This is a genomic window from Paraburkholderia sp. RL18-101-BIB-B (assembly GCF_046026985.1).
Lineage (GTDB): Bacteria > Pseudomonadota > Gammaproteobacteria > Burkholderiales > Burkholderiaceae > Paraburkholderia.
Window position 1 is genome coordinate 1 of record NZ_JARESV010000052.1, and the last position, 55,630, is coordinate 55,630.

The window sequence follows — 55,630 nt, forward strand, 5'->3', positions numbered from 1 at the left end:
GCGCGGCTTCCCCCTTAATCGCCCCCCCCCGCGGGCGCGCCCCCGGGTTTGGGGGTGCGCCGCTCCGTCGCCATCTGGGCTGCACTGGGGATTTTCGTTGTGACGGCGACTTTGGCCGTCTTTGCTTGCCTCGCGCCGCATCTGGGTGCGTGGCAAGCAGTTCCGTTGACGCTCGCCGTGTGGGCGTGGCTCGCGCTTTGCGCGCTCCGGTACGAGCGCACGCGGCCCGTTGCGCTGAAAATCGGGCCGGACGGCCTGTCCGTCTGGGGCCGCACCGGCGCGTTGCTGGCGCAAGGCCGCATTGCCGGTTGTTCGCAGTGGAGCGGCCGCTTGCTGATTCTGGCGCTGATGCCGGAACAGGGGCGCTCGCGCACTTTGCTGCTTGCCGCCGACGCACTCCCGGCCCCCATCTTCCGGGAACTGGCCGTGCTGGGCCGGCGTGGCGCCGGCGCCTGACTGTAACGACTGTAACCGCTGTTACCGGCGTAACGTGCCCAGATGACGGGAACGCTACAATGGTGCCCCGCCATGCGCCCTATAGTTAACGGATTTATCAGGTGAGCGAAAAAGAAATTGATCAGGTGCTGGTCGAGCGCGTCCAGAAGGGCGACAAGGCCGCGTTCGAGCTTCTGGTCTCCAAATACCACCGCAAGATTCTCCGGCTGATCTCGCGCCTCGTGCGGGACCCCGCCGAAGTGGAAGACGTGGCTCAGGACGCCTTTATCAAGGCGTATCGGGCATTGCCGCAGTTTCGCGGCGAATCGGCCTTTTATACGTGGTTGTACCGGATTGCCGTCAACACGGCAAAGAACTACCTTGCGACCCAAGGGCGGCGCGCGCCGACCTCGACCGAAGCAGATGCTGAAGAAGCTGAAACTTTCTCGGACGCGGACCAACTAAGGGATATCAACACGCCTGAGTCGATGTTGATGAGCAAGCAGATCGCTGAGACGGTCAATGCTGCGATGGCGGTTTTACCGGAAGAGTTGCGCACCGCCATTACTCTTCGTGAAATTGAAGGTTTGAGCTACGAGGAAATCGCTGAGATGATGGGTTGCCCAATTGGCACAGTCAGATCACGAATTTTCCGCGCTCGCGAAGCCATTGCGGCAAAATTGCGTCCGTTGCTTGACACACCTGAAGGCAAGCGCTGGTAAACCACCAGCCTGCCGAACGGAGCGCGGGTGCAATATCTGGATTAGTGGTGTCACTACGGGGTATTTGTAAGATGGGGAGCATCATGGGGTCGGTCTCGATGCAATCGCAAGCCAGCTCGCGCGGCGAGCGTCTGTCCGCTTTTGTCGACGGTGAGCTGTTCGGCGAAGAGCATCTGAATCTGGATACGTTTATTTCCGGGCTGAATGGCGAGGATCGCACCGCCTGGTCGAGCTATCACCTGATCGGCGACGCGTTGCGTTCCGACGATCTGGCGGTCAGCCCGGCGGCGAGTAGTGCATTCCTGAACGGTTTTGCCGCGCGTTTCGACAACGAGCCGCACGTGCTGGCGCCTGCCGCCATGCCGGTCGCGCGTCGTTTGCTGGCGCTGCGCCGCCGTGTCGTGCCGGCCTTTGCCGTCGCAGCCGCCGCCGCCACGCTGACGTGGATCGTCGTGCCGCAACTGCAAGGCGTGCCGGGCGGTCCGGGCACGGCGCAACTCGCGTCGGTCCAGTCGCATGGCGACGCGCTGCAACGTGTGGCCATGGCTTCGGTGCCGGCGGCTACGGTCCAGCCGGCCGTGCAGGACGCCAACATCATTCGTGACGCCAGTCTCGACCAGTATCTGGAAGCTCACCAGCAATTCGCGCAGCAACCGGTCATGCCGGGCTCGATGCCGCTGATTCGCGCTGCCGCAGTCTCTACGCAAGGCCAATAGTTTGATGCAGACTCCGCGGTTGAATAAAACGACTATCTGGGGGCGGCTGCCGGCATTTCTTTTCTGCGCAGCCGTATTGTTGTCCGCTACACCGCGGGTCTTTGCCCAAACCGACGATCCGCTCGTCGCCCGTCGCACGGCTGCGGATCTGCTCGATCGCATCCATCAGGCCGCGCAACAACAAAATTACGAGGGCGCGTTCGTCTACCAGCGCGGCAATTACGTTCAGACTTCGCGGATCGCGCACTATGCGACCCGCTCGGACGGCGAATTCGAGCAACTCGAAAGCCTCGACGGCAAGCCGCGCAAAATGCTGCGTCATAACGAAGAGCTCTACACGTTCGTGCCGGAGCGGCATCTGTGCGTCGTCGAGAAGCGTCAGAACAAAGATTCGTTCCCCGCGCTGCTGGCCGTGAGTGGCGAGCAGGTGCTGTCGGTTTACGAGCCCAAGCTGCTCGGCGACGACCGCGTCGCGGGCGTCGACAGCCAGGTGATCGAACTCGATCCGAAAGACGCGTATCGCTTTGCCTACAAGCTGTGGGCGGACAAGAAGACTGGCCTCCTGCTGCGTGCCCAAACGCTCGACCCGAATGGCCAGGTGCTCGAGCAACTGTCCTTTTCGCAAATTCGCATCGGCGTGCCGGTCGACAAGGCCGGCATCGTCAGCGGTATTCGTAATACCGCGGGTTGGACAGTGGTGCGTCCGCCCGTCGAGCCGGTCGACATGGCCGCGCAAGGCTGGCAGATCACGCCGACGGTGCCGGGCTTCCGTAAGATTCGTGAACTGCGCCGGCCCATGGCCGCGCGCGATCCGGGCCAGCCGACTATTCCGGTGGACCAGGCGGTGTTCTCCGATGGCCTTGCGGCCATTTCGGTGTTCGTCGAACCGGTCGAGAACAACACGCGCAAGGAAGGCGCGGGAAGCAGCGGCGCCACGCACGTGCTCGTCAAGCGTCGCGGCGACTTCTGGATTACTCTGCTTGGTGAAGTGCCCCAGACCACATTACAGCAATTTGCGTCTGCCATAGAATACAAGGCTCCGAAGTAATCCTCCGAATCCTGAATCCCTCGGCTTGCTACGATATGACGACTTTCTCGGTGCGCAAATTCCTCGCGGCCGCGGTGGTAGCGGCGTGTTTGCCGCTCGTGCCGCATATGGCGTCGGCGGCTCCTGCCGCCAATCTGCCCGACTTCACTGATCTGGTCGACAAGGTCGGCCCGGCGGTCGTCAACATTCGCACGACTACACGCGTCTCGAACAGCGGTGCTCGCGGCGGCCTGCCGCCAGGTATGGACGACGGCGACATGTCGGAATTTTTCCGGCGCTTCTTCGGCATTCCGTTGCCGCAGTCGCCGCAATCGCCGGGTTCGCCAGGCACGCCGCGCGGCGGTGACAACGGCGGCAGTGGCGGCAGCCAGGACACGCCGGATAACAGCGACGCCGAGCAGAACAGCGGCGTCGGCTCGGGCTTCATCCTGTCGGCGGACGGCTACGTGATGACCAACGCGCACGTCGTCGACGACGCGGACACCATTTATGTCACGCTCACCGACAAGCGCGAATTCAAGGCGAAGCTGATCGGCGTGGACGATCGGACCGATGTCGCCGTCGTGAAGATCAGTGCCGCGAATCTGCCAACCATCACGATCGGCGACTCGAACAAGGTGCGCGTGGGCGAGTGGGTGGTCGCGATCGGCTCGCCATTCGGTCTCGAGAACACGGTGACGGCGGGCATAGTCAGCGCGAAGGGGCGCGATACGGGCGACTATCTGCCGTTCATTCAGACCGACGTGGCTGTCAATCCTGGCAATTCGGGCGGTCCGCTGATCAACATGCAGGGCGAGGTGATCGGCATCAACTCGCAGATCTATAGCCGCACCGGCGGTTTCATGGGCATCTCGTTCGCGATTCCGATCGACGAGGCCATGCGCGTGGCCGATCAGTTGAAGGCGTCGGGCAAGGTCGTGCGCGGCCGGATTGCGGTGGCGATCGGCGAAGTGACCAAAGACGTGGCCGACTCGCTCGGCCTGCCGAAGGCGCAGGGCGCGCTGGTCAGCAGCGTCGAACCGGGCGGCCCGGCGGACAAAGCCGGCGTGCAGCCGGGCGACATCATCCTGAAGTTCAACGGCCATTCGGTCGATACGGCAACGGATCTGCCGCGCATGGTCGGCGACACGAAGCCGGGCACCAAGTCGACGATCACGATCTGGCGCAAGGGCCAGACGCGCGATCTGCCGGTGACGATCGCCGAGATGCAGCCGGATAAATCGGCGAAGGCGGATCAGAAGAAGCCGCAGCCGCCGAAGCAGCGCGCCACGAACGCGCTGGGTGTGGCCGTCAGCGATATCCCTGCTGATCAGCTGAAGGCGCTGAAACTGCGCAACGGCGTGCAGATCGACGCCGCGGACGGTCCCGCAGCACGCGTCGGCCTGCAAAAGGGCGACATCATTCTGCGAGTGGGCGATACGGACATCACTAGCGCGAAGCAGTTCGACGAGGTGAGCTCGCACCTCGATCCGCAAAAGATGGTCGCGCTGCTGGTTCGCCGCGGCGAGAACACGCAGTTCGTGCCGGTCCGCCCGCGCAGCGTCCAGAAATGACGAAGGCGGCGCCGCTCACGCTTTACGGGCGCGCGTGGTGCCACCTTTGCGACGACATGCGTGCCGCGCTCGAGCCCTTGCTGGCCGAATTCGGCGCGCGGGTCGAATTGATCGACGTCGACACCGATCCGTTGCTGGAAGCCCGTTACAACGAACTGGTGCCGGTTCTGGTCTGCGAAGGCGTTGAACTGTGTCACTATCACCTCGACGAAGCGCGGGTTCGTGCCGCGCTCGCCACACGGGTTGCGGCGACGCCCTGAGCTTGGCTCAAGGGTTCGAACACAGCGCCAACGCCGCGCCGTTCACACCACGTTTCACGCCTCTCCTGAGCCGTCTTTTCCGCCCGAGCTTCGCAAGATGCGCCGGGCGATAGCCTTTTCGGCTAAAATAGATAGGTTTTTCACCTACTTACAAGGCGTGCTCCGCTATTGTCCGAGCGCGCCTTTTTTGCTTGATCGGCACTGAATGGATCATATTCGTAACTTCTCGATCATTGCGCACATCGACCATGGCAAGTCGACGCTCGCCGATCGCATCATCCAGATTTGCGGCGGCCTGTCCGACCGCGAGATGGAATCTCAAGTGCTCGATTCGATGGATCTCGAACGCGAGCGCGGCATCACGATCAAGGCACAAACCGCCGCACTGACATACAAGGCCCGTGACGGGCAAGTCTACAACCTGAACATGATCGACACGCCGGGCCACGTCGACTTCTCGTACGAAGTCAGCCGCTCGCTGTCCGCATGCGAAGGCGCGCTGCTGGTCGTCGACGCGAGCCAGGGCGTGGAAGCGCAAACCGTCGCCAACTGCTACACGGCGATCGAACTCGGCGTCGACGTGATTCCGGTGCTCAACAAGATCGATCTGCCGGCGGCAAATCCTGAAAACGCAATCGCCGAAATCGAAGACGTGATCGGCATCGACGCAACCGACGCCACGCATTGCAGCGCGAAGACCGGCCTCGGCGTCGAAGACGTGCTGGAAGCGCTGATCGCCAAAGTGCCGCCGCCCAAGGGCGATCCGGAAGCGCCGTTGCAGGCGCTGATCATCGACTCGTGGTTCGACAACTACGTCGGCGTCGTGATGCTGGTGCGCATCGTCAACGGCACGCTGCGTCCCAAGGACAAGATCCGCATGATGGCGACCGGCGCGCAGTATCCGGTCGAGCACGTCGGCGTGTTCACGCCGAAGTCGAAGAATCTCGAATCGCTGTCGGCCGGGCAGGTGGGCTTCATCATCGCCGGCATCAAGGAACTGGCCGCGGCGAAGGTGGGCGACACCGTCACGCTGGTGAACCGTCCGGCGCCCGAACCGCTGCCGGGTTTCAAGGAAGTGAAGCCGCAGGTGTTCGCCGGTCTCTATCCGGTCGAAGCGAACCAGTACGACGCGCTGCGCGATTCGCTGGAAAAGCTGAAGCTGAACGACGCCTCGCTGATGTACGAGCCGGAAGTGTCGCAAGCACTTGGTTTCGGTTTCCGCTGCGGCTTCCTCGGGCTGCTGCACATGGAGATCGTGCAGGAACGTCTCGAGCGCGAGTTCGACATGGACCTGATCACCACGGCGCCGACCGTGGTGTACGAAGTCCTGCAACGCGACGGCACGACCATCATGGTCGAGAATCCGGCCAAGATGCCGGAGCCGTCGAAGATCGAAGAAGTGCGCGAACCGATCGTCACCGTGAATCTGTACATGCCGCAAGACTACGTCGGCTCGGTGATCACGCTGTGTACGCAAAAGCGCGGCACGCAGATCAACATGCAGTATCACGGCCGTCAGGTGCAGTTGACCTACGAAATCCCGATGGGCGAAGTCGTGCTCGATTTCTTCGACCGTCTGAAGTCGATTTCGCGCGGCTATGCGTCGATGGATTACGAGTTCAAGGAATACCGCGCGGCCGACGTCGTGAAGGTCGACATGCTGATCAACGGCGACAAGGTCGACGCGCTGTCGGTCATCGTGCACCGTTCGCAAAGCCAGTATCGCGGCCGCGAAGTGGCGTCGAAAATGCGTGAACTCATTCCGCGTCAAATGTACGACGTCGCGATTCAGGCCACCATCGGCGCGAACATTATCGCGCGCGAGAACATTAAAGCGTTGCGTAAGAACGTGCTGGCAAAATGCTACGGCGGCGACATTTCTCGTAAGAAGAAGCTGCTGGAAAAGCAAAAGGCAGGCAAGAAGCGAATGAAGCAGGTGGGATCGGTCGAGATTCCGCAAGAGGCTTTCCTCGCGATCCTGCGTGTCGAAGACAAATAAGACGAACAACGGAACCCTATGAATTTTGCGCTGATTCTTTTTGTGCTCGTCATTTTGACGGGCGTCGCATGGGTCGCAGACAAACTGGTTTTCATGCCGCAACGGCGCCGCGCGGCGGAAGCCGCGGTCGCCGAGTTCGACCGCCAGCAGGCACGCATCGGCGAGCGTTTCGCCGACGAAAACGCGGCGCAAACGCGCGCGCGTCTGCGTGACGACAAGCTGCGTCAACCGTGGTGGCTCGAGTATTCAGCGAGCTTTTTCCCGGTGATTCTGGTGGTGTTCGTGGTGCGCTCGTTCGTGGTCGAGCCGTTCAAGATTCCTTCGGGTTCGATGGTGCCGACGCTGCTGGTGGGCGACTTCATCCTCGTGAATAAATTCGACTACGGCATCCGTCTGCCGATCACCAACACGAAGATCACCGAAGGCCGTCCGCTCCAACGCGGCGACGTGGTGGTGTTCCGCTACCCGAAAGACGAATCGGTCGACTACATCAAGCGCGTGATCGGCCTGCCGGGCGACACCGTTGCGTATCAGGACAAGCAGCTCACGATCAACGGCAAGCCGGTGCCGGAAACGCCGCTGCCCGATTACCTCGACGACGAACGCATGGGTTACGCGAAGCAGTTCGAAGAAGATATCGACGGCCGCAAGAACGCGATTCTGAACAATTCGGCCGTGCCGCCGTTCATCGTCGGCGCCGAAGATTATCCGTATCGCGATAACTGCACGTACAACGCACGCGGCGTGATCTGCAAGGTGCCGCCGGGCAACTACTTCATGATGGGCGACAACCGCGATAACAGCGCGGATAGCCGTTACTGGGGCTTCGCGCCGGACAAGAATGTCGTGGGCCGCGCGTTTTTTATCTGGATGAACTTCAGCAATCTGAAACGCATCGGCTCATTCAACTGAGTTCGTGTGCGTCGATTGCACGACACGCCGCGCGGTTGGCCTTCGCCAGGTCACGTGAGCCGCGGCGTGTTATCAAGCTACTTTAAGATCCCGCGGTAACGTCGCTTCACCACGCTTTTTCCGCTGGCCGTCCCGCGTTTTCGCCGGGTCTGGCGCCCGCGTTATACTCTGCCCATGCCCCTATCTCCGTTGGAAAGCCGTCTGCGCTACGAATTTCGCAATGCGGAATTGTTGCGCCAGGCTTTAACGCACCGCAGTCATAGCTCCACGCATAACGAACGGCTCGAGTTTCTCGGCGATTCCGTTCTGAATTGCGCGGTGGCTGCGCTTTTGTTCCAACGTTTCGGCAAACTGGACGAGGGCGACCTGTCGCGCGTCCGCGCCAATCTGGTCAAACAGCAGTCGCTTTACGAAATCGCTCAGGCCCTCAATATCTCCGAAGGCCTGCGGCTGGGGGAAGGCGAGTTGCGCAGCGGCGGCTTCCGCCGCCCCTCGATCCTCGCTGACACGCTCGAAGCGGTGCTGGGCGCAGTGTTCCTCGACGGCGGCTTCGAAGCCGCTCAGACGGTCATCAAGCGCCTTTACGTGCCCATTCTGGATCACATCGACCCACGCACGCTCGGCAAGGACGCCAAGACGCTGCTGCAGGAGTATCTGCAAGGCCACAAGATCGCTCTGCCGACCTACACGGTCGTCGCCACGCATGGTGCGGCGCACAATCAACAATTCGAAGTCGAATGCACGGTGCCGAAACTGGACGTGAAAGTCTCCGGTTCCGGCGCGAGCCGTCGTGCGGCGGAGCAGGCGGCGGCCAAGAAAGCGCTCGACGAAGTGATGGCCGCGGCGCCTGCCGTGGTAGCCAAGCCCAAGCGCTCGAAAGGCGCTCGCGCGGCGAAGAACGCCGAGCCGGAAATCGTGCCCGGCGTGACCGGTGTGCAGGCCGCGCTGGATTTGCGCAGCCCGGATCGCAAGAACGAGCGCGGAGCGGGGCGCGGTGAGTCCCGCGCCGCCGCCGCGGCGGAACCGGTAGCCGAACGCACCCCGCTGACAGCCACCGCCGCGCCGTTGGCGGTGATTCGCGCCGCGCACGTGGAGTACAGCGGACAGGACAAAACCGAGCGCGCCGAGAAGGCAGAGAAGACGGCCGCTCACGTGGGCGACAAGTCCGCTGACAAAGCCGCAGCGGAGAAAGCCGCCGAAAAGTTCGACACCAAGGCCGCGGATGCGAAACCCGCCGAAGCCAAGTCCGCCGAAGCCAAACCAGAAGCCAAGCCGGAAGCCGCTGCGGTCCGCAGCGTCGACAAACACCGCAGCCGCGAAGCCACACCCGGTCCCGCCGTGCCCGTGCCAAGCGCAGCAGCGGCACCGACCGAACACGAACCCGGCGTAGCCGACGCGGTGCAAACGCGCGTCGCCGACGCGGGCCATTGATTGCCATCGGCGCGCCATTCCCGCGCGTCGATCTGAAACTTGCCGTAGCCCGAATATGAACGCTCCCACTCCCACTGGTTTTCGCTGCGGCATGGTCGCGATCGTCGGCCGCCCCAACGTCGGCAAGTCCACGCTGATGAACGCGCTGGTCGGCCAGAAAGTCAGTATCACGTCGCGCAAGGCGCAGACCACGCGCCATCGCATCACGGGCATTCATACGCTCGAAGACGCGCAATACATTTTCGTTGACACGCCGGGTTTCCAGACCAAGCACAGCGGCGCACTGAACCGTTCGCTCAATCGCGCGGTCACGTCCACGCTGACTTCGGTCGATGCGATCCTGTTCGTAATCGAAGCTGGCCGTTTCGGCCCGGACGACCAGAAGGTGCTCGACCTGATCCCGCCGTCGGTGCCCACGCTGCTGATCGCGAACAAGCTGGACCGCGTGTCGGATAAGGATTCGCTGTTCCCGTTCATGCAGCAGGTCAGCGCGCTGCACGAGTTCGCCGAGATCGTGCCGCTGTCGGCGAAGAATTCCGACGACATCAAACGTCTGATGGCGACCGTCAAGCCGTTCCTGCCGGAAGGCGCGCCGATCTACGGCGACGACGACCTGACCGATCGCAGCGAGCGCTTCCTCGCGGCGGAAATCCTGCGCGAGAAAGTGTTCCGCTGGACTGGCGACGAACTGCCCTACACGAGCACCGTGCTGATCGACAAGTTCGAAACCGAAGGGCGCCTGCGCCGCATTTTCGCGACCATCATGGTCGACCGCGACACGCACAAGGCGATGATCATCGGCCAGAAGGGCGCCAAGCTGAAGCAGATCAGCACCGAAGCGCGCCTCGACATGGAAAAGCTGTTCGACGGTCCGGTGTATCTGGAAACCTTCATCAAGGTGAAGAGCGGCTGGGCCGACAATGAAGCCGGGCTCCGTGCGTATGGGTACGAATGACGCGTGGATGACGCTGAATTCCGACGCTGACCCGGACGATTCGGAGCCGGCAGTGCCGGCACGTGAGCCGTCCAAACCCGCTCGTAGCACCCGAAAGTCCTCGACTAAAAGCGCCCAGGGCGCCGAAGGCGAACCACGTAAAGCGCCGCCTCGCCGCGCTCCGCGCACCTCCGCGTCCGACTACCGGATCGCGGAGCAACCCGCCTTCGTTCTCCATAGCTATCCGTATCGCGAGACCAGTCTGATCATCGACGTGCTCTCGCGCGATCATGGCCGCCTCGCGCTTGTCGCGAAGGGCGCGAAGCGTCCGCACTCCGCGCTGCGCGGCGTGTTGCAGACGTTTCAGCCGCTCGCGCTGTCGTGGTCGGGCAAATCCGAAGTGCGCACGCTGACCGGCGCCGAATGGGTCGGCGGCATGTTGCCGCTGGCCGGCGACGCGCTGCTGTGCGGCTTCTACGTCAACGAACTGCTGGTCAAGTTCTGCGCGCGCGAAGATCCGCATCCGCAACTGTTCCATCACTACGTCGTCACGATGACGCGTCTCGCGCACGATGAGCCGCCCGTGCAGGTGCTGCGTTCGTTCGAGCGCGTGCTGCTGCGCGAAACCGGCTACGCGATGGCGCTGGATCGCACCGTCGCGCGCAAAGCGGTGCTGGCCGAAGGCCGCTACGTGTTCGACCCGGAGCGCGGCGTGCGCGAAGCCTCCGACGATCTGCCCGCGCAATGGCCGGTAATCGCAGGGCAAACCTTGCTCGACATGGAACAGGACGATTACCATCGAGCGCAGACCGTGGCGCAAAGCAAAACGCTGATGCGCTTTCTGCTCAACACTTACCTTGGCGGCACGCCGCTCGCGACGCGCCAGATCCTGATCGACTTGCAGAACTTATGAGCTTCTTTCTTACGTCGCCGAATGTGATTGACCTGGGCGTGAACATCGATCACGTCGCCACGCTGCGCAACGCGCGCGGCACGTCCTATCCCGATCCGATCCGCGCCGCGCTGATGGCCGAAGAGGCCGGCGCCGATGTCATCACCCTGCATCTGCGTGAAGACCGCCGCCATATCGTCGACGCCGACGTGCACAAGCTGCGCCCGCTCCTGAAGACGCGCATGAATCTCGAATGCGCGGTCACCCAGGAGATGCTCGACATCGCGTGTGAAGTCCAGCCGCACGACGTCTGCCTCGTGCCGGAAAAGCGTCAGGAGCTGACGACGGAAGGCGGCCTCGATGTCGCCGGCCAGTTCGAAGCGGTGCGTGCCGCATGCAAGCAGCTCGCCGACGCGAACTCGCGCGTGTCGCTCTTCATCGATCCGGACGAAACGCAGATTCGTGCCGCGCACGAAGCGGGCGCGCCGGTGATCGAACTGCACACCGGACGTTACGCCGAAGCCCACGATCCCGCCGAACAGGAGCGCGAATTCGAGCGCGTGGTTCGTGCCGTCGAATTCGGCGCGACACTCGGCATCAAGGTGAATGCGGGCCACGGCCTGCACTACACGAACGTGCAGCAGATCGCGGCGATCGAGGGCATCGACGAACTGAATATCGGCCACGCGATCGTCGCGCATGCGATCTTCGCCGGCTGGGACAACGCGGTGCGCGAGATGAAGGCGATCATGGTCGCCGCGCGTCTCGGCGCGCGCGCCTGATGCGACCCGACACGGCAGCCCGCGCATGACGATCTACGGCATCGGTACGGACATTGTTCAGGTGAGTCGCGTGGCCGCGGTCATGACGCGCACCAACGGCCGCTTCGCCGAAAAGGTGCTCGGCGCGGACGAACTGCGCGTCTATCACGCGCGGCAGGCGCGCTCAGCCGCGCGCGGGCTCGCATTTCTCGCCACGCGGTTCTCGGCGAAAGAAGCATTCTCGAAAGCGATCGGCCTCGGCATGCATTGGCCGATGACCTGGCGCGCGCTGCAAACGCTCAACAAGCCGAGCGGCGAGCCCATGGTGGTTGCGTCCGGTGAATTGGCCGAATGGCTCGACGCGCGCGGCATCACGGCGCGCGTCACGATCAGCGACGAGCGCGATTACGCGGTGTCGTTCGTGATTGCGGAAACGACGCAAGCAGGTACGCCCGACAGCGTCGCCGAATAAAAAATACTTTTGAACGCGGCGCAGGCCGGCCGCGTCTCTCCTTGCCTCAGGCTTTTTTCCAGCGGAAATCGATGAAAACCATTCCCGGACCGGTGATGCTCGACGTGGTCGGCAAAACGCTGAACGACGACGACAAGCGCCGCCTTGCCCATCCGATGACCGGCGGCGTGATCCTGTTCGCGCGCCATTACGAGAGCCGCACGCAACTGATCGCGCTGACCGACTCGATCCGCGCGATCCGTGAGGATCTGCTGATCGCCGTCGACCACGAAGGCGGGCGCGTGCAGCGCTTTCGCACCGACGGCTTCACCGTGCTGCCTGCGATGGGCAAGCTCGGCACGTTGTGGGACAGCGATGTGCTGCACGCCACCAAAGTGACAACGGCCGTCGGCTATATCCTCGCGACGGAGTTGCGCGCGTGCGGCATCGACATGAGTTTCACGCCGGTGCTCGATCTGAACTATGGTCAATCGCAGGTGATCGGCGACCGCGCGTTCCACCGCGATCCGCGTGTGGTGACCTTGCTCGCCAAGAGCCTCAACCACGGACTCGCGCTGGCCGGCATGAGCAATTGCGGCAAGCATTTCCCGGGGCACGGCTTCGCACAGGCGGATTCGCATGTCGCTATGCCGGTCGACGACCGCTCGCTCGAGGAGATTCTGCGCGACGACGTGGCGCCGTACGACTGGCTCGGCTTGTCGTTGGGATCGGTGATTCCCGCGCATGTGATCTATCCGCAGGTCGATTCGAAGCCGGCGGGTTTCTCGCGCGTCTGGCTGCAGGACATTCTGCGCAACAAGCTGCGCTTCGAAGGCGCCATTTTCAGCGACGATCTGTCGATGGAAGCCGCGCGCCAAGGCGGCACGCTGACCGAAGGCGCGAGCGCCGCGCTGCAAGCCGGCTGCGACATGGTGCTGATCTGCAATCAGCCGGACGAAGCGGAGAAGGTACTGGATGCGCTGCGCTTTACGCCGTCGAAGGAATCGCAACGGCGCTTGCAACGCATGCGGCCGCGCGGCAAGGCGTTGAAGTGGAGCAAGCTGGTCGCTGATCCGCAGTACCTGCAAGCGCAGGCGCTGCTGCGTAGCGCGTTTGCATAAGCCGCGAGAACAGTTGGCAAGCAAGTAAAAAAAACGGCGCCTTCAATGAAGGCGCCGTTTTTTTCAGCCAGGGCCGACCGCGAGCGATCGCAGAGGCACTCCACTCAATTCAAGCGCATGCGTTGCAGCTTGTTGTACAGCGTCTTCGGACTGATGCCCAGCAGCGACGCCGCCCGGTGACGCGTACCGCCGACTGCGTCGAGCGTAGCGCGAATCAGCATTTCCTCGACGTCCGCGAGCGGCGTGCCCACGGTAACTTGCACGCGGCTGCCATTCAGATCGCGGCCGTTCGCCGAGCCCGCCTCATCGGCACGCAGCGATTCCAGCACGTCGCCGGACGCGTGATATGCGCGCCGCACGCGGTCCTGCAACTCGCGCACATTGCCCGGCCATTCATACGCGAGACACTCGCGCAGGAAGTTCGGCGCGACCTGCTTGGCGGTCTCCGCCGAGCCGCGCGTCAACCCTTCGTGATTCAATTCGTCGACCAACGCCTGGGCGATCAGCGCCGGATCTTCGCCGCGCTCGCGCAGCGGCGGCAGCGTGACGGCGGCCGCTTCGAGGCGCAGCGCCAGATCTTCGTGCAGGCTGCCGTCGGCCACCGCCGCACGCGGCGCCTTGCGTGTCGAGGCGATCAGCCGGAAGTCCGTCACCACCTGATTCGTGCCGCCGACCCGCATGAAGGTCTGCGAATCGAGCGCACGCAGCAGCGCTTCCTGCTGGGCGCGCGGCAACTCGGCGATTTCGTCGATGAACAGCGTGCCGCCGCTCGCCTGCTCGAACAGGCCGGGTTCGCGTTGCTCGGCGCCGTTGAACGCGCCGCGTTCGTGACCGAACAGCAGGCTGTCGAGCGAGCGTTGCGCGGCCGCGCTATTCGCGCTGCGGCAGTCGAATGTGATGAACGGACCTTTACGGCGCCGGCTCATGTCGTGCATCGTGCGCGCCGCGATCTGCTTGCCGGTGCCGGTTTCGCCGGAAATCAGCACGGCGGCTTCGGTCGGCGCGATATGTTCGATCGTGTCGTAGACGTGCTGGATCGCACCGCTGCGGCCGAGCATCGAGCCGAAACGGCCGAGTTGACGCAGCGACGCGCGCAGCGTCTGCACTTCTTCGGTCAGTTCGTACGGCCGCGGGATACGCGCGAGCAGGCTGCGCAAACGCGGAATGTTGACCGGCTTGAGCAGGTAGTCCCAGATGCCGTGCCGCAAACCCTCGATCGCGCTTTCCACTGTCGCATTGCCGGTCATGACGATCACGGGCAAGGCGCCGCCGGGCGGATGCGCGGGGAGGTGTTGCAGCAGGTCGAGTCCGCTGCCGTCCGGCAGGTTCAGGTCGACCAGCACGACGTCGGGAATGAAGCGTGTCAACGCGGCCCGGGCCTCCGCGATCGTGGTCGCGGTGTCGACGGAGAAGCCGTCGGCGGCGAGGATGGCGGACAGGCCTGACAGGCTATTAGGATCGTCTTCAACAATCAGGGCGTGTGGCATGGCGAGCGCAATTTTTAGATGGATGGAATACCCGATGCGCTGCGCCGATACGTTGGCGCGCGTCACGGGCGCGATGCTGGCCGGTACTGTCGGTCGAATTCCGAGTCGAATCCAGCGCCGCGCGCGCAACCTTGGCTCGCGCGGCGCAAGAGCGGCCGCGTCTGAGGTAGACAGGTCGTCCGGCGCGCGCACCAAGCACGGCACCGGGCAGAAAGGCGGCGATTCGACTCAAGTCGTTCAGGTCCTTTGCGTTATTAATTTGGGAGCCCGTCCTGACGTTTTGTAAGCGTGGACGGACGCCTGTATTTCCTTCACTCGGGCGGTCAGAAATCCCGATTGCTGTCGAAGAAGCGGCGTACTTCGAGTTCCGCTTGTTCGCGCGTCTTGCCGTAACGTTCCTGGATCAGGCCGGCGAGCTTGTCAGCGCGACCTTCGGCCTTGGTCAACTCGTCGTCCGTGAGTTCACCCCATGCCGTCTTGGCTTTGCCAACCATCTGCTTCCACTTGCCTTCAGCGATGTCGTTATTCATGTCGCATCTCCGGAGTTGAAGAAAATAAAGCCGTACTGGCCTGTATCCAGAGAGAAGCATGGACCGTGCCACGATAATTTATTTAAACTTATCAATGATTTGGTGACCGACATACGGGAAATTTGAGGTCGCGGTGTGGCAATTTCGAGAAGATCGCCGGTAAAGTTTTCCTCAACCATACACGGCGGCGCAAAAAAGAAAAAGCGCCCAAATTGGGCGCTTTTTTTGCCATTTTTTTCGCAGCGCCCGGCTTGGGGCGCTGGAATAAGGCGAGCAGGGCGCTTAAGCGCGGCTGCGGTACTCGTGCGTACGCGTGTCGATTTCGATCTTGTCACCGATGCTGCAGAAGAGCGGCACTTGCAGTTCGAAGCCGGTGTTCAGCTTGGCGTTCTTCAACACCTTGCCCGACGACGTGTCGCCCTTGACAGCCGGTTCCGTGTAGATGATCTCGCGGACCAGCGTGGTCGGCAGTTCGACCGAGATGGCTTTCTCGTTGTAGAACACGACTTCGCAAGCCATGCCGTCTTCGAGGTAATGGAGGGCGTCGCCCATCATTTCGCCTTCGACTTCGAACTGGTTGTAGTCGGCGTCCATGAACACGTACATCGGGTCGGCGAAGTACGAGTACGTCACTTCCTTGCGTTCCAGCACGACGACGTCGAACTTGTCGTCGGCCTTGTACACGCTTTCCATGCCTGCGCCGGTCAGCAGGTTCTTGAACTTCATCTTGACGACGGCGGAGTTGCGGCCCGATTTGTTGTATTCGGCCTTTTGCACAACCATTGCGTCTGCGCCGATCATCACGACGTTGCCGGTGCGGAGTTCCTGTGCGGTCTTCATAAAACTGTCCTGTACGAAATTAGTAGCTTCAACTTGTGCTCAACGGCATACGGCGCAAGCGGCTTCGGCGCTTTGCTCACCGCGCGCCGCGCCGCCGAAGCGGCTCGACGGGTCGCGAGCGAGTCAAGCGTGGCCGGCTTGCCGCGGGGAGCGGCGGGAGCGCCGCAAACCCGCGGTCTCTGCCATTCCCAGCAATCCGTTACCTGCTTTTTACCCGGTGCGGGCGTGTACACGAGTGGCGCCGATTCGCAACATACGTCCCTTTTTTGACATTCCACCTATCACGCTTTGATATTGGGGGAAGGTGTTGCATCTTTCGATGCCGGGTTGGCGAGCCGCTCAAACGAGTTGACCGGATTCCGCCGTTGCGATCGGGCCGCGCTTGCGTCGTCGGCCGTTGGATAACCGCTTATTTTAACTGAGTTTTTGCGAACAAGGCCAGATTTCCAGCGAGGTCGCCCACTTGAGCCAGTTCGCCGGCCCAATCGGCTGCGCGTTGCTTGAGCGCCGGCAAGTGACGCTGGAATTCCGCCCAGTCCGGGCGGCCCGTGCCGTTCCACGCGTGCCAGAAACGCGCAAGGGCGTCGCGGGCGTCCGCGGGCAGAGTGCGCGCGTAGTGCGCGAGCGCGGCGTCGAGCTTCGGCAGATGGGCGTCGTCGGCTTGTGGGTAGATATGCCAGACGAAGGGTTTGGCGGCCCATTGGGCGCGCACGAACGAATCCTCGCCGCGCACGAAATTGATGTCGCTTGCCCACAGCAGCGCGTCGTAGCCGGGCTGGTCGGTAAAGGCGAGGGCATGTGCGCTGAGGTTGCCGCGCACCGCGTGAGCGCCGGCGGCGAACGCGGGCAGTTCGAAAAAGCGCGCGACCGCGCCGGAAATGCGGCCTTCGGGCACCAGCAGGACGACCGGGTCCGCGCTATCGCGCCATTGTTCGAGCAGGCTGTCGGCGGCGGGGTTCTCGTAGGCGAACAGCGAGACGACGGTGGCCGCGGCGGGCGGCGGCGCGTGGCCGGTGGTCTGTTGCCACCATGCTCGGCGCGCGGTGGGCGATGCTTCAAAAGCCGCGCGCGCGCCGTCGAGATGCCGTTCCTTCAGCACGCCGCCGGTGCCGGGGCCGAGTCCGGGGAAAAAGAATGTCTTGGTCAGCGGATAGCGCGGATGAGGCGAGGGCCGCAGATGAAAATCCGCGACCCAGTCCTCGGCACTCAGATATTCGAGGTTGAACCACACCGGCGTACGTTCGCGCGCCGCCATCGCGGCGACATAGATGGACGGGAGTTCGCAGCCAAACGCCTCGATCACGACGTCGGCGACTTCGAGCCTATCGCCCGCATGAGCCGGCTCATGCCAGTGTTCGACGACGATGCCGCCGACCGTCTGGCGAGCGTGCTCCAGCGTCAGCGACGGGCACAGCTTCTGGAACGCATGCAGGTCGTCGACGAACACGCGCACCTGCCAGCCGTGCTCGCTCGCAAGCTGGCGCGCGAGGCGCCAGCACACGCCGATGTCGCCGAAATTGTCGATCACCGCGCAGAAGATGTCGCAGGCGATCGCCGTGGGCGTGTCAGCGGCTTGCTCGGAATGGGGCGTAGCGGAAGACATGATGGCCTGGGTCGCGGATTCGAACGGATGGAAGGAGTGGGGGGCGATGCGAATGATGCGTCGGTGCCGCGCTGCGTTGCGCGCCGACCCACGGCTGCCGACGCGTCGCCCGATTCAAGGCAACAGCGTTCGGACGCACGCGGAATGTTCTAAACTGGCGATTCTAAAGCACTCGTTCACGGTTGCGCGCGCAAGGCGTCCTGCGGTTCGTCCCGGCGCGCGGCACGCAGAGCGAGGCTTCGCGAGACCGTCCCACCTCAACCGATTCTGCATGACCGAACCCGAAGCAACCGACGCTTTCGAGCCGAAAAAAGTGCTCGCCCAACTGCCGCATCTGCCCGGCGTCTATCGCTATTACGATACGCACGGCGCGGTGCTTTACGTGGGCAAGGCGCGCGATCTGAAGAAGCGCGTCTCGAGCTACTTCACCAAGACGCTACTGTCGCCGCGCATCGCGATGATGGTGACGCGCATTGTGCGCATCGAGACGACCGTGACGCGCTCCGAGGCCGAAGCGCTGCTGCTCGAAAACAACCTGATCAAGGCGCTCGCGCCGCGCTACAACATTTTGTTTCGCGACGACAAGTCGTATCCCTACCTCAAGCTGACCGGCCACAAGTTTCCGCGCATGGCGTATTACCGTGGCGCGGTGGATCGCAAGAATCAGTATTTCGGTCCGTTTCCGAGTGCGTGGGCGGTGCGCGAGAGCATCCAGATTCTGCAGCGCGTGTTCCAGTTGCGCACCTGCGAAGACTCCGTGTTCAACAACCGCACGCGGCCTTGTCTTCTGCATCAGATCGGCCGCTGCACGGCGCCGTGCGTCGCGGCGATCACCGAAGAGGATTACGCGCGCGACGTCGCCAACGCATCGCGCTTTCTGCTCGGCCGCCAGGGCGAGGTGATGAAGGAACTCGAGCAGAAGATGCACGCCTTCGCCAGCGAGCTGAAGTTCGAGCAGGCCGCGGCGGTCCGTAACCAGATGAGTTCGCTGTCGACGGTGCTGCACCAGCAGGCGATCGAAGTCGGCAGCGACAGCGACGTCGATATTCTCGCGGTGGTCGCGCTGGGCGGTCGCGTGTGCGTGAATCTGGCGATGGTGCGCGGCGGTCGGCATCTGGGCGACAAGGCGTATTTCCCGGCGCATGTCGAAAGCGTATTGACGGCTGATGAGGGGGGATTGGCAGACGACGGCGCGGCGTTGACCGATACCGCTATCGAGTCCGGTTCGCTCGCGGAAGACAACGCGGGCGGTGAGGCGGAGTCGGCCGATGCCGCCGATGCGCTCGCGATCGCGCAAGAGATGCCATCGGAAGACGAAGAGGACGACGCGTCCGATGAAGCCGACGACGCACCCGACGAAGACGACGCACTCGGAGAAGCCGATTCCGAACCCACGAAACCGCGCAAAGGCCGCGCAACCGGCGGGATCGAAGCCGAAGTCCTCGAAGCGTTCATCGCCCAGCATTACCTGGGCAATCGCGTGCCGCCGGTGCTGGTGGTCAGCCACGCCCCCGCCAACCGCGAACTCGTCGACGTGCTGATCGAGCAGGCCGGCCACAAAGTCACCGTGCTGCGCCAGCCACAAGGCCAACGGCGCGCCTGGCTCGCGATGGCCGAGCAGAACGCGCGGCTCGCGCTCGCGCGCCTGCTCTCGGAGCAAGGCTCGCAGCAAGCCCGCACGCGCGCGCTGACCGACACGCTCGGCATGGAGTGCGACGATCTCGCGCATTTACGTATTGAATGCTTCGACATCAGCCACACGATGGGTGAAGCGACGCAGGCGTCGTGCGTGGTGTATCACCATCACAAGATGCAGTCGTCGGAATACCGCCGCTACAACATCACCGGCATTACGCCCGGCGATGATTACGCCGCGATGCGCCAGGTGCTCACGCGCCGCTACGAGAAGATGGTCGAGCAAGCCGCCGCGAATGCCGCTGACGAAGCCGCGGAGTTGCAAAGCGACGCGGCCGCCGATCCGTCGCTCACGCCGGACGCCGCGGAGCCGGTCGCGGCCGGCGGCATCCTGCCGACTATCGTGCTGATCGACGGCGGCAAGGGCCAGGTCGAAATCGCGCGCCAGGTGTTCACGGAACTGGGTCTCGATACCGGCATGCTGGTCGGCGTCGCGAAGGGCGAGGGACGCAAGGTCGGCCTCGAAACCCTGATTTTCGCCGACGGCCGCGCGCCGCTCGAACTCGGCAAGGAAAGCGCCGCACTCATGCTGGTCGCACAGATCCGCGACGAAGCGCACCGCTTCGCCATCACCGGCATGCGCGCGAAGCGCGGCAAGACGCGTCAGACCTCGCGGCTCGAAGAACTCGAAGGGGTGGGCGCGAAGCGGCGTCAGCGTTTGCTCGCGCGCTTTGGGGGACTGCGCGGCGTGGTCGCCGCCAGTGTCGAAGATCTGGCAAGTGTCGAAGGCATTTCGCAGGCGCTCGCGGAGCAGATTTACCGGCAATTGCACTGATCGCGGCGGCTTCGGCCGTCCGCTCAGCCTCCTTCGAGCGGCGCCGCTACGGCGCGCGCGGCCAGCCCGGCGCGCCGCTTTGCTTGTGGCAGGCCTTGTGACACGGCACAATTGCATCTCCCTTGTCAGACGCTGCGCCTGCCCATGCCGTTCAATTTCCCGATTTTCCTGACTTGGCTGCGGATCGTCCTGATCCCGCTCGTCGTCGGTGTGTTCTATTTGCCCGACATGATGATGAGCCCCGCGCACCGCAATCTGGCGGCCGCGACCATCTTCATTCTGGCGGCGCTGACCGACTGGTTCGACGGCTTTCTGGCGCGCAAGTGGAATCAGACCTCGGCATTCGGCGCGTTCCTCGATCCGGTCGCCGACAAGCTGATGGTGACCGCCGCGTTGCTGGTGCTCGTGCAACTCGCGCGAATCGATTCGGCGATCGCGCTCGTGATCGTCGGGCGCGAGATCGCGATCTCGGCGCTGCGCGAATGGATGGCGCAAATCGGCGCATCGAAGAGCGTCGCGGTGAATTCGCTCGGCAAGTTCAAGACCGTTTGTCAGATGGTGGCGATTCCCATGCTGCTGTTCTACGGGCCGCTGTCGTTCGGTGGCGGCGTGGTGGTCGATACGCGTGTGTGGGGCTTATGGCTCATCTATCTGGCCGCGTTCCTGACGATCTGGTCGATGCTCTATTACATGAAGCTCGCATGGCCGCAGATTCGCGAACGGGGCGGCGTGGCCTGAGTTTTCGTCGTGGTGGAGGGCGCCCGGCGCGTGTCCGAACTTCGCTGGCGCATGAGTGAAATTTGTTCGGTAAAAGAGATACGCAAAAGGGGTTGACACGTTTCAGTCGTTTCTCCATAATCTCGTTTCTCCGATGCACGCAGTTCGAAACATCGGTGGCAGTAAAGAGTAGTTGCAGTAACAAGGCAGCAGATAGCACGGCAAAAGCAGCACAATGCGGGAGTAGCTCAGTTGGTAGAGCGCAACCTTGCCAAGGTTGAGGTCGCGAGTTCGAGCCTCGTCTCCCGCTCCAAATTTTTGAAGCAACGCGTTGTTTGGCAAGTAATAGTGCAAGGCGTTGTGAAGCAGTTCAATGCGGGAGTAGCTCAGTTGGTAGAGCGCAACCTTGCCAAGGTTGAGGTCGCGAGTTCGAGCCTCGTCTCCCGCTCCATACATAAGGGGAAGCAACGCTTCCCTTTTTGTTTGGTGGCCCGGTCCATCCGGTTGTCCGCTAAACAAAATCTGCGAATCTGTTGCTAGGTTCCAGTCCGCTTGCGGCGCGATAGCAAAGCGGTTATGCAGCGGCCTGCAAAGCCGTTTAGGCCGGTTCGACTCCGGCTCGCGCCTCCAGTAGTTGATGTAAAGAAAAGCCCCGACTTGTCGGGGCTTTTCTTTTTTCGGCGTCGGTTTCTCTGGCGGAGTTGATACATATGCTGACGTGGCAGCAGTTCTCTTTGCTTCTGCTAATCGCGCCGGCAGCCGGGTTGATTCTCTGCGTTGCCGTTATCGTGACGGATGTGGCGCACAATTCGTGGTTCGCGCTTCATCACCCGATCCGGATGGACCTGTATCTCTCGCAGATCGTCTTTCTACTGTTCATCGCGTTCACGGTCCGTACGGCCGGGCGAGGGGCTGTGAACCGGCGCACTGCGCTGCACGTGATCGATTGAACAGCGCGCCTGCTTTACGTCATTGCTTGTCCACACCGAGGCTGCATGTACCTACAACTCACCGGCACCCACGTTCGCCTGCTCGGCTCGATGCATCTCTTTCCGGCGACAAGCCGAAGAACCCCGCCGTGGATTGCCGAAGCGTATGACTGGGCGGAAGCGCTCGTCTTTGAGTCCGATCCGCCGACGATCCTGCCGTTTCTGAAGGCCGACCGACGAGGCGGCGCGGAGCAACTGCAGCCCTTGCTATCCGCCGACGCATGGCAGCAACTTCACGCGGCATGGCCCGTTGAAGGGCCGCTTGCGCCGCTCACCGATCTTCGTCCGTGGGCCGCGTTGATCGTCGCGCCGACGCTGTTCCAACAAGTCGTCGAAGGTGTCGAGCCGCGCATGCTGCGCTCGGCGATTACGCAGGCCAAGCCCTATCGCTATCTCGAGAGCGCGCAGGAGGTAGCGGCGGCGCTCGAATCGATTCCGCTCGACGCCGTCGGCGCGGCGCTCGGCTTGCTGATGTCAGACCTCGACGAACCGCAGCGCACGCTCGAGCGCATGCACGCGGCCTGGCTGGAGGGCGATCTGCTTGCCGTGCACCAGATCGCCATCGATTCGCCGATGTTCAATCTGCCGGGCATCCGGCATGCGATTCTCGACGAGCGCAATCGCGCATGGGCGGCGCGCTTGACTGAGGTCCTCACGCGGCCGGAGCGCACGTTGGTGGTCGTCGGCGCGCTGCATCTGTGCGGCCCCGGCAATCTGATCGACTGTCTCGCGCGGCCCGTCGAGCCGGTCTTTGCCAACCCATAGCAAAGCCGTCGCCGCGCGAGCGTGGCAGCCTGATGCGGCCTGCATCGGTTCGAAAGCGGTCCGGCTCGCACGCGATCCGAGGGAACTCTCGCGCCGGGGTTTTGCCCCAAGGTAAAGCACGTCGCTATACACTACCCGCCTACCACTTCGGCCACGCCGGTCGCCCTAGGGAATACAACATGCATGTGCCACCGACGCCCAGTAACGAAAGCGCCCGTCTCGACACCCTGCGTGCGCTGCATATTCTCGATACGTTGCCGGAAGAGCGCTTCGATCGTCTGACCCGGCTCGCCAAGCGACTCTTCAGTGTGCCCATCGCGCTCGTGAGTCTGGTCGATGCGGACCGTCAATGGTTCAAGTCGTGTGTCGGCCTGAAGACGAGCGAGACCTCGCGTGACGTATCATTCTGCGCGCACGCGATTCTCGGCGACGAAATCATGATGGTGCCCGACACGCTCGCGGACGAGCGGTTTCACGACAATCCGCTCGTCACGGACAACCCGAATATCCGTTTCTACGCCGGCTGTCCGCTCACGGTGCCCAACGGCAGCAAGCTCGGCACGCTCTGTCTGATCGACACCAAGCCGCGCGGCCTCGACGAAGAAGAGCGCGAATTGCTGCGCGATCTGGCGCGCATGGCCGAGCAGGAGTTGGCGGCGGTGCAGTTGGCCACGCTCGACGATTTGACGCTGCTGTCGAACCGGCGCGGTTTCGAGGCACTAGCGCAACATGCGCTGAACGTTTGCAAGCGGATGCACAAACCGGCATCGCTGCTGTTCTTCGACCTGAACGATTTCAAGCAGATCAACGACACGCTCGGCCACGCCGAAGGCGATCGCGCGCTGAAGACCTTCGCCGACGTCTTGCGCACCGCGTTGCGCGAAAGCGATGTGATCGGGCGGCTCGGCGGCGATGAGTTCGTCGTGCTGCTCACCGATACGGACAGCGGCGCCACGCAGGAAGTGACGCAGCGTCTCACGCAGTTGCTGGCCGAGCGCAATGCCGAAGCGCAGCGTGGCTATGACATCCGCTATAGCGTCGGGCAGATTCAATACGATTCTGCCCGGCACCAATCGATTGCCGAACTGCTGGCGGCCGCCGACGCCGCGATGTACAGCCACAAACAGGCATCGAAGGCGCGCGCGGTCCATCGCAACTGAGCGCGGCACGGCGGCGAAAAAAACCGTCGCGCGCGGCATAATCACGCATCGCCGCTCTCCGTGCGGTGCGACTCTTTCTTTAGAACGTTGTCATGACTGAACCGCAGCAAACCGCCGCCACGCGGCTGGCGCAACTTGATTGGCGCTGGAAATCCTTCGACGACCTCACGGGCATCGAGGTCTATACGATGCTGGGCGCACGCAGCACGGTGTTCGTCATCGAGCAGAACTGCTTGTATGGCGATATCGACGGGCTCGATATGGATGCGTGGCATCTGCTGGTCTATGGCCCCGATGAAAAACGGCCGGCGCTCGCGGGTTATCTGCGCGTGCTGTTGCCCGATGCGGACGACGCCGATATCCGCATCGGCCGTGTGCTCACGACCGCTGAATTCCGTGGCATCGGTCTGGGCAACGCGATGCTCGAACGGTCGCTGACGCACATTCGCGCGCAGTGGCCCGGCACGCCGATTCGTTTGCATGCGCAGGCGCATCTGCAAGCCTTCTATGGTGCGTTCGGCTTCGCGCCCGTTTCGGAGATTCACGAAGAAGACGGCATCCCGCATGTGTGGATGCGGTCGGCCTGAAGCGGCTACCGCATACAGAGCCCGGCGCGGGCGCGCCGGGTTGTCAATCGAATCGTAGAGTCAGTGCTGGCCGCGCGCCGGCGCCGAAGCCGTGGGCGCTAGGGTCTGCCTGGCTTTCGCACGCTGTTCGCCACGCAAGCGTCCGCGCGCCGACAGCCGCATCCAGTGACGCAAGGCGAGCAGCGCGCCGATCACGCTCATCATCGAACCCGGAATCCACAGCAACAGTCCGCCGATCTGCTGATCGCGCATCGGGCTCAACCACGTGAACGCGCGGCCACAGATCGAGTAGATCGGATACAGCTCGCGCGGCGTGAAGAAGATGAACGCGCCGAGAATGATCTGCGGCGGAATCGCGGCGATCACCACCAGCACGCGCTTGCCCGGCGACAGACGCGCCGGCGGCGCGGGACGTGGATCGAGCACGAGCCACCAGAACAGCAGGCCGTCGATCACCATGCTCCAGTTCATCACGCGATAAAGCCGCCAGTCGAGCATCGCCATGAAATGAATCGGCGACATCAGCCAGAAGTAGATCAGCCCGACGAACAGCGTCACCGCGACGACGGGATGCATCACCACGTCGAGCAGCTTGCGCACTACCGGTGTTTCCAGCGCGGGCCGCACGAAACGCTGCCGCCACCTGAACGGAATCCCCGCGCGCAACGCCGCGCCCGGATACGACAGCGCGATAAAGAACGGCCCGAGGTGATGCAGCACCAGATGCTGCGCGCGATGCATGAAGAACTCATGCTCGAAGAAATAATCGAGCCGCGTATGCAACGCGACATACAACGCCACCAGCCCAAACCAGAAGGAGATGCGCCGCGCGACCGTCACCTTCGCTTTACGCGCGCCGCGCACGAACAGGATCGCGGGCACCAGCAGCGCGATCACGACGGTTGGCGAAAACTCCCAGGGATCGAGCCAGTAGAGCAGATTCATCGCGGCACGTTATCTGGTTACTTGGTTTGCGCCGGCGACTTGACGGCGAACGGCGTGTCGAGCGTTTCGCCGTCGGAGAACTTGAGCGTGAGATGCACGGTGTCACCCGGCGCGACCTTGTGCTTCGCGTCTTCGAGCATCACGTGATAGCCGCCGGGCGCGATGGCGACCTGGCCATGCGCGGGCACCGTCAGCTTGTCGACCATCACCATCTTCTGCGACGAACCGTTCGACACGGTCTGATGCAGCATCGCATCGCCATAGTCGTTGCTGGAGATATCGACGAGGTCGACTGGTTTGTCGCTCGCATTGACGAGCGTCACATAGCCGGCGGCGGGCAGGTTGTTGGGCAGCCAGCGGACCCACGCGTCTTTCGCGCTGATCGCGTTGGCGCCCGCTGCTTGCGCGGTCGATGCGGCACCGAACGAAAGGGCGAGGGCGCAACTCAGTGCAGCGAACGTTTTGATCTTGATCGACATGGTTGAACTCGGGAAAGGTCAGGAACGGTCATCGATGATGCGGCGCAGGTCTTGCGCGATCGCATCGGGCGTGTCGTGATCGGTGGCCAGCAGGCGCGCGTGGCCCTCGCTGTCGAACACGTAGACGGCGGAACTATGGGTGACTTCATAGTTGCCGGAAGGATCGCGCTTTTCCATCTGATAGGCGACGCGGTAACGCTTGGCGAGCGACTCGATCTGCCAGTCGGTGCCGGTCAGCCCCTCGGCATGTTTCGAGTCGAAGGCGCCGACGTAGTCGTGCAAAGCCTGCGCCGTATCGCGCGCGGGATCGACGGTGATGAACAGGATCCGCACCTTCCGCGCGTCGGGGCCGAGCTTGCCGAGCACCTGCATCAGCCGGGCCATCGTTTCAGGGCAGACGTCCGGACAATGCGTGTAGCCGAAATAAACGAGCGAGGCGCGGCCCTTGAACGAATCGCCGTTGACGGGGCGGCCATCGTCGCCGGTCAGCTTGAAATCGAGGTCAGGCAAGTGACCGGTCACATTGGTCAATTGCCACGTTTCCGTGCGATGCGTGCAGCCGGCGAGCGCCGTCAGCGCGCCCAGCATAACCGTCGCCGCAAACAGGCGCGCGGACCACGGCCTGCGTGAAATTGCGGGGTGCAGTTGCGGGTGCCGGGATGAGAAGATCGGGAACAAAGCAGGGTTCAGTGACTCGATTGAATGGCGGCGCCGCTCGATGCGCGTGTGGCGCGTGCGCGGTCATAGTGTGCAAATATGGTCGTAACGGCAATGATCCGCGTGGCAGCGACTTTAGCGCAAATTGGCCGATGGCGTCGCGCAGAGCCCACGGGCGGGCGGTTTGCGAGGCAATTTGACGCAGGCGGCTGAAAGCTGGGTGAAGCCCGATTGTTCCCGTTTTGAACGCAATCGCCGGCGAGGCTCGCGTGTGGCGCCCGGCTGGGCTTGTGCCCAGCCTTACTTTCTCGAAAAATTGGTGGATGCGCGGTAAGATGCGCACACTTTTCCGGCCGCAGAAGGCTGAAAGGCAAAACTAACCGATGCAAGCACTTCCGGCTGTTCTGTCTCCGAGCGAGACGGCATTTTTCTTCGATTTCGACGGCACGCTCGTCGAACTCGCCCCCACGCCGGACGGCGTGCTGGTGCAACCTCGCGTGAACGACTTGCTGAGCGAGTTGCGCAGTTTGACGAACGGCGCGGTCGCGGTCGTGTCGGGCCGCGGTATCGACAGCATCGACAGTTTTCTGAACATGCCCGATCTGCCGATTGCCGGTCTGCACGGCGCCGAGCGGCGCGATGCGAACGGCGACACGCAGCGCATTGGCTTCCATGACGAGCGGCTGCTGCGCATGGAGCAGGTGCTCGCGCAGGTGGTCAACGAAAACCCCGGCATGCTGCTCGAGATCAAGGGCGCGGCCGTGGCGCTGCACTACCGGAATGCGCCGGATCGCGAGCCGCTGGCGCGCGAGGCGACCGAGCGGCTGGTGGCCGATTACGCCGGCTCCTACGTGCTGCAGCCGGGCAAGATGGTCTACGAAATCAAACCCAAAGATGTCGACAAGGGCCGCGCGCTGCGCGCGTTCCTCGACGAGCCGCCGTTCGTCGGCCGCAAGCCGGTCTTTGCCGGCGACGATCTGACCGACGAGAAGGGCTTCGCCGTCGTCAACGAACGTGGCGGCGTGTCGATCAAGGTCGGGCCGGGCGAGACGATGGCGCATACGCGCATCGGCTCGGTGACGGGCCTGCTCGACTGGCTGGCATCGATCGTCGCGGCGGCGCGCACAGCATGATGACCACGCCGCGTCGCTCGCAGCAAACAACGCACCGTATCGGGAATCGCGCTTCATGAGTCGACTGATCATCGTATCGAACCGGGTTGCGCCAATCTCGGAGGGCGGCCCGGCGGCAGGTGGTCTGGCGGTCGGCGTGTACGACGCGCTGAAGGAAACCGGCGGCATGTGGTTCGGCTGGAGCGGCGACGTTCTCACCTCAGGCCAGCCGCAGATCAAGGTCGAGGAGCGCGGCCCGGTGACCTTCGCGACCATCGCGCTGATGCGCCGCGACTACGATCAGTACTATCGTGGCTTCTCGAACGCCACACTGTGGCCCGCGTTCCACTATCGCGCCGACCTGCTGCAATACGACCGGCACGACTTCGAGGGCTATTGCCGCGTCAATGCGTGGCTTGCGCAACAGCTCGTGCCGCTGCTGCGCGAAGACGACGTGATCTGGGTCCACGACTACCATCTGATTCCGTTCGCGCAAGCGTTGCGCGCGGCGGGCGTGAAGAATCGCATCGGCTTTTTCCTGCACATTCCGTTTCCGGCTTCGCAGGTGCTGCTGGCGGTGCCGCCGCATCGCGAACTCGTCGAGGCGCTGTGTTCGTTCGATCTGCTCGGCTTCCAGACCGCGCCGGATCTGCGCGCGTTCTGCGACTACATCGTCAATGAAGCGAACGGCACGGTCGACGCATCGGCGCAAGGCCCGCTGACGATCCACGCGTTCGGCCGCACGCTGCGCGCGGCGGCGTATCCGATCGGCGTCTATCCGGACGAGATCGCCGAACTCGCGAAAGCGGGTGAGCGCGGCAAACCGGTGCGCACGATGAAGGCGACGCTGCATTCGCGCAAGCTGATCATGAGCGTGGACCGGCTCGATTATTCGAAGGGACTGGTCGAGCGTTTTCGTGCCTTCGAGCGGCTGCTCGAACACGCGGCCGCGCAACGCAACAAGGTGTCCTTCCTGCAGATCGCGCCGCCGACGCGCGCCGACATGCACGCGTACCAGGATATCCGCTTGCAGCTCGAAGGCGAGTCGGGGCGCATCAACGGACGCTTCGCCGAACTGGACTGGACGCCGATTCTCTACATCCACAAGCAGTACGAGCGCTCGGTGCTGGCCGCGCTGTTCCGCACCGCGCACGTCGGCTATGTCACGCCGTTGCGTGACGGCATGAACCTCGTCGCCAAGGAGTATGTGTCGGCGCAGGATCCCGAGAATCCCGGCGTGCTCGTGCTGTCGCGCTTTGCCGGCGCCGCGCAGGAACTGGATGGAGCGCTGATCGTCAATCCGGTCGATATCGACGGCATGGCCGAGGCGCTCGCGCGCGCGCTCGGCATGCCGCTCGCGGAGCGTCAGGCGCGCCATCGCGACATGATGGTGCAGTTGCGCGAGAACAATGTGTCGGTGTGGCGCGATAACTTCATGCGCGATTTGCAGGGCGTCGCTGGTGCAAAGAGCACCCGAAGCGGGAAGGCGCGCGCCGTGTCGGGGAGAAAGGCGGCGCGCGAAACTCAGGCCGGGTAGGTTGCGTTCGAGGCTGCTTGCAGCGCGTGTAAAAGAAAAAGCCGCTCGAGAGCGGCTTTTCGTTAGGCGGTGACGGCTCGCGGCTCGAAGCCTGCCGCGCGGGTTCAGACCACGTGCTGTTCGTCGACCTTCTTTCCGCCGATGTGCAGCGTGTGGCCCTTGCCATACTGCTTGGTGAGCAGATCGCGATACAGGCCGGGACGCTGGCGTAGTTCTTCCGGACTGCCGTCGTCGATGACCTTGCCGGCGCTCATCACGATGATCCGGTCGAAGTTGTTCAGCGTCGACAGACGGTGCGCGATCGCCACCACCGTACGGCCGACCATCAGCCGGTCGAGCGCCTTCTGGATCGCTTCTTCCGACGCGCTGTCGAGCGCCGAGGTGGCTTCGTCGAGCAGCAGGATCGGCGCGTTCTTCAGGATCGCGCGTGCAATCGCGATCCGCTGACGCTGGCCGCCCGAGAGCTTCACGCCGCGGTCGCCGACGATCGTGTCGTAGCCTTCCGGCATGGCCTCGATGAAGTCCGCGCAGCGCGCCTCGCGCGCGGCCGCGAGCACTTCTTCGCGGCTCGCCTCCGGGCGCCCGTAGGCGATGTTCTCGTACACCGTGCGATGGAACAGGGAGATGTCCTGCGGGACCAGCGCGATCGTGTGGCGCAGGCTGTCCTGCGTGATCGTGGCGATGTCCTGGCCGTCGATCCTGATCGCGCCGCCTTGCGTCTCGTAGAAACGCTGCAGCAGCGCCAGCACGGTGGATTTGCCCGCGCCCGACTTGCCGATCAGGCCGACGCGCTGGCCGGGTTCGATATGCAGGTCGAAGTGATCGAGAATCGGGCGGCGGCGCGGGTAAGCGAACGTCACGCTTTCGAAATCGATGCGGCCGCCTTGCGGCACGAGTTCGGTCGCACCGTCGCGATCCGGCATGCCGTGCGGCTCCAGCAGCGTGCGCACGGCTTCAGCGAGACGCGCCACGTGCTGCGTGACGTCGACGAGCGCCACGGCCAGGTCGCGCGTGCCGTGCAGGATCGTGAAACCGAGCGAGCTGACGAGCACGATGTCGCCCGAGGTCGCCTTGCCTTGATCCCACAGCCAGAGCGCCCAGCCCAGCAGGCCCGCCGACAGCAGCGCGGTGATCACCGCGTGCAGCAGACGCAGCTTTTCCAGATACAGCAGGCTCTGCTGGCGCGCGTCCATCTCGGCCTTGACCGTTGCGCCGAACCGCTGCTGCTCGCGAAACGTCATGCCGAAGGCGCGCACGAGGCCCATGTTGCTGATCACGTCGACCAGCTCGCCGTCCACCGACGCCGCCTTGGTGGCGAAATGATGATGGCGCGCCGAGCCGCGGCCGGCCAGCTTGTACAGCACGACCGACAGAATGGCCGAGCACAGCATCAGGCCACAGGCCATCAGCGGATTCACCGCGATGATCATGACGATCGCGCCGAGCACCGCGATGCACGGCGGCAGCACGTTCCACGCGGTGGTGTTCTCCGCCGTGTAGACCGCGTTCGAGGTCGCCGTGATCCGGCTCGCGAGCATGCCCGGCTGCTTCTCGGAGTAGTACGTTGGCGAGTGTCCGCTCAGATACTGAAACAGGTCGCGCCGCAGGTCGCCGGTCACGGCGACGAACGTATGCGCGGCGACCCAGCCGCCGACCCGCCACAGCATGTTGTCGGCGGCGATCAGGCCGACCAGGATGGCGAACGCCCCCCACAGCGGGCCGGGATGATGCCGGCCTTCGCCGAGCACGTCGATCAGGTGTTTAATCGCGTATTGCGAAGCGAGCGCACAGCCCACGGCCGCAAACACGCTGCACAGGACGATCGCATGCGCGAGCGGATGGCGGCGGATAAAGCGGAAAAGGAACGCAAGAGGCCGGTGCGCATAGCTCGCGAGCTTTGCGTTCTGGGCATTACGCTGGGCGATGGTTAAATGTTCCAATTGATCGTGAGGTCGATGTGTTTCGGGTTGTGCATGCAAAGCGTAGGCCACATGGAAAAGGTTCGCCGCGAAGCCGATGCTTCGCATTGTAAACATGCAAAAGCGATTGCGCCCTGTGTATCCGGGCCTTGGCGCGATTGATTTCGCGATAGACGTCCGCGACCTACTGCTACTCGACCCGTCTATGGGGTCAGGGTTCACGCAGGCTGCGGAACTTTTCGGGATATAATTACAAATTGCATTCAACCGCGATGCGGCATTTCTTCAACGCTTGCCGGCAAAGTTGACGCAGGAGCTTACGACGCCACCTCGGCGGTCCATGTCGCAAGCCAGTTGCCACTGTAGAACTGTCTTAGAAAACAAGGGTTTGCAAAGTGTTTCGCCTTTGTAACAACGTAAAGACTTTGAAATGTTGTGGTGCAGCGAGAATCCCGGCATTGATAATGCATGCTCTGTAGGCCCGCCGAATTTTCTGACAGTTTGTCAACGTAGGTGTCATGTGTGCGTTTACCGGCACATGCGCAGACATTGATCACTGGTCTGGGCTCACTACCCAAGCGATCCATCGCAGGATTTCTCGAAAGAATCAGGCCCGCGCCGGCATATTCCGGCCAGACTGCCCTGGCGAGCAAGCGAGTCGCTTTTACCAAACGCAGTACTTTTGCCTGATTTTTTACGAGGAGTTCTTCATATGCGAATCGCTCAAATCGCTCCGTTGCACGAGGCGGTTCCTCCCAAGCTGTACGGTGGTACGGAACGCGTGGTGTCCTATCTGACTGAAGCTTTGGTCGAGCAGGGGCACGACGTCACGCTCTTTGCGAGCGGCGATTCGCAAACCTCGGCGAAACTCGAAGCCTTCTGGCCGCAGGCGCTGCGCCTCGACCCGACCATCCGCGACGTGATGGCGCCGCACATGCTGCTGCTCGAAGAAGTGCGCCGCCGCGCGGACGAATTCGACGTGCTGCATTTCCACATCGACTACTACCCGTTCTCGCTGTTCGCGCGCCAGCCGGTGCCGTTCCTGACCACGCTGCACGGCCGTCTCGATCTGCCGGAACTGCAGCCGATCTTCAATACGTTCAGCGACGTGCCGGTGGTGTCGATTTCGGACAACCAGCGCATTCCGCTGCAACAGGCGAACTGGCTGCAAACCGTCTATCACGGCCTGCCGGAAAACGTGCTCACGCCGATCGCCAACGTCGAGCCGGGCTACCTCGCTTTCCTCGGCCGCGTCTCGCCGGAGAAGGGCCTCGACCGCGCGATCCGCATCGCCGGCCAGGCAGGCATGAAGCTCAAGGTCGCCGCCAAGATCGACAAGGCCGACCGCGCCTATTACGAAGAAGTGATCAAGCCGCTAATGGCGCTCCCGCACGTCGAGTACATCGGCGAAATCGGCGAAGCCGAAAAGCGTGAGTTCCTCGGCAACGCGCATGCACTGGTGTTCCCGATCGACTGGCCGGAGCCCTTCGGTCTGGTCATGATCGAAGCGATGGCGTGCGGTACGCCGGCGATCGCGTTTAACCGCGGTTCGGTGCCGGAAGTGATCGAAAACGGCGTGTCGGGCTTCGTCGTCGAAGACGAAATCAGCGCGGTCGCCGCAGTCAAGCGTCTGCACACGCTGTCGCGCGCCGGTGTGCGCAAGGCGTTCGAGTCGCGCTTCTCGTCGAAGGTGATGGCGAAGAACTACGTCGCCACCTACGAAGAACTGCTGCGCCAGAAGCATCGCACCGTGCTGCGCGAAGTCAACGCCAGCTAATCGACGTGATGCGCGGCAAGTAAAAAAAGTCGCATCGGCTCGAGGAGCGCTTTCAGGCGCTCCGGCGGCCGCCAGCAACGCCCCGTGCGGCACTTGCCCACGGGGCGTTGTTGCAGGCGCGCCGCGTTTTTCTTAATCAGCGGACGAAAGTGCGGGTTTCGGCCGGTAAGAATGAGCCACTCTCCGTAATATCCCTATAATGGCCCTGCCGCAAATTTGGCTGCGGCGCCGCCGACGACAGGAGGATGCCTTGCCGAGAACGAAAGAGACGCGTGCGAACGCGGCGCCCGGCGCCGGAACGATTTTCGCGTTGCGCGCCATCGGTCTCGTGATCCTTGCTCGCTGGCTTTTTTCGATGGCGGACCTGGATGCGGGTGCGTCGCTGCTGGCCATGCTGTCCTCGCCGTGGGCGTGCATCAACCTCGTTTTCCTGTTCCTGCTGATCTTCCTGCCGGGCGCGCGCGCCGTGGCCGAGCGCCCGTTTCATCCGCTGCCGCAATGGCTGCGGCAGGCGCTGCGTCTGTTCGCTTTCCTCGGGTTCCTGTTTGCGGTCTGGTCGGTCGGCGCGTTTACCGCGAGCGCCGGCTGGCGGCGTGCCGCCAACGCGGTGGCAGCTTCCAACGGCTGGTTGTTGGCCGCGCCGGCGCTGTATGCGGCCGTGCTGTGGATCTGCCGGCCGCGCGCGCTATGGCGCACCAATATCGCCGCGCGCCGTTTCGCGATCGGCCGCTATGCGATCGCGCTCGATCCGGTCACGCGGACGGTGATCGTGTGGGCGGAGCGTCGCAAGGTGGGACAGTACGACGCGCGCGAATTGTCCGTGCGCTGGGCGGCCGGGCAGGGCGTGCGAACGACGCCGACGCCCACTCCCACGGTCGCGTTCGGCACCGCAGGCGAGCCGGCAGGGTCCGGCGCGTCGCTGGGCTCGGCCGCTGCGCCGTCGCTGGCACACGGCGCCTTTGGGCGCCGTCCGAAGATCGAGTTGCTGTGGGATTCGCCGGCCGCCGCGGGGCACAACCGGCAAACCGTATTCCGCACCGCGCTGACGACCGAGGGCGATCGCGTCGCCGCCCGCGCGCTTGACACATCCTTGCAGCAGGTCTGAGTCTGCCGATTTGTGCAGTCGGCCACACCCCGTGGCCGAAGCAGGCGTTGTAGATTGAGCCGTAGTCGATAATGAAGTCATGGCGCCCGGCGCTTCAGCGCGGGCGAGTGAGACACACAACGATCGTATCGCGTCCTTTGCAGGAGTCGCTATGCTGGTTCGCTGGTTGATTGCCGCCATCCATCTGCTTGCTTATGGCTTCGCGCTCGCGTCGATTCTGCGGCGCACGTGGGCGCTCCGCCGCGCCACCGTGCCTGCCGCGCTGCGCTCCGTGTTCCGGGCGGATACAGGGTGGGGCATCTCGGCCTTGGTGCTGATCGTCACCGGATTGATGCGCGCTTTCGGCGGTTTCGAAAAGGGCGCCGACTACTATCTCCACGAGCCGCTCTTTCATCTCAAGATGACGCTGCTCGTGATTATTCTCATCCTCGAAGTCCCGTCGATGCTCGCGCTGATGCGCTGGCGCGCAGCGATCAGGAAAGGCGCGGCGCCGGATCTGCGCAAGGCGCGCTCCTACGCACGCTATAGCGTGATACAGACGATTTTGATGGTGCTGATGGTGTTTGCGGCGACAGGGATGGCGCGTGGTGTGGGGTTGCCTGCGGGCGTGGTTTAACTCCGGCGCGGGCGCGTTGGCGTTTGGGCGGTTGGTGCTGACCAGCCGCTTGCGCTTACGCGCTTGAACCCACGCTCGCGCTCGTAAAAAATGGGCGGTGGAACGCCAACCGAAAGCGCCGCCAGCATACTAGCGGTTTCCAGTTGACCTTCCACGCGCCCCCTTCAAATCACTTCCCGACCAGCAAGCTGGAATCGTCGGTCCGGTTCGCGTTCGGCCGCGCGGCCCGAGTCGTCGTGAGTTCCGGCTCACCCAGCCCTTTGATCAGCTCCAGCGCCTGACGCTCGAACAACCGCCGGTACAGGCCGTTCTCGAGCCTGATGAGCGCTTCGTGGCTGCCTTCCTCGATTACCTTGCCCTTATCCAGCACCAGCAGCCGGTCCAGCGCACGCACGGTGGAAAGACGGTGCGCCACCACCAGCGTAGTGCGGCCCATCATCAGCCGCTCCATGGCCTGCTGGATCAGCACTTCGCTTTCGCTGTCGAGGCTCGACGTCGCTTCGTCCAGAATCAGGATCGGAGCGTCGGCGAGAAACGCCCGCGCGATGGCGACGCGCTGACGTTCGCCGCCCGAGAGCTTGACGCCGCGTTCACCGACCAGCGTGTCATAGCCATTGGGCAGCGCCGCGATGAAGTCGTGCGCGCTCGCGAGCTTCGCGGCGCGCTCGATCTCGGCGCGGCTCGCACCGGGCCGCGCATACGCGATGTTCTCGGCGAGCGAGCGGTGAAACAGCACCGGCTCCTGCTGAACGATCGCGATCTGGCTGCGCAACGACGCCTGCCGCACCCGGGCGATGTCCTGACCGTCGATCGTGATCCGGCCTTCCGAAATGTCGTAGAGGCGCTGGATCAGCTTGATGAACGTAGTCTTCCCCGAGCCCGAATGCCCGACCAATCCGACGCGTTCGCCCGGCGCAATGCGCACGGAGAAGTTGTCGTAAAGCGGCTGGCCGTTCGTTTCGTAGTGGAAGGTCACGTGCTCGAAACGGATCTCGCCTTTGCCGATCGCGATCGGACCCGCGCCGGCACGGTCTTCGATACCCAGCGGCTGGCTCTCCAGCGATACCAGTTCCTCCATGTCGTTGACCGAGCGTTGCAGGTTGCGGATGTGCATGCCCACGTCGCGCAGATAGCCTTGCAGCATGAAGAACATGGTCAGCGCGAACGTGATGTCGCCGACGCCGGCTTCGCCGCGCGCCCACAGCAGCAGCGCGGCGCCGAGGATCGCGGCCTGAATCGCCACCAGCATGCCACCCTGGACGCCGCCGTTGATCGTGCCGCGCATCCACGTGCGGCGTGTGCGGTGCCGCCACTTGCCGATCACGCGCGACAGCAGCACTTCTTCCCGCTCTTCCGCGCCGAACGCCTTGACCACGCCGTTGCAGCTGACCGCGTCGGCGAGCGCGCCGCCCATGCGCGTGTCCCACGCATTCGCGAGGCGCGCGGCCGGCGCGACAAAGCCGAGCGACATGGCCACGGTCACCGCGATATACAGCACCGAGCCGATGCCGACGACCGCGCCCATCATCGGCCAGCGCCAGCCGAGCAGAACCGTCGCGCCGACCAGCATCACGAGCGACGGCAACAGGGCGATCAGCAGCGTGTCGTTGAGCAGGTCGAGCGCCCACATGCCGCGGGTGATCTTGCGCACCGTCGAGCCGGCGAAGCTGTTGGCGTGCCAGTCGGTCGAAAAGCGTTGCACGCGATGAAACGCATTCGCGGCGATCTCGCTCATCATCTTGAGCGTGAGCCGGATGATGTTGAAGTACACGCCTTGCCGCAGCAATGTGGCGCCGAGGCCGAGCGCGCCCAGCACGCAGAAGGCCGTGATCGCCGCATGCCAGGCGACGGCGTCGCTGGCCGCGCCGGATGCGATGGCATCGACGAGGCGTCCGGCGAACATCGGCGTGAGTACGTCGGCCAACGCCGAGAGCAGCACCAGCGCCGTAATGACGACGATGCGCCAGGGCTGCTGCGCCCAGTGATGGAAGGTAAAGCCGAGGACATCTTTGAAGGCTTGTCCACGAAAGTCGAGTTTTTTTCTGGTCATTTGCCACGACCCGGTGGCGCATGAGCGCACCGAGGTTCCAGTCAGAAGCGAAAGGACGAGACAGTCAAAACGCGCCGGAATGCACCGGCGATTGAACTGCGGACTGTCTGGGAATTGCGCGGAGTGCCTTTTCAGGCGACACCACGTGAACGGCGATTCGGCGACTTAATCGGATGAATTAAGATCGCGAAACCGCTCGCGAGACCATGCCGGGGACGGCGATACGCATTGCAAACATGTGGCGCCTCCCTATGGTCGAATGAAGTGAAGGAAATTGACGGGGCGAATGCCCGAGCGCCAACTATATCAGCAGTATCTGGCGTCCGCAAACGTACGAAGATCCGGAGTTGACGGCTGAGGCGGACGTTGAGCGCCGGAATCTGCCTGGCATTCCGTACGGTTTTCACACGCCAAACCACGAAATGAAAAAGGGCTCACGCATTTCTACGTGAGCCCTTTAGTCTTCGGTGATCGACACACCAAAATTCTGGTGGGTAGTACTGGGATCGAACCAGTGACCCCTGCCGTGTGAAGGCAGTGCTCTACCGCTGAGCTAACCACCCGAAGAGAGCCGAATTATGTCAGGGATTTTCGGCCTCGTCCAGTACTTTTTAAGCGGTTTGCTCATCCGCGGCGGGCGCAGATTCGAGGCGCCACACGCTCGTGCCCTTGATCGCCTTGTCGAGACCGTCGAGCACCGCCCGGTGCGCAGCAAGTTCGTCGTCGCTGGCGGCGATCACGACCAGATCCAGCGAACTGATCGCGATGCGCGGCGCGTGCGCATCGCCACCGGCATGCGACTCGCCGAGCATGTCGATGACGAGGCTTTCCTGGCCGCGCGTCATCGCCAGATAGACTTCGGCGAGCAGTTCCGAGTCGAGCAGGGCGCCGTGCAGCGTTCGGTGCGCGTTGCTGATGCCGAAGCGGTCGCACAGCGCGTCGAGTGAATTGCGCTTGCCGGGGAACATCTGCTTGGCGCGCGCCAGCGTGTCGATGATTTCGCCGCAGTAGGTGCTCACCTGCGGCAAGCCCAGCAACGCGAACTCGACATCGAGAAAGCCGATGTCGAACGGTGCGTTGTGAATGATCAGGTCCGCGCCCTGGATGAAGTCGCGGAACTGGTCGGCGATCTCGCCGAACTTTGGCTTGTCGCTCAGAAATTCGGTGGTCAGGCCGTGAACGGCCAAGGCGCCCGGATCGCTGTCGCGTTCCGGGTTGATGTAGAAGTGCAGGTTGTTGCCGGTGAGCCGGCGGTTCACCAGCTCGACACAGCCGAGTTCGAGAATCCGGTCGCCGGTGCGGGCATTCAGGCCGGTGGTTTCGGTATCGAGGATGAGTTGACGCATGTCGGATTAGCCTGGCAAAGATAATTGCAGCAAAAAAATGGCGCGCGCGGTTAGCCGGCGCGGCCGTCGCAGCAGGAATTACATCTGCGCGAGTGACGCGACGCCGCGATTGGCCAGCTGGTCGGCGCGCTCGTTCTCCGGGTGGCCGTTGTGCCCACGCACCCAGCGCCACTCGATTTCGTGTTGCGCGACGAGCGCATCGAGCCGCTTCCACAAGTCGGCGTTCTTGACCGGCTGCTTCGCGGCGGTGATCCAGCCTTTCTTTTTCCAGCCGTGGATCCATTCGCTGATGCCTTTCTGCACGTATTGCGAGTCGGTGTGCACGACCGCCTTGCAGGGCCGCTTCAGCGCTTCGAGCGCGGCGATCACGCCCATCAGTTCCATGCGGTTGTTGGTGGTGTTGGCTTCGCCGCCGAACAGTTCTTTTTCCTGGTCGCCGAAGCGCAGCAACGCGCCCCAGCCGCCGGGGCCGGGGTTGCCCTTGCAGGCGCCGTCGGTATAAATGTCGATGAGATCGGAAGTCATTGAGTGTGGTTGCGTGTATTCGGTGTGGCGGCGGGCGCGAGGCCCGCGGCGAGGACGGGTTTCTTCACTTTCAGCGGGCCGACGAGACGCATGCCGCGCACGCGCTTGATCGCCTTGATCATGTAGGTGGCGCCGAAAATCGGCCACCAGCGGTCGCCGGCGGCTTCCATGAAGCCGTAGCGGGCGAGCCATTGTTCGCTGCCAAGCGGCGGACGATAGCAGCCGAAGCGCCCGCGTTCAAGGTCGAAGCCCAGCAGCTTGATCCAGTCTTTCAGCCGGGTGAAGGCGATCAGGTCGACGGCCGCCGGCACGAAAGGCCGGCCGGTCATCTTGCCGACCGATTGCCGCGCGCCCCAGAGCGACAGCGAATTGAAGCCGAGAATGATCAACTGGCCTTCGGGCATCAGCACGCGCTCGGCTTCGCGCAGCAGACGGTGCGGGTCGCTCGTGAATTCCAGCGTGTGCGGCATCACGATCAGATCGACGCTTTGCGCTTCGAACGGCAGGTCCAGCAGGTCGCACCATACGGCACTGCGTCCGGCCGGCGCCGGCAGGCCCGCGAGTGCGCCTTGCGCCGCGCCGCTGCCCGAATTGCTGCTCGAACCGTTGCGATTGCCATTGCCAACGTGCCCCGCGCCGCGCGGAAAAGCATACGGCGCGCTCGCCCCGCTCGCGGCGTCGAGCACGAGTCCGCGGCACGGCATGCGGTTCTCGCGCAGCGCGTCGAGTTGCGGCAGGCCGAGTTGCAGCGCATGGTAACCGAACACGTCCGACACCACGCGGTCGAGTTGGGTTTGCTCCCATTCGAGTACGTATCGGCCAGGTGGCGAGTCGGTCCAGGCGGGCCAGTCTATAATCGCTCGGTCAGTCATATCAAAGAATGCGTCGCCTATGAATGCGCTCGAGTACGTACCGGTCCCGGCGTTTGATGACAATTACATCTGGGTCGTTTCCGACGGACACCACGCGGCGGTCGTCGATCCGGGTGAGGCCGCCCCCGTAAAAGCCTATCTGGCGAAACGGGGCTGGCGGCTGAGCGCTATTTTACTCACGCACCATCATCAAGACCACGTCGGCGGGGTGGCCGATCTGCTGAATGGCCAGGCCGTGCCCGTCTACGGCCCCGCCGGTGAAGCGATCGAGCATCTCACGCGCCGTCTGAAAAATGGCGATCATGTGTCGATTGCGGCGCCCGCGCTCGAATTGAGCGTACTCGACGTGCCGGGTCACACGAGCGGCCACATCGCCTATTTCCAGGCGGCCGACCCGCAAGGCACGCCGCACGTGTTTTGTGGCGACACGCTGTTCGCCTGCGGTTGCGGCCGGCTGTTCGAAGGCACGCCGAAGCAGATGCTCGCCTCGCTGGATGCGCTCGCCGCACTGCCCGGCGCGACCGAGGTTCACTGCGCGCACGAGTACACGCTGTCGAATATCCGCTTCGCGCTCGCGTGCGAGCCGGGCAACGCCGAACTGCAGGCCTGGCGGGACAAAGCGAGCGAACTGCGCGCGCGCGACGTGCCCACGCTGCCCACCACGATCGCCCATGAACGCGCCGTGAATCCGTTTTTGCGCGCCGGCGATCCAGCGGTGCAGGCGAGCTTGCGGGAACAGTTGCACGAGAAGGTGCCGGATCGATTGACGGCCTTTACTTTGATGCGCGAATGGAAAAACCGCTTCCGGTGACCCGATCTCAGGAAGGGTATTCCTCACGCGATGAATCGGAAAAATTCGCCAAGCCCAAGATTTACTTGATTTTTTCGTAATTTTCCGATTGACGTAAACGTTGCCGTTTCGTACTATCGGCTGCAAATTCCAGCCCTTGTGGAAGCCGAGACGTTCATGCGATTTATCTTTAGTGCGTTGCTGGTCCTGACGCTCGCCGCTTGCGCGAGCCAGGGACCGACGACGAGTATTCCGAACACCGCAACAAGCCCCGCCAGTCAGCAAGCCGTAGCCGACGCCCTTCGCAAGACAGCCACCGCCAAAGAGACGATCAATGTCGACCAGGGCTCCGTCACTCAGTTGACGAGCGCCGACGCCGACCTGTGGGGCCGTATTCGCCGTGGTTTCCAGATGCCGGACCTGCAAACCGACCTCGTCGACATGCAGGTCAACTGGTATGCGCAGCGTCCCGATTACGTGCAGCGCATGACCGAGCGCTCGCAAAAGTACCTGTACCACATCGTCGAAGAGCTCGAGGCGCGCCATATGCCGACCGAGCTCGCGTTGCTGCCGTTCATCGAATCGGCGTATAGCCCGCAGGCTTTGTCGGTGGCGAAGGCGGCCGGCATGTGGCAGTTCATGCCGGGCACGGGCCGCACCTACAACCTCAAGCAGAACATGTGGCAGGACGAGCGCCGCGACGTGCTGGCCTCGACCAGCGCCGCGCTCGACTATCTGTCGCGTCTGCATGACATGTTCGGCGACTGGCAGTTGGCTCTCGCGGCGTACAACTGGGGCGAGGGCAACGTGCAGCGCGCGATTGCGCGCAACGAAGCGGCGGGCTTGCCCACCGACTATCTGAGCCTGCGCATGCCGAACGAGACGCGCAACTACGTGCCGAAACTGCAGGCGGTGAAGAACATCGTGATGAACCCGCAGATGTACGGGCTCACGCTGCCGTCCATTCCGAACCACCCGTATTTCGTGACGGTGACCACCTCGCACGACATCGACGTGGACATGGCTGCCAAGCTCTCGAATCTGTCCGCAGACGAATTCCGCTCGCTGAACCCGTCGTTCAGGAAGCCGGTGATTCTCGGCGCGACGCAGCCGCAGATCCTGCTGCCGTTCGACAACGCCAGCGCCTTCGAGCGCAATCTGAAGACGTACTCCGGCTCGCTGTCGTCGTGGACCACGTACACGGTCACCGAACGCGCGACACCCGCGGCGATCGCGCAGAAGATCAGTGTCGATGCCGACACGCTGATGGAAGTGAACAAGATTCCGGTCGGCATGCGTTTGAAACCCGGCTCCACGATCGTGGTGCCGCGCGGTTCGGACGACGACGAAGACATCAGCGCAGACGTGGCTGAAAGCGCCGTGCTGGCGATGGAGCCCGACGTCCCCGATACGCGCAAGATGCTGATCCGCGTGCGCCGTAATCAGTCGATGGCCGCCATTGCCGTGCGCTACGGCGTGTCGGTCGGCCAGTTGAAGGCATGGAACCGCACGCATCGCGACAGCGTGTCGCGCGGCCAGGTGATCGTGCTGCACGTGCCGGTCGGCAAGGCGATGCCGAGCGAGCCGGGTCCGGAGCGCATCGCGACCGACGTGCAAGGCGGCGGAGTCGAGAAGATCGGCACCCGCGTCGCAGACACGCGCAGTGATTCGCGCTACGATAAGAAGAAGGGTCGTGGCCGGACAGAGGTGGTGAAAGTCTCCGACCCGGTAGGCAAGGTCAGCAAGCCGACTGCATCCGGCGCCAATAAGGGCAAGGTGACCAAGGTGTCGGCTTCCACGTCCAGCAAGGCGTCGAAGGCTGCGGCAGAGAGCCGCCCGAAGACCGTGGCCAACGCGAAGAAGGGTAAGTAGACCAATAGCGGCTCAGACGGTAGTGACCACATGCGTTGCGGGGGCAGCGCATGAATTGCGCTCCGATCACGCACCGTGCTTTTTCCAACGCCGTCACCTGTGGTGACGGCGTTTTTCATTGTGCAGATCATTTCGCGCAAAGCGAGCGCTTTTCCTTTATCTTTCGTGCTTCGCCCAAACCCATTCGGCCAGCCGCCTAATTCAAAGCTCATGTCGTCGACCCAGTTGCGCGTCTTTTTGCTGTTCTCCGCCGGGTATTTCGTTTCCTACGTGTTCCGCGGCGTCAATCTCGGCTTTGCGCCGTTCATAACGCACGATCTGGGTTTGTCGGCTGCGGATTTGGGCTTGCTCACCAGTCTTTATTTCCTCGGTTTCGCGGGCGCCCAGATTCCGGCCGGCGTGCTGCTGGACCACTACGGCGCGCGACGAGTCACGGCCGTCACGCTGCTGTTTGCGGCGCTCGGCATCTGGGTGTTCGGCGCCGCGCATAGCGTCGGCATGATGATGGTGGGGCGACTGCTGATCGGCGTCGGCGTTTCTGTCTGTCTTGGCGCCGCGTTCAAGGCATTGGCGCAGCACTTCGCCGCGGCGCGCCTGCCATTGATGAACGGTCTGGTGATGGCGATCGGCGGCTTCGGCGGCGTGATGGTTGGCTCGCCGCTGACGTGGGTCCTGACGTTCGCAAGCTGGCGCGTGGTCTGCATCGGACTGGGTTTGCTGACCGTGCTGGTCGCGCTGGCGCAGTGGACGCTCGCGCCGGACACGAAAGAAGCCCATCACCAGGCCAGTATTGGCGCCCAGTTCAAAGGCACGCTGCATATCCTGCGCAGTGCGGCGTTCTGGAAAGTCGCGTCGTTCTCGGTCGTCACGCAAGGCGTCTTTTACGCGATGCAGTCGCTTTGGGTCGGCGCGTGGCTGCGTGACGTGCAAGGCTTCGAGCCGCGCGAGGCCGCCGCGCTCGTGTCGATTCTCGGTTTCGCGATGATGGCCGGTTGCGTGGGCTTCGGCGCGGCGGCGCGCAGTCTCGAGCGGCGCGGCATCTCACTCCATGCGTTTTGCGGCATCGGCATGGCGCTGTACGTTCTGACGCAGTTGCTGATCATGTTCAAGGCGCCGCTGCCCGCGAGTCTGTTATGGGCGGCGTACGGGATTTTCGGCGGCACTGGCATTCTCAGCTACGCGGTCATGACCCGGCACTTCCCGGCGCAGATGATCGGCCGCGTGAATACCACACTGACGTTAATCATCTTCCTGCTGATTTTCGGCTTTCAGATCGGCGTCGGCGCGGTGCTGTCGCGTTGGCCGGCGAGCGGCGGCCATTATCCGGCGGCCGCGCATCTGACCGCATGGGGCATTCTGGTCGCGCTGCAGGTGTTGAGCGCGATCTGGTACATATTGCCGGGCCGCAAGCTGGTTCGTCCGGCCGAAATCCCCGCCGAACAGGACGCTTGAGCCCGGCCGGTGCGCCGCTTCGTCGGTCGCGCCCCATCTGCCGGCACTATCCCGATTGGCGCTCATGGAAACGCCGCGGAGCGCCGTCCGCACCTGCCGCAGCAAGGCTTTGAGCGATTTCGAGCCGCGCCGTCCCACGAGTCGAAGCCATCTCGGATTTGGAGGGAAGGGTAGTTTCACGCTATAATTCCAAGGTTTGAGCTTATCAACCCGCACCCTAGCGCCTACCTCTCCCATACCGTTCATCCGCCGCGCGCCACCGGCGTAGCAAGCAGGGCCCCGCCCCCAGCCGATCCGTCCACACAATGGACCCATCGCGCCTCTTGCAACGTCAACGGCAGTTCGCGAGCGAGTCTGCGCGCGCATCCCGGATGCGTTTCGCTGCGGCTCGCAGTCGGATAGACAGGTCGGCAACAGGGTGTTCCCCAAGGAGTCTCCCGTGTTGCCGTCATTTTCTCCCGCTCTGCTCGCGCTCGCCGACGGCACGGTCTTTCGTGGTTACTCGATCGGCGCCCCCGGGCACACCATCGGCGAAGTCGTGTTCAACACCGCTATCACCGGCTATCAGGAAATCCTGACCGACCCGAGCTACGCGCGCCAGATCGTGACCCTCACGTATCCGCATATCGGTAACGTCGGCGTGAACGCCGAAGACGTTGAAGCTACGAAAGTCCATGCCGCCGGCCTGATCATTCGCGATCTGCCGGTTCTCGCGTCGAACTTCCGCATGGAGCGCACGCTCTCGCAATATCTGCAGGACGAAGGCGTGGTCGCCATCGCCGGTCTCGACACCCGCATGCTGACGCGCGTTCTGCGCGACAAGGGCGCACAGAACGGCGCGATCCTCGCCGGCTCGGACGACGAAGCCAAGGCAATCGAACTCGCCCGCTCGTTCCCGGGCCTCTCGGGCATGGACCTGGCGAAGGTCGTGTCGACGAAGGAAACCTACGAGTGGACCCAGACCGAATGGCGTCTGGGTGAAGGCTACGGCACGCAGAAGGCGCCGAAGTATCGCGTGGTGGCGTTCGACTACGGCGTCAAATACAACATCCTGCGCATGCTGGCCGAACGCGGCTGCCACGTCACCGTGCTGCCGGCGCAAGCCAGCGCCGCTGACGCGCTCGCGCTCAATCCGGACGGCATCTTCCTGTCGAACGGCCCGGGCGACCCGGAACCGTGCGACTACGCGATTCGCGCCACGAAGGAGCTGATCGAGCGCGGCATTCCGACCTTCGGCATCTGTCTCGGCCATCAGATCATGGGCCTCGCGGTCGGCGCCAAAACCATGAAGATGAAGACCGGCCACCACGGCGCGAACCATCCGGTGAAAGATCTGGACGACGGCCGCGTGGTGATCACGTCGCAGAACCACGGTTTCGCGGTCGATGCCGACACGCTGCCCGCCAACGCCCGCGCCACGCACGTCTCGCTGTTCGACGGCACGCTGCAGGGCTTCGCGCTGACCGACAAGCCGGCGTTCTGCTTCCAGGGTCACCCGGAAGCGTCGCCAGGTCCGCATGACATCGCCTATCTGTTCGATCGCTTCACGGGTTTGATGGATACGAAGAAGGCCGGCAAGACCGCAGCGGCATAAAGCGGCTTACAAGTCTCGGCGGCGCGCGGCTCGCGCCGCTCTGTGGTGCGCGTCATCGACGCACACGCGACATACAGCGCCGCACGCGCGGCGAGCCGCACCAGACAGAGCAAAGCGCGCGCAACGTCACAGCGACGCGCGCCGACGGAAAGAATTCAGGAATACATTAGCGAGAGCGTTATGCCCAAGCGGACAGACATCAAGAGCATCCTCATCATCGGCGCGGGTCCGATCATCATCGGCCAGGCGTGCGAGTTCGATTACTCGGGCGCGCAGGCATGCAAGGCGCTGCGTGAGGAAGGCTACAAGGTCATTCTCGTCAACAGCAATCCGGCGACGATCATGACCGACCCAAACACGGCCGACGTGACCTACATCGAGCCGATCACGTGGGAAGTGGTCGAGCGCATCATCGCGAAGGAGCGCCCCGACGCGATCCTGCCGACGATGGGCGGTCAGACCGCGCTGAACTGCGCGCTCGATCTGCACGCGCACGGCGTGTTGGAGAAGTACAAGGTCGAGCTGATCGGCGCATCGCCGGAAGCGATCGACAAGGCGGAAGACCGCCAGAAGTTCAAGGACGCGATGACCAAGATCGGCCTCGGTTCGGCCAAATCGGGCACCGCGCATTCCATGGAAGAAGCGCTCCAGGTGCAGGCCGAGATCGCTGCGCAAACGGGCAGCGGCGGCTATCCGGTCGTGATCCGTCCGTCGTTCACGCTGGGCGGTTCGGGCGGCGGCATCGCGTATAACCGCGACGAGTTCGAAGAGATCTGCAAGCGCGGTCTCGATCTGTCGCCCACGCGCGAGCTGCTGATCGAAGAGTCGCTGCTCGGCTGGAAAGAGTACGAGATGGAAGTGGTCCGCGACAAGAAGGACAACTGCATCATCGTTTGCTCGATCGAAAACCTGGACCCGATGGGCATCCACACCGGCGACTCGATCACCGTCGCGCCGGCGCAAACGCTCACCGACAAGGAATATCAGGTCCTGCGTAACGCATCGCTCGCGGTGCTGCGCGAGATCGGCGTCGATACCGGCGGTTCGAACGTGCAGTTCTCGATCAATCCGAAAGACGGCCGGATGATCGTGATCGAAATGAACCCGCGCGTGTCGCGCTCGTCGGCATTGGCGTCGAAGGCAACCGGTTTCCCGATCGCCAAGGTCGCGGCCAAGCTCGCCGTCGGCTATACGCTGGATGAGTTGAAGAACGAAATCACCGGCGGTCAAACGCCGGCATCGTTCGAGCCGACCATCGACTACGTCGTCACCAAGATTCCGCGTTTCGCGTTCGAAAAATTCCGCGAAGCCGATTCACGCCTGACCACGCAGATGAAGTCGGTCGGCGAAGTGATGGCGATTGGCCGCACGTTCCAGGAGTCGTTCCAGAAGGCGCTACGCGGTCTGGAAGTCGGCGTCGACGGTCTGGACGAAAAGACCGATAACCGCGACGAGATCATCCGCGAGATCGGCGAAGCCGGTCCGGATCGCATCTGGTACGTGGGCGACGCGTTCCGTGTCGGCATGACGGCCGAAGAGATTTTCGAAGAGACCTCGATCGACCCGTGGTTCCTCGCGCAGATCGAACAGATCATCCTGAAGGAAAAGGCGCTGGCAGGCCGCACGCTCGCGAGCCTCTCGAAGGAAGAGCTGAAGTATCTGAAGCAAAGCGGCTTCTCGGATCGCCGTCTCGCCAGGCTGCTCGGCGCGAAGCCGGCGGAAGTGCGTCAACGCCGTATCGAGTTGAACGTGCGCCCGGTGTACAAGCGCGTCGACACCTGCGCGGCCGAGTTCGCCACGAAAACCGCCTACATGTACTCGACCTACGAGGAAGAGTGCGAGGCGAACCCGACCAACAACAAGAAGATCATGGTGCTGGGCGGCGGCCCGAACCGGATCGGCCAGGGCATCGAGTTCGACTACTGCTGCGTGCACGCCGCGCTCGCCATGCGCGAAGACGGCTACGAAACGATCATGGTCAACTGCAACCCTGAAACCGTTTCGACCGACTACGATACGTCCGATCGTCTGTACTTCGAATCGCTGACGCTCGAAGACGTGCTCGAAATCGTCGACAAGGAAAAGCCGGTCGGCGTGATCGTGCAATACGGCGGCCAGACGCCGCTGAAGCTCGCGCTCGATCTCGAAGCGAACGGTGTGCCGATCGTCGGCACGTCGCCTGACATGATCGACGCCGCCGAAGACCGCGAGCGTTTCCAGAAGCTGCTACAAGACCTCGGCCTGCGTCAGCCGCCGAACCGCACCGCGCGCGCCGAAGACGAAGCGCTCAAGCTCGCCGACGAAATCGGCTATCCGCTGGTGGTGCGTCCGTCGTATGTGCTCGGCGGCCGCGCGATGGAAATCGTCCACGAGCCGCGCGACCTCGAGCGCTATATGCGCGAGGCCGTGAAGGTGTCGAACGATTCGCCGGTGCTGCTCGACCGCTTCCTGAACGACGCGATCGAATGCGACGTGGATTGCATCTCCGACGGCGAAGCCGTGTTCATCGGCGGCGTGATGGAACACATCGAACAGGCCGGTGTGCACTCGGGCGACTCGGCGTGCTCGCTGCCGCCGTATTCGCTGTCGAAGGAAACCGTGGCCGAGTTGAAGCGCCAGACCGGCGCGATGGCGAAAGCGCTGAACGTGATCGGCCTGATGAACGTGCAGTTCGCGATTCAGCAGGTGCCGCAGGCAGACGGCTCGAAAGAAGACGTGATCTACGTGCTCGAAGTGAATCCGCGCGCCTCGCGCACGGTGCCGTACGTGTCGAAGGCGACGAGCCTGCCGCTCGCGAAGATCGCGGCGCGTGCGATGGTCGGTCAGACGCTCGCGCAGCAAGGCGTGACGAAGGAAATCGATCCGCCGTATTTCAGCGTGAAGGAAGCCGTGTTCCCGTTCGTCAAGTTCCCCGCAGTCGATCCGGTGCTCGGACCGGAAATGCGTTCGACCGGCGAAGTGATGGGCGTGGGCGAGACGTTCGGCGAAGCGCTGTTCAAGTCGCAACTCGCGGCGGGTTCGCGTCTGCCGGAGTCGGGCACGGTGCTGTTGACCGTGATGGACGCGGACAAGCCGAAGGCCGTCGAAGTCGCGCGCATGCTGCACGAACTCGGCTATCCGATCGTTGCGACCAAGGGCACGGCCGCCGCGATCGAAGCGGCCGGCGTGCCGGTGAAGGTCGTCAACAAGGTGAAGGATGGCCGTCCGCACATCGTCGACATGATCAAGAACGGCGAAATCGCGCTGGTCTTCACGACCGTCGACGAGACCCGCGCCGCGATCGCCGACTCGCGCTCGATCCGCATGAGCGCGCAGGCGAACAAGGTCACGTACTACACGACCATGTCGGGTGCGCGTGCTGCCGTCGAAGGTTTGCGCTATTTGAAGGACCTGGAAGTCTATGATTTACAAGGCCTCCACGCTCGCCTAAACTAAGGCTTCGAATACCTGTCCAAGATGTAAGTGCCGCGGTTAAGCGGCGTTCCGCAGGTGCTTGGCGCCGAGCTTTGCTCAGCGCTCTGGCCCCGGCGGAATGCACTTAACCGCGGTGATTTTTTTTACGGCTGTTTTTTGCATAGAGTTGTTTATGAGCACTGTTCCATTGACGAAGCGCGGCGCGGAAATGTTGCGCGATGAATTGCAGCGCCTGAAATCGGTTGAGCGTCCTTCGGTGATCAATTCGATCGCGGAAGCGCGTGCCCAGGGCGATCTGTCGGAAAACGCGGAATACGACGCGGCGAAGGAAAAGCAGGGCTTTATCGAAGGCCGGATTGCTGAAATCGAATCAAAGCTGGCCGGCGCGCAGGTGATCGACCCGGCGGCGGTGGAAGCGGACGGTCGCGTGGTGTTCGGCGCGACGGTGGAACTGGAAGATCTGGACTCGGGTGCGTCCGTCAAATATCAGATCGTCGGCGACGACGAAGCGGACATCGACCATGGTTTGATCTCGATCAGTTCGCCGATCGCGCGCGCCCTGATCGGCAAGTCGGAAGGCGACGTTGCATCGGTGCAGGCACCGGGCGGCGTGCGCGAATACGAAATCATCGCGGTTAGCTACGTTTGAAGGCGGTTCCGGTGTCCCAGATGCCGCATCGATTTTTCCGTTTGTTGACGGTGGTGTGGGTCGGTAGTCTGCTGACTATCGGCTATGCCGTCGCACCCGTGCTGTTCACGTCGCTCGACCGGATGACGGCGGGCGCGGTGGCGGCGCAACTGTTTCGCATTGAAGGCGTGCTGGGTGCGGTGTGCGGCATTTTGCTGCTCGGTCTCGCGAATGTGCTGGTTCGGCGCGGCAGCGATGCGTATCGCCGTTTGCGCTGGCTGATTGCCGGCATGCTGGTGTGCGTGCTGGTCGGTTACTTCGCGTTGCAGCCGTTTATGAATGCAATGCGCATTGCCGCGCTAGAAGCGGGCAGCGATGTCGGACACTCGGTTTATGCGACACGCTTCGGCATTCTGCACGGCGTCTCGAGTCTGTTCTATCTGATCGAAAGCCTGCTGGGCGTGGCGCTGGTGTGGAAACTGCCTGCCGGCGCAGGCGTTGTGCCGGCGGAGCAGGGTGCTCGCGGCACGGCGGGGAAGGTCGCCGGCTGAGGCAATCCGCTGAACTGCTTTGCGGCGCCTGAGCGTGCAAGCTGACGCAGCGAGCTTGATAGGCAACGTTGGGCTTTCGGGTCTTGATCACGTAGCCCACGTCAAGGTGCGGACGCCGCCCGCACCTCTCATCATTCGCTTATTTCGACGACTGATGCGAGCGCTTCGCGCTGGTCTGGCGCTTCTTGGCGCGCTTGATATTGCCGCCTTGCGTCACGCGTTCATTGCCGCGTACCACGACCGCTTTGGCCTTGGGTTTGCGCATCGGGATTTCGCTGGGCTTCACGACCGTCACCACGCGTGGCGCGCGGCCTTTACCCGGTTTGGCTTCCACGGCGGCTTCGCGAGCGCTCGGCAGCGCGCCGCGTTTGGTCTTCACCGCCGGCTGCGCGGCTTCCGGCTTCCAGATCACCAGCAGCTTGCCGATATGCTGGATCGGCGCGGCGTTCAGCTTGTCGCAGATTTCTTCATAGATCGCGATGCGCTCTTCGCGTTCGTCGCCGAACACGCGGATTTTGATGAGCTGATGAGCACCAAGGTGGACCTTGATCTCGGAGAGCACAGCGTCGGTCAAGCCTTCGGCGCCGACGAGCACGACCGGTTTGAGCGCATGTGCCTGGGAGCGCAACTCGGCGCGTTGGTCGGAAGAGACTTTGAGGGCGGGCATGGAAAGTGGGAGACTCGACTAAAATGGCGGCACCTGCATTTCCGAGAGATTCGGCCAATTGCGCAGGGCGGCGCGTCAGAACAACAGAATCGCGGATGACTGCCAGTTTTTGGCGGTGTCCGCGCGAATTAACCGCGTATTATCCCCTAAAGCGTGTCATAACGCAGCAAGAGTTCAACGCTTAATGGCAAAAAACAAGTTCAACACGGCGTGGTTGCATGATCACATCAACGACCCGTACGTAAAAATGGCGCAGCGGGAGGGCTATCGTGCCCGCGCGGCCTACAAGCTCAAGGAGATCGACGAGCAGGACAAGCTGATCCGTCCGGGGCAGGTCATCGTCGACCTTGGCTCGGTGCCGGGCAGTTGGAGTCAGTACGCGCGTAACAAGCTCGCAAAGGGTTCGCAGCGCGACGCCGAGCGCGAAGGGGGCATCGACGGCACGATCATCGCACTGGATATCCTCCCCATGGAGCCGATCGCCGACGTCACGTTCATTCAGGGCGATTTTCGTGAAGACACCGTGCTGGGCCAACTCGAAGAATTGGTCGGAGAACGCCAGGTTGATCTTGTAATTTCGGATATGGCGCCCAACCTGTCGGGAGTGGCGGTGGCGGATGCGGCGCGAATCGAGCATTTATGCGATCTCGCGCTGGAATTCTCACAAAATCACCTGAAGTCGGATGGTGCCCTTTTAGTCAAATGCTTTCACGGCAGCGGTTACAGCCAGATTGTCGAAAAGTTCAAGCATCAGTTCAAGGTGGTGGCGGCCCGCAAGCCGAAAGCGTCGCGGGACAAGTCGTCAGAAACATTTATTTTGGGTAAGCATCTCAAGCGGCCCGCATAGGGGCGCTGCAGGACGGTTCCGCATCTGCCGATAATGCGATCACGGCCCCGGAAATGGGTGGAGCAATGGCCCGCTGCGCTATTTCTGTGGTAGTGAAACCTTATGGCAGGGGTCTGCGGACTGGATTAGAATGCTTTCGTGGTGCCGCAAGGCAAATGTAGGCGCCCGTCTAAGTGAAGGAGTGGTGCTTTGAACAACAATATGTTTTCGAAAGCAGCAGTGTGGCTGGTTATCGCACTGGTGCTGTTTACGGTGTTCAAGCAGTTCGACAAGCCCCGTGTCCAGGAAGGCGTTTCCTATTCGCAGTTCATGGACGACGCGAAGAACGGCAAAGTCAAGAACGTCATTGTCCAGGGGCGGAACCTCACGGTCACTCCAGCAGACGGCCAGAAGTACCAGATCGTGTCGCCCGGCGACATCTGGATGGTCGGCGATCTGATGAAGTATGGCGTTCAGGTGAGCGGCAAGGCTGATGACGAACCCAATGCGCTGGTGTCCGCGCTGTACTACCTCGGGCCGACGATCCTGATCATCGGTTTCTGGTTCTACATGATGCGACAGATGCAGGGGGGCGGGAAAGGTGGTGCGTTCTCGTTCGGTAAATCCCGTGCACGTCTGATCGACGAAAACAACAACGCAATCAATTTCACCGACGTCGCCGGTTGCGACGAAGCCAAGGAAGAAGTCTCCGAACTGGTCGACTTCCTGCGCGATCCGCAGAAATTCCAGAAGCTGGGTGGCCGCATTCCGCGCGGCGTGCTGCTGGTCGGTCCGCCGGGAACCGGTAAGACGCTGCTCGCGCGTGCTATCGCGGGTGAAGCGAAAGTGCCGTTCTTCAGCATCTCGGGTTCGGACTTCGTGGAAATGTTCGTCGGTGTCGGCGCGGCGCGTGTGCGCGACATGTTCGAGCAGGCCAAGAAGCACGCACCGTGCATCGTGTTCATCGACGAAATCGACGCGGTCGGCCGTCACCGTGGCGCCGGCATGGGCGGCGGTAACGACGAACGCGAACAGACCTTGAACCAGATGCTGGTCGAGATGGACGGCTTCGAAGCGAACTCGGGCGTGATCGTGATCGCTGCAACGAACCGTTCGGACGTGCTCGACAAGGCGCTGCTGCGTCCGGGCCGTTTCGACCGTCAGGTGTACGTCGGTCTGCCGGATATTCGCGGCCGTGAGCACATCATGAAGGTTCACCTGCGCAAGGTGCCGATTTCGAACGACGTCGACGCGGCGGTGATCGCACGCGGCACGCCGGGCTTCTCGGGCGCCGACCTCGCGAACCTCGTGAACGAAGCGGCTCTGTTCGCGGCACGCCGCGGCAAGCGCATCGTCGAAATGACGGACTTCGAAGACGCGAAGGACAAGATCTTCATGGGTCCGGAGCGCAAGTCGGCCGTGATCCGCGAAGAATCGAAGCGCGCCACGGCGTACCACGAATCGGGCCATGCGGTGATCGCCAAGCTGTTGCCGAAGGCCGATCCGGTGCACAAGGTCACGATCATTCCGCGTGGCCGTGCGCTGGGCGTGACGTGGCAGTTGCCGGAGCATGACAACGAAACGTATTCGAAGGACTACCTGCTGGATCGTCTCGCGATCCTGTTCGGTGGCCGCGTCGCGGAAGAGCTGTTCCTGAACCTGATCAGCACCGGCGCATCGGACGACTTCAACAAGGCGACGCAAACGGCGCGTGCCATGGTGGCTCGCTTCGGTATGACGGACGCACTCGGACCGATGGTCTACGTCGACGACGAAAACGACGCCACGCCGTTTGGCCGCGGTTTCACGCGCACCATTTCGGAAGCGACGCAACAGAAGGTCGACGCAGAAATTCGCCGCGTGCTGGATGAGCAATACAACCTCGCGAAGCGTCTGCTGGACGAGAACCGCGACAAGGTCGAAGCGATGACCGCCGCACTGATGGAGTGGGAAACGATCGACGCCGATCAGATCAACGACATCATGGCAGGCCGTCCGCCGCGTTCGCCGAAGAGCTCGCCGCCGTCGGCAAGCGACGCCTCGTCGGGCGGCAGCCCGGGCACCGAGGTCAAGCCGGGCAGCGCGACCGCGCCGGCCTGATAGGCGACCAGTAGAAATTGCGGGCCGGTGTGTTTCACACCGGCCCGTTTTGCATTTATCCGTTTTGCGTGAAGCACCACCACGTGTCGAAAGTCGAATTCCCTTCTTTGTCTATTCCCGAGCCGCTGCAATGCGGCCGCTTCAAGCTGACCTTTGAACGCCCGTTGGTCATGGGCATTCTGAACGTCACGCCCGATTCTTTTTCCGACGGCGGCAAGTACGCGATGCGCGGCGATGCGTTGCGCCAGGCCGAGCGGATGATGCTCGACGGCGCGGACATCATCGATATCGGCGGCGAATCGACGCGTCCCGGTGCGCCCCCGGTGCCGCTCGACGAAGAGCTGGAGCGGGTGGTCCCGCTCGTCGAGCAACTGCGCGGCGCGAATGTACCGTTGTCGATCGACACCTACAAGCCCGAAGTGATGCGCCACACGTTGGCTGCGGGGGCGGATCTGATCAACGACATCTGGGGCTTCCGGATGCCCGGCGCAATCGACGCGGTGCGCGCCAGTGAATGCGGCCTGTGCGTCATGCACATGCTTGGCGAGCCGCAGACCATGCAGCTCGGCGAGCCCGTCTATGATGATGTAGTGAGCGAGGTTCGGGATTTTCTCGAGGAGCGTGTCGCGGCGCTGAAGCGTGCGGGCATCGCGCGTGCTCGTATCAGCGTGGACCCAGGTTTCGGCTTCGGCAAGGCCGTAGTCGAGCATAATTACGCGCTGCTTGCACACTTGCCGGAAACGGCGCCGCGAGCGGAGCCGCCGTACCCGATTCTTGCCGGCATGTCGCGCAAGTCAATGGTCGGCGCGGTGGTGGGACGCCCGGCGCCGGACCGCGTCGCGGGCAGTATTGCGGCGGCGGTGTGCGCCGCTGAACGGGGCGCTGCGATTCTGCGCGTGCACGACGTCGCGCAAACAGTAGATGCATTGAAAGTATGGGCAGCCATGCGCGACGCGGCGAAGCACAGCCGCGCGCGCGGTTGAACCCACACCCAAGGAGGAAGATAAAACATGGCACGTCGTTATTTCGGAACGGACGGCATTCGGGGCAAAGTCGGCGAAGGACCTATCACGCCGGAGTTTGTATTGCGGCTCGGCTACGCGGCCGGCAAGGTATTGGCAGGCGCGGACCGCTGGGCGAGGACAGGCACGCGGCCAACTGTGTTGATCGGTAAAGACACGCGGGTGTCGGGCTACATGCTCGAAGCCGCGCTCGAATCGGGTTTCTCCGCGGCCGGTGTGGATGTGATGCTGGCCGGCCCGATGCCGACCCCCGGCATCGCCTATCTGACGCGCGCGTTGCGGCTCGCCGCGGGCGTGGTCATCAGCGCATCGCACAACCCGTACTACGACAACGGCATCAAATTTTTCTCCGCCGACGGCAACAAGCTGCCGGACGAAGTGGAAGCGCTGATCGAAGAGCAACTCGATTTGCCGCTCGCCTGTGCCGCGTCCGAGCAACTCGGCAAGGCGCGGCGTCTCGACGACGCGGCGGGCCGCTACATCGAGTTCTGCAAGAGCACGTTTCCCGCTGCGTTCGATCTGCGCGGTCTAAAACTGGTGGTCGACTGCGCGCATGGCGCCGCGTATGACGTCGCGCCGCATGTGTTCCACGAACTCGGCGCCGAAGTGATCCCGATCGGCGTCGCGCCGAACGGCTTCAACATCAACGACGGTGTCGGCGCGACCGCGCCGGATGCGCTGGTGCGCGCTGTGCGCGCGAATCATGCGGACCTGGGCATTGCGCTCGATGGCGACGCTGACCGTCTGCAGGTGGTCGATTCGGCAGGGCGCCTCTATAACGGTGACGAACTGCTGTACGTCCTGGTCAAGGATCGTGTTGCGACCGACGGCAAGGTGGAAGGCGCGGTCGGCACCTTGATGACGAATATGGCGGTGGAAGTGGCGCTGCAGGAAGCCGGCGTGAAGTTCGTCCGCGCGGCGGTCGGCGACCGCTATGTGCTCGAGCAGTTGCGCGAACACGGCTGGCAACTCGGCGCCGAAGGCTCCGGCCATATTCTTTCACTCGACCGCCATTCCACGGGCGACGGCATCGTGTCCGCGTTGCTGGTGCTCGCGGCCATGAAACGCAGCGAAAAATCGCTCGCCGACCTGCTCGACGGCGTCACGCTGTTCCCGCAGAAGCTGATCAACGTGCGCATGAAGCCCGACGCGGACTGGAAGAGCAGCGACGTGATCCGCCGTGCCATCGCCAAGGCCGAGAGCGCGCTGAACGGCCGCGGCCGCGTGCTGATCCGCGCGTCCGGCACGGAGCCGGTGCTGCGCGTGATGGTCGAAGCGGAAAATGTCGCCGACGCGCTTCAGCATGCGGAGTCGATTGCCGACGCGGTGAAAGAGGCTACGGCGTAAGCCACGTGCTTTAGCGGCACAGCGCGGCGGGGGGGGGGGGGGGG

General features: G+C 63.1%; 49 protein-coding genes and 4 tRNA genes. 39 read left to right on the forward strand and 14 right to left on the reverse strand.

The features are described 5' to 3' along the window. Positions 1–72: 72 nt before the first annotated feature. From P0D73_RS38785 to nagZ, 14 genes are all read left to right on the forward strand, one after another. The gene (locus tag P0D73_RS38785) at positions 73–456 is read left to right on the forward strand and encodes a hypothetical protein (RefSeq protein ID WP_408435371.1); all 384 of its coding nucleotides are present in this window, start codon (positions 73–75) and stop codon (positions 454–456) included. A 101-nt stretch (positions 457–557) separates the two neighbouring features. Then, positions 558–1,157, forward strand: coding sequence for an RNA polymerase sigma factor RpoE (gene rpoE, locus P0D73_RS38790; RefSeq protein ID WP_006051939.1), 600 nt, complete (start codon positions 558–560; stop codon positions 1,155–1,157). An 83-nt stretch (positions 1,158–1,240) separates the two neighbouring features. Next, the gene (locus tag P0D73_RS38795; protein ID WP_408181691.1) at positions 1,241–1,873 is read left to right on the forward strand and encodes a sigma-E factor negative regulatory protein; all 633 of its coding nucleotides are present in this window, start codon (positions 1,241–1,243) and stop codon (positions 1,871–1,873) included. A gap of 4 nt (positions 1,874–1,877) precedes the next feature. Continuing rightward, complete coding sequence (locus P0D73_RS38800) at positions 1,878–2,921, forward strand: MucB/RseB C-terminal domain-containing protein (protein ID WP_132373576.1); 1,044 nt, start codon at positions 1,878–1,880, stop codon at positions 2,919–2,921. 35 nt (positions 2,922–2,956) lie between these two features. Beyond that, positions 2,957–4,474, forward strand: a complete 1,518-nt coding sequence (locus tag P0D73_RS38805) for a DegQ family serine endoprotease (protein WP_408181694.1) — start codon at positions 2,957–2,959, stop codon at positions 4,472–4,474. Then, positions 4,471–4,734: a glutaredoxin family protein gene (locus P0D73_RS38810; RefSeq protein ID WP_408181696.1), complete on the forward strand. Its 264-nt coding sequence runs from the start codon at positions 4,471–4,473 to the stop codon at positions 4,732–4,734. Before P0D73_RS38805 ends, P0D73_RS38810 begins: the two co-directional genes overlap by 4 nt. 205 nt (positions 4,735–4,939) lie before the next feature. Continuing rightward, positions 4,940–6,733, forward strand: coding sequence for a translation elongation factor 4 (gene lepA, locus P0D73_RS38815; protein WP_132373579.1), 1,794 nt, complete (start codon positions 4,940–4,942; stop codon positions 6,731–6,733). A gap of 18 nt (positions 6,734–6,751) precedes the next feature. Next, positions 6,752–7,645, forward strand: a complete 894-nt coding sequence (gene lepB, locus P0D73_RS38820) for a signal peptidase I (RefSeq protein WP_408291718.1) — start codon at positions 6,752–6,754, stop codon at positions 7,643–7,645. A gap of 174 nt (positions 7,646–7,819) precedes the next feature. Beyond that, positions 7,820–9,076: a ribonuclease III gene (gene rnc / locus P0D73_RS38825; protein ID WP_408291716.1), complete on the forward strand. Its 1,257-nt coding sequence runs from the start codon at positions 7,820–7,822 to the stop codon at positions 9,074–9,076. Positions 9,077–9,131: 55 nt separating this feature from the next. Then, complete coding sequence (gene era / locus P0D73_RS38830; RefSeq protein WP_408291714.1) at positions 9,132–10,031, forward strand: GTPase Era; 900 nt, start codon at positions 9,132–9,134, stop codon at positions 10,029–10,031. Then, a complete protein-coding gene (recO, locus tag P0D73_RS38835; RefSeq protein ID WP_408181701.1) occupies positions 10,018–10,923 on the forward strand; it encodes a DNA repair protein RecO in 906 nt (301 codons plus the stop codon). The genes era and recO overlap by 14 nt, the downstream gene beginning before the upstream one ends. Beyond that, the gene (gene pdxJ, locus P0D73_RS38840; RefSeq protein WP_408181702.1) at positions 10,920–11,684 is read left to right on the forward strand and encodes a pyridoxine 5'-phosphate synthase; all 765 of its coding nucleotides are present in this window, start codon (positions 10,920–10,922) and stop codon (positions 11,682–11,684) included. The genes recO and pdxJ overlap by 4 nt, the downstream gene beginning before the upstream one ends. A 25-nt stretch (positions 11,685–11,709) precedes the next feature. Then, positions 11,710–12,135 (forward strand): holo-ACP synthase, encoded by a 426-nt coding sequence (gene acpS / locus P0D73_RS38845; RefSeq protein ID WP_408181703.1) that lies wholly within the window; start codon positions 11,710–11,712, stop codon positions 12,133–12,135. Between the two features lie 71 nt (positions 12,136–12,206). Next, entirely contained in the window at positions 12,207–13,235 is a 1,029-nt protein-coding gene (nagZ, locus tag P0D73_RS38850) for a beta-N-acetylhexosaminidase (protein ID WP_408435357.1), read from the forward strand. A 104-nt stretch (positions 13,236–13,339) separates the two neighbouring features. Here the strand turns inward: nagZ and P0D73_RS38855 are convergent, their stop codons facing one another. The 4 genes from P0D73_RS38855 to earP all read right to left on the reverse strand — a co-directional run bounded on the left by P0D73_RS38855 (position 13,340) and on the right by earP (position 17,695). Then, positions 13,340–14,722: a sigma-54-dependent transcriptional regulator gene (locus P0D73_RS38855; RefSeq protein ID WP_408181706.1), complete on the reverse strand. Its 1,383-nt coding sequence runs from the start codon at positions 14,720–14,722 to the stop codon at positions 13,340–13,342. Positions 14,723–15,045: 323 nt separating this feature from the next. After that, a complete protein-coding gene (locus P0D73_RS38860; protein WP_062127806.1) occupies positions 15,046–15,252 on the reverse strand; it encodes a CsbD family protein in 207 nt (68 codons plus the stop codon). 282 nt (positions 15,253–15,534) lie between these two features. After that, positions 15,535–16,092, reverse strand: coding sequence for an elongation factor P (gene efp, locus P0D73_RS38865; RefSeq protein ID WP_201644888.1), 558 nt, complete (start codon positions 16,090–16,092; stop codon positions 15,535–15,537). A 409-nt stretch (positions 16,093–16,501) separates the two neighbouring features. Next, positions 16,502–17,695, reverse strand: coding sequence for an elongation factor P maturation arginine rhamnosyltransferase EarP (earP, locus tag P0D73_RS38870; protein ID WP_408435359.1), 1,194 nt, complete (start codon positions 17,693–17,695; stop codon positions 16,502–16,504). Between the two features lie 271 nt (positions 17,696–17,966). On the opposite strand from earP, the gene uvrC reads away from it, so the two are divergent. The 9 genes from uvrC to P0D73_RS38915 all read left to right on the forward strand — a co-directional run bounded on the left by uvrC (position 17,967) and on the right by P0D73_RS38915 (position 24,383). Then, positions 17,967–20,165 carry an excinuclease ABC subunit UvrC gene (gene uvrC / locus P0D73_RS38875; RefSeq protein WP_408435361.1) on the forward strand — a complete coding sequence of 733 codons (2,199 nt, stop codon included), beginning with the start codon at positions 17,967–17,969 and terminating at the stop codon, positions 20,163–20,165. Between the two features lie 144 nt (positions 20,166–20,309). Beyond that, complete coding sequence (gene pgsA / locus P0D73_RS38880; RefSeq protein ID WP_132373590.1) at positions 20,310–20,903, forward strand: CDP-diacylglycerol--glycerol-3-phosphate 3-phosphatidyltransferase; 594 nt, start codon at positions 20,310–20,312, stop codon at positions 20,901–20,903. A gap of 216 nt (positions 20,904–21,119) precedes the next feature. Continuing rightward, positions 21,120–21,195: transfer RNA gene (locus P0D73_RS38885), tRNA-Gly, on the forward strand. A 62-nt stretch (positions 21,196–21,257) separates the two neighbouring features. Continuing rightward, positions 21,258–21,333: transfer RNA gene (locus tag P0D73_RS38890), tRNA-Gly, on the forward strand. Positions 21,334–21,438: 105 nt separating this feature from the next. Continuing rightward, a tRNA-Cys gene (locus P0D73_RS38895) sits at positions 21,439–21,512 on the forward strand. Between the two features lie 80 nt (positions 21,513–21,592). Next, entirely contained in the window at positions 21,593–21,832 is a 240-nt protein-coding gene (locus P0D73_RS38900) for a hypothetical protein (RefSeq protein WP_408181711.1), read from the forward strand. A gap of 45 nt (positions 21,833–21,877) precedes the next feature. After that, positions 21,878–22,636, forward strand: a complete 759-nt coding sequence (locus tag P0D73_RS38905) for a TraB/GumN family protein (RefSeq protein ID WP_408181712.1) — start codon at positions 21,878–21,880, stop codon at positions 22,634–22,636. Between the two features lie 179 nt (positions 22,637–22,815). Next, positions 22,816–23,796, forward strand: coding sequence for a sensor domain-containing diguanylate cyclase (locus P0D73_RS38910; protein ID WP_408181714.1), 981 nt, complete (start codon positions 22,816–22,818; stop codon positions 23,794–23,796). 92 nt (positions 23,797–23,888) lie between these two features. After that, positions 23,889–24,383, forward strand: a complete 495-nt coding sequence (locus P0D73_RS38915; protein ID WP_408181715.1) for a GNAT family N-acetyltransferase — start codon at positions 23,889–23,891, stop codon at positions 24,381–24,383. Positions 24,384–24,443: 60 nt separating this feature from the next. Here P0D73_RS38915 and P0D73_RS38920 read toward each other — a convergent pair whose 3' ends face one another. From P0D73_RS38920 to P0D73_RS38930, 3 genes are read right to left on the reverse strand one after another with little or no spacing between them, the layout of a single operon-like run. After that, positions 24,444–25,328, reverse strand: coding sequence for a cytochrome c oxidase assembly protein (locus P0D73_RS38920; RefSeq protein ID WP_408181717.1), 885 nt, complete (start codon positions 25,326–25,328; stop codon positions 24,444–24,446). Positions 25,329–25,345: 17 nt separating this feature from the next. Next, complete coding sequence (locus P0D73_RS38925; protein ID WP_408181718.1) at positions 25,346–25,807, reverse strand: copper chaperone PCu(A)C; 462 nt, start codon at positions 25,805–25,807, stop codon at positions 25,346–25,348. 18 nt (positions 25,808–25,825) lie between these two features. Then, on the reverse strand, positions 25,826–26,395 hold the full coding sequence (locus P0D73_RS38930; protein ID WP_408181720.1) for an SCO family protein: 570 nt from the start codon (positions 26,393–26,395) through the stop codon (positions 25,826–25,828). A 452-nt stretch (positions 26,396–26,847) separates the two neighbouring features. On the opposite strand from P0D73_RS38930, the gene otsB reads away from it, so the two are divergent. Beyond that, on the forward strand, positions 26,848–27,597 hold the full coding sequence (gene otsB / locus P0D73_RS38935; RefSeq protein ID WP_408181721.1) for a trehalose-phosphatase: 750 nt from the start codon (positions 26,848–26,850) through the stop codon (positions 27,595–27,597). A 55-nt stretch (positions 27,598–27,652) separates the two neighbouring features. Then, a complete protein-coding gene (gene otsA / locus P0D73_RS38940; protein WP_408319184.1) occupies positions 27,653–29,113 on the forward strand; it encodes an alpha,alpha-trehalose-phosphate synthase (UDP-forming) in 1,461 nt (486 codons plus the stop codon). Positions 29,114–29,217: 104 nt separating this feature from the next. Here the strand turns inward: otsA and P0D73_RS38945 are convergent, their stop codons facing one another. After that, positions 29,218–31,053 carry an ABC transporter ATP-binding protein gene (locus P0D73_RS38945; protein ID WP_132373599.1) on the reverse strand — a complete coding sequence of 612 codons (1,836 nt, stop codon included), beginning with the start codon at positions 31,051–31,053 and terminating at the stop codon, positions 29,218–29,220. 691 nt (positions 31,054–31,744) lie between these two features. Between P0D73_RS38945 and P0D73_RS38950 the strand changes: the two genes are divergently transcribed. From P0D73_RS38950 to P0D73_RS38960, 3 genes are all read left to right on the forward strand, one after another. Then, positions 31,745–32,809 (forward strand): glycosyltransferase family 4 protein, encoded by a 1,065-nt coding sequence (locus P0D73_RS38950; protein ID WP_132373600.1) that lies wholly within the window; start codon positions 31,745–31,747, stop codon positions 32,807–32,809. Positions 32,810–33,059: 250 nt separating this feature from the next. After that, the gene (locus P0D73_RS38955; protein WP_408435364.1) at positions 33,060–33,914 is read left to right on the forward strand and encodes a hypothetical protein; all 855 of its coding nucleotides are present in this window, start codon (positions 33,060–33,062) and stop codon (positions 33,912–33,914) included. Positions 33,915–34,065: 151 nt separating this feature from the next. Continuing rightward, positions 34,066–34,530, forward strand: coding sequence for a DUF2214 family protein (locus P0D73_RS38960; RefSeq protein WP_408181727.1), 465 nt, complete (start codon positions 34,066–34,068; stop codon positions 34,528–34,530). A gap of 169 nt (positions 34,531–34,699) precedes the next feature. Here the strand turns inward: P0D73_RS38960 and P0D73_RS38965 are convergent, their stop codons facing one another. From P0D73_RS38965 to P0D73_RS38985, 5 genes are all read right to left on the reverse strand, one after another. Beyond that, positions 34,700–36,580 carry an ABC transporter ATP-binding protein gene (locus tag P0D73_RS38965; protein WP_408435366.1) on the reverse strand — a complete coding sequence of 627 codons (1,881 nt, stop codon included), beginning with the start codon at positions 36,578–36,580 and terminating at the stop codon, positions 34,700–34,702. Positions 36,581–37,068: 488 nt separating this feature from the next. Next, positions 37,069–37,143, reverse strand: a tRNA-Val gene (locus P0D73_RS38970). A 48-nt stretch (positions 37,144–37,191) separates the two neighbouring features. Next, positions 37,192–37,926, reverse strand: a complete 735-nt coding sequence (gene dnaQ / locus P0D73_RS38975) for a DNA polymerase III subunit epsilon (protein ID WP_408291692.1) — start codon at positions 37,924–37,926, stop codon at positions 37,192–37,194. Between the two features lie 78 nt (positions 37,927–38,004). Beyond that, positions 38,005–38,451: a ribonuclease HI gene (gene rnhA / locus P0D73_RS38980; RefSeq protein ID WP_106283734.1), complete on the reverse strand. Its 447-nt coding sequence runs from the start codon at positions 38,449–38,451 to the stop codon at positions 38,005–38,007. Continuing rightward, positions 38,448–39,323 carry a class I SAM-dependent methyltransferase gene (locus P0D73_RS38985; protein ID WP_408181731.1) on the reverse strand — a complete coding sequence of 292 codons (876 nt, stop codon included), beginning with the start codon at positions 39,321–39,323 and terminating at the stop codon, positions 38,448–38,450. The genes rnhA and P0D73_RS38985 overlap by 4 nt, the downstream gene beginning before the upstream one ends. A 19-nt stretch (positions 39,324–39,342) precedes the next feature. On the opposite strand from P0D73_RS38985, the gene gloB reads away from it, so the two are divergent. The 7 genes from gloB to P0D73_RS39020 all read left to right on the forward strand — a co-directional run bounded on the left by gloB (position 39,343) and on the right by P0D73_RS39020 (position 49,624). Next, positions 39,343–40,134, forward strand: coding sequence for a hydroxyacylglutathione hydrolase (gene gloB, locus P0D73_RS38990; RefSeq protein WP_132373606.1), 792 nt, complete (start codon positions 39,343–39,345; stop codon positions 40,132–40,134). Between the two features lie 156 nt (positions 40,135–40,290). Beyond that, positions 40,291–41,985, forward strand: a complete 1,695-nt coding sequence (locus P0D73_RS38995) for a transglycosylase SLT domain-containing protein (protein WP_408181732.1) — start codon at positions 40,291–40,293, stop codon at positions 41,983–41,985. Between the two features lie 210 nt (positions 41,986–42,195). Then, entirely contained in the window at positions 42,196–43,437 is a 1,242-nt protein-coding gene (locus P0D73_RS39000; RefSeq protein WP_408181733.1) for an MFS transporter, read from the forward strand. Positions 43,438–43,876: 439 nt separating this feature from the next. Beyond that, the gene (gene carA, locus P0D73_RS39005) at positions 43,877–45,031 is read left to right on the forward strand and encodes a glutamine-hydrolyzing carbamoyl-phosphate synthase small subunit (RefSeq protein WP_408435368.1); all 1,155 of its coding nucleotides are present in this window, start codon (positions 43,877–43,879) and stop codon (positions 45,029–45,031) included. Positions 45,032–45,211: 180 nt separating this feature from the next. Beyond that, positions 45,212–48,466 carry a carbamoyl-phosphate synthase large subunit gene (gene carB, locus P0D73_RS39010; protein ID WP_342961240.1) on the forward strand — a complete coding sequence of 1,085 codons (3,255 nt, stop codon included), beginning with the start codon at positions 45,212–45,214 and terminating at the stop codon, positions 48,464–48,466. Positions 48,467–48,617: 151 nt separating this feature from the next. Continuing rightward, entirely contained in the window at positions 48,618–49,094 is a 477-nt protein-coding gene (gene greA / locus P0D73_RS39015; protein WP_012433846.1) for a transcription elongation factor GreA, read from the forward strand. A 20-nt stretch (positions 49,095–49,114) separates the two neighbouring features. Next, the gene (locus P0D73_RS39020; RefSeq protein WP_408181734.1) at positions 49,115–49,624 is read left to right on the forward strand and encodes a DUF4149 domain-containing protein; all 510 of its coding nucleotides are present in this window, start codon (positions 49,115–49,117) and stop codon (positions 49,622–49,624) included. A gap of 139 nt (positions 49,625–49,763) precedes the next feature. Here the strand turns inward: P0D73_RS39020 and P0D73_RS39025 are convergent, their stop codons facing one another. Then, positions 49,764–50,291, reverse strand: coding sequence for a YhbY family RNA-binding protein (locus P0D73_RS39025; protein ID WP_012433844.1), 528 nt, complete (start codon positions 50,289–50,291; stop codon positions 49,764–49,766). A 184-nt stretch (positions 50,292–50,475) separates the two neighbouring features. On the opposite strand from P0D73_RS39025, the gene P0D73_RS39030 reads away from it, so the two are divergent. The 4 genes from P0D73_RS39030 (at position 50,476) to glmM (ending at position 55,586) form a co-directional block, all read left to right on the forward strand. Next, entirely contained in the window at positions 50,476–51,138 is a 663-nt protein-coding gene (locus P0D73_RS39030) for an RlmE family RNA methyltransferase (protein WP_132373611.1), read from the forward strand. Positions 51,139–51,327: 189 nt separating this feature from the next. Further along, on the forward strand, positions 51,328–53,217 hold the full coding sequence (gene ftsH, locus P0D73_RS39035) for an ATP-dependent zinc metalloprotease FtsH (protein ID WP_006051983.1): 1,890 nt from the start codon (positions 51,328–51,330) through the stop codon (positions 53,215–53,217). Between the two features lie 170 nt (positions 53,218–53,387). Further along, on the forward strand, positions 53,388–54,200 hold the full coding sequence (gene folP, locus P0D73_RS39040; protein ID WP_408435373.1) for a dihydropteroate synthase: 813 nt from the start codon (positions 53,388–53,390) through the stop codon (positions 54,198–54,200). A gap of 27 nt (positions 54,201–54,227) precedes the next feature. After that, complete coding sequence (gene glmM / locus P0D73_RS39045) at positions 54,228–55,586, forward strand: phosphoglucosamine mutase (protein ID WP_132373613.1); 1,359 nt, start codon at positions 54,228–54,230, stop codon at positions 55,584–55,586. Positions 55,587–55,630: the final 44 nt, after the last annotated feature.

What these genes read in the sequence shown, in the direction of transcription:
- P0D73_RS38795 (WP_408181691.1), top strand. Translation starts at nt 1,241, where the DNA reads ATGGGGTCGGTCTCGATGCAATCGCAAGCCAGCTCGCGCGGCGAGCGT.
- P0D73_RS38800 (WP_132373576.1), top strand. Translation starts at nt 1,878, where the DNA reads ATGCAGACTCCGCGGTTGAATAAAACGACTATCTGGGGGCGGCTGCCG.
- P0D73_RS38805 (WP_408181694.1), top strand. Translation starts at nt 2,957, where the DNA reads ATGACGACTTTCTCGGTGCGCAAATTCCTCGCGGCCGCGGTGGTAGCG.
- P0D73_RS38810 (WP_408181696.1), top strand. Translation starts at nt 4,471, where the DNA reads ATGACGAAGGCGGCGCCGCTCACGCTTTACGGGCGCGCGTGGTGCCAC.
- lepA (WP_132373579.1), top strand. Translation starts at nt 4,940, where the DNA reads ATGGATCATATTCGTAACTTCTCGATCATTGCGCACATCGACCATGGC.
- lepB (WP_408291718.1), top strand. Translation starts at nt 6,752, where the DNA reads ATGAATTTTGCGCTGATTCTTTTTGTGCTCGTCATTTTGACGGGCGTC.
- rnc (WP_408291716.1), top strand. Translation starts at nt 7,820, where the DNA reads ATGCCCCTATCTCCGTTGGAAAGCCGTCTGCGCTACGAATTTCGCAAT.
- era (WP_408291714.1), top strand. Translation starts at nt 9,132, where the DNA reads ATGAACGCTCCCACTCCCACTGGTTTTCGCTGCGGCATGGTCGCGATC.
- recO (WP_408181701.1), top strand. Translation starts at nt 10,018, where the DNA reads ATGGGTACGAATGACGCGTGGATGACGCTGAATTCCGACGCTGACCCG.
- pdxJ (WP_408181702.1), top strand. Translation starts at nt 10,920, where the DNA reads ATGAGCTTCTTTCTTACGTCGCCGAATGTGATTGACCTGGGCGTGAAC.
- acpS (WP_408181703.1), top strand. Translation starts at nt 11,710, where the DNA reads ATGACGATCTACGGCATCGGTACGGACATTGTTCAGGTGAGTCGCGTG.
- nagZ (WP_408435357.1), top strand. Translation starts at nt 12,207, where the DNA reads ATGAAAACCATTCCCGGACCGGTGATGCTCGACGTGGTCGGCAAAACG.
- P0D73_RS38855 (WP_408181706.1), bottom strand. Translation starts at nt 14,722, where the DNA reads ATGCCACACGCCCTGATTGTTGAAGACGATCCTAATAGCCTGTCAGGC.
- P0D73_RS38860 (WP_062127806.1), bottom strand. Translation starts at nt 15,252, where the DNA reads ATGAATAACGACATCGCTGAAGGCAAGTGGAAGCAGATGGTTGGCAAA.
- efp (WP_201644888.1), bottom strand. Translation starts at nt 16,092, where the DNA reads ATGAAGACCGCACAGGAACTCCGCACCGGCAACGTCGTGATGATCGGC.
- earP (WP_408435359.1), bottom strand. Translation starts at nt 17,695, where the DNA reads ATGTCTTCCGCTACGCCCCATTCCGAGCAAGCCGCTGACACGCCCACG.
- uvrC (WP_408435361.1), top strand. Translation starts at nt 17,967, where the DNA reads ATGACCGAACCCGAAGCAACCGACGCTTTCGAGCCGAAAAAAGTGCTC.
- pgsA (WP_132373590.1), top strand. Translation starts at nt 20,310, where the DNA reads ATGCCGTTCAATTTCCCGATTTTCCTGACTTGGCTGCGGATCGTCCTG.
- P0D73_RS38900 (WP_408181711.1), top strand. Translation starts at nt 21,593, where the DNA reads ATGCTGACGTGGCAGCAGTTCTCTTTGCTTCTGCTAATCGCGCCGGCA.
- P0D73_RS38905 (WP_408181712.1), top strand. Translation starts at nt 21,878, where the DNA reads ATGTACCTACAACTCACCGGCACCCACGTTCGCCTGCTCGGCTCGATG.
- P0D73_RS38910 (WP_408181714.1), top strand. Translation starts at nt 22,816, where the DNA reads ATGCATGTGCCACCGACGCCCAGTAACGAAAGCGCCCGTCTCGACACC.
- P0D73_RS38915 (WP_408181715.1), top strand. Translation starts at nt 23,889, where the DNA reads ATGACTGAACCGCAGCAAACCGCCGCCACGCGGCTGGCGCAACTTGAT.
- P0D73_RS38920 (WP_408181717.1), bottom strand. Translation starts at nt 25,328, where the DNA reads ATGAATCTGCTCTACTGGCTCGATCCCTGGGAGTTTTCGCCAACCGTC.
- P0D73_RS38925 (WP_408181718.1), bottom strand. Translation starts at nt 25,807, where the DNA reads ATGTCGATCAAGATCAAAACGTTCGCTGCACTGAGTTGCGCCCTCGCC.
- P0D73_RS38930 (WP_408181720.1), bottom strand. Translation starts at nt 26,395, where the DNA reads ATGCTGGGCGCGCTGACGGCGCTCGCCGGCTGCACGCATCGCACGGAA.
- otsB (WP_408181721.1), top strand. Translation starts at nt 26,848, where the DNA reads ATGCAAGCACTTCCGGCTGTTCTGTCTCCGAGCGAGACGGCATTTTTC.
- otsA (WP_408319184.1), top strand. Translation starts at nt 27,653, where the DNA reads ATGAGTCGACTGATCATCGTATCGAACCGGGTTGCGCCAATCTCGGAG.
- P0D73_RS38950 (WP_132373600.1), top strand. Translation starts at nt 31,745, where the DNA reads ATGCGAATCGCTCAAATCGCTCCGTTGCACGAGGCGGTTCCTCCCAAG.
- P0D73_RS38960 (WP_408181727.1), top strand. Translation starts at nt 34,066, where the DNA reads ATGCTGGTTCGCTGGTTGATTGCCGCCATCCATCTGCTTGCTTATGGC.
- P0D73_RS38965 (WP_408435366.1), bottom strand. Translation starts at nt 36,580, where the DNA reads ATGACCAGAAAAAAACTCGACTTTCGTGGACAAGCCTTCAAAGATGTC.
- dnaQ (WP_408291692.1), bottom strand. Translation starts at nt 37,926, where the DNA reads ATGCGTCAACTCATCCTCGATACCGAAACCACCGGCCTGAATGCCCGC.
- rnhA (WP_106283734.1), bottom strand. Translation starts at nt 38,451, where the DNA reads ATGACTTCCGATCTCATCGACATTTATACCGACGGCGCCTGCAAGGGC.
- P0D73_RS38985 (WP_408181731.1), bottom strand. Translation starts at nt 39,323, where the DNA reads ATGACTGACCGAGCGATTATAGACTGGCCCGCCTGGACCGACTCGCCA.
- gloB (WP_132373606.1), top strand. Translation starts at nt 39,343, where the DNA reads ATGAATGCGCTCGAGTACGTACCGGTCCCGGCGTTTGATGACAATTAC.
- P0D73_RS38995 (WP_408181732.1), top strand. Translation starts at nt 40,291, where the DNA reads ATGCGATTTATCTTTAGTGCGTTGCTGGTCCTGACGCTCGCCGCTTGC.
- P0D73_RS39000 (WP_408181733.1), top strand. Translation starts at nt 42,196, where the DNA reads ATGTCGTCGACCCAGTTGCGCGTCTTTTTGCTGTTCTCCGCCGGGTAT.
- carB (WP_342961240.1), top strand. Translation starts at nt 45,212, where the DNA reads ATGCCCAAGCGGACAGACATCAAGAGCATCCTCATCATCGGCGCGGGT.
- greA (WP_012433846.1), top strand. Translation starts at nt 48,618, where the DNA reads ATGAGCACTGTTCCATTGACGAAGCGCGGCGCGGAAATGTTGCGCGAT.
- P0D73_RS39020 (WP_408181734.1), top strand. Translation starts at nt 49,115, where the DNA reads ATGCCGCATCGATTTTTCCGTTTGTTGACGGTGGTGTGGGTCGGTAGT.
- P0D73_RS39025 (WP_012433844.1), bottom strand. Translation starts at nt 50,291, where the DNA reads ATGCCCGCCCTCAAAGTCTCTTCCGACCAACGCGCCGAGTTGCGCTCC.
- P0D73_RS39030 (WP_132373611.1), top strand. Translation starts at nt 50,476, where the DNA reads ATGGCAAAAAACAAGTTCAACACGGCGTGGTTGCATGATCACATCAAC.
- folP (WP_408435373.1), top strand. Translation starts at nt 53,388, where the DNA reads ATGGGCATTCTGAACGTCACGCCCGATTCTTTTTCCGACGGCGGCAAG.
- glmM (WP_132373613.1), top strand. Translation starts at nt 54,228, where the DNA reads ATGGCACGTCGTTATTTCGGAACGGACGGCATTCGGGGCAAAGTCGGC.